We start from the raw sequence: 57,671 nt of genomic DNA, 5'->3' as shown, positions 1-57,671 counted from the left end.
ATCGGAGTCTTCTCCTTTTGATAAGCCTCAAGAGATTGAATCTGCTTTTATGAATCAGGCAGTACGTCAATCGGTTAAACAAGAAATTGACGAATTTGAGGATAAAAGAAAGCAATGTGCCGCAAACTTAAAGCGAATTTCTGAACTGCTGAAAGATGAGTCACTAGATGAACAGCAGTGGACTGACATTCAACTGAGAAAAGAAGCGGCAGATAAGGCATTGGAAGAAGCAACAGTAATGAGCGGCTCTGCATATGAACATATGCGCGTAATGGAAGAGAATCACCAGCGCTTTGCAAGTATTCATGAACGCTTGGCAGAGCTCCAGCAAGAAATTGATCGGCTCGATAAGCTGCAAACCGTGTTTAAAGGAAATACATTTGTTGAGTTCTTAGCAGAAGAACAGCTGGAAAGTGTCAGTCGTGATGCATCTGCCCGTCTTGGTATTTTGACACGACAAAGGTATGCAATTGAGGTTGATTCAGAAGGCGGTTTTGTCATGCGTGATGATGCGAATGGCGGTGTCAGACGTCCAGTGTCCAGCTTGTCCGGCGGGGAAACCTTCCTGACGTCGCTTGCGCTTGCATTAGCTCTTTCAGCGCAGATTCAGCTGAGAGGTGAGTTTCCGCTGCAATTCTTTTTCCTTGATGAAGGCTTCGGTACCCTTGATCAAGACTTGCTTGATACGGTGATTACCGCATTAGAGAAGTTACAATCCCAAAACTTAGCTGTCGGTGTCATCAGCCATGTGGAAGAATTGAAAATGCGGCTGCCGAAAAAACTGATTGTCCATCCAGCAGATCCAAGCGGGAAAGGGACAACAGTCTCAATGGAATTAATGTAAATTTTGAGGTGATGACACGGTGGCAAAGCAAACAATTGGATTATGTGAGCTGTGCGGAAGACAAGATGTCCTGCTCACAGAACATCACTTAACGCCAAGAGAAGAGGGCGGTGCCTTTTTACCGACTGCCTTCCTGTGCATCCCTTGTCATAAACAAGTACATGCCCTCTTTACAAACCAGGAGCTTGCCGCACGTTTGAACACAATTGATGCGCTGAGGCAGGATGAAAAGCTTGCTTCGTACATCAAATGGATTCGGAAACAGCCGGCAAGCAAGCTGGTCAAAACGAAAAAATCGAGACAGCGCAGAAAGAAATAAGCATAAAAAAGCGCTCCTCTATTTGAAATGGGTGTAGAGGAGCTGCTTTATGCATTGCCTACCATATTCTGATCATTTAAGTCAGGATCCACATAGTTGGTGGCGCTAATGCCATTATTTAATATCAAGAAATCTCCGGTATTCCCCGCTCCAGAGCCTAAAGCAGATTTTGACGAACTTTTAGGCGACAGGTAGAATGAGTCACCGACGTTTACGACGCCTCCAGAAATAGAGTTAATGTAAATGGGTCCGACAATTGCTGGCATAATCGACATCCTTTATTCGAAGTCATATCACCATCATATGCGCAGGTAGGTCCATTTGTGAGTTTTGCGGACTTTCATCATTGCTAAACAGTTCCCTAATATGCTTCACTCGCGCAACGCCATTCATTCTACAAGTAGAGCCGATTTGATAGACAGAGGACGATGATACCCCTTCAACATGGATTGAAGACACTTTAATTACAGGCTTTTCATGGTAAAATGCCGTTTTAACTGATCGTTCTGGCAGCATCAATGGAATGGGCTCATAATACACTTCAAATTCTTTCGCATCTAAATTTTCTGCTTCATAGCCATAAAACAAACTAATGGTTCGTTGAACAGCTAATACTTTGACCTTCGGGCATAGCTCCTGAGTATCACCAATTTGAACCACACTCGAAATCCCGACAGAGTTCACCTTTGAGAACTTCACTTTAGATGTGCGCTTGATCATTATCGAGGCGCCAGAGGAACAAACGGGCCAATAATCAGTGATTCTGGCGGTGTATCGAAAATCGAGGATAATTGTACATGGTCTGTGTCCCCGATGATAAACAAGGAAGAGGACGATACCCCGACTACTTTAATACTTCCAGTCTCAATGTTGCGGTTGACAACTGTGAAATTCATCCGTTTTCCTCTCCTTTCGTTTCACTTGGAATATGGGCTAAAAAGTGCTCAATCGCCCGCTTTACATCATGCTTCACATATTCAGCAATTTGCTCTGAACGCTGCAGCGGGGTCATATCTTCCCGCTGTGGCAGTTGTCCCGCATAGTATTTGATCCTGCTGTCAATTTGCTTGCGAATGTCCTCAATGATATGGTGTTTGTTACTTTCATCAAGGGACCCTTCATATCGCTGCTCTAGCTCTTCAAGAAGGTCCGGTGCTTCTTCATTTAAGAATGCATCGACAAGCTGTCTTGTTTGATTGAAAAATTGACCAGCCATTTCTTGCTGCATCATTCCAATTCCCGGGGTTGTTGTTTGGCCCACTTCAAAGTTTTGAACACTGTTTGGATCAGATGGATTGAGGCCGATATTCAGCGTTCCTTCCAGCCGTTCGATTTTCAGTTGATCAAATTGATAATCAATCCGTTCAATATTCGTTGTCGGCTTATCTTTGATCATTTGTATTTCCTGCTGAAGCTCGTTAAGCCTTTTTTCAAGCATCATGATTTGTTGCGAGTGTTTTTGAATGATGCCATATACTTGTGAAGCGTTGCTTTGATAATCATACATTTACATACACCTCCGGGGATTGCAGATGACTTAAGTTGTTGGTGACTGAAGCGGTACAAAAGGTGCTGTGCTTGCGCCTTGAGATTCTTCAATTCCTTGTGTACCTGCTGCGGCAGGCGCTGCTTCTACGTAGCTTCCCGTGTTATACAGGTTGGAAAGGGCTTTGATGGATCCAGCACTCCCAATTTGCAGAACAGAGGAGTTACTCACAGACTCTACACGTAAATAATTAATTTGTATCGCTTGATTAATATAGAAGTTCAACGGATCCTCACTCCTTACAAGTTACCAACAAGCGGTTGATCAATGACATCACTATCGTACGTATTTGTCACACTTTTGTAGTTGCTAATTTGTAATTGATCACCTGTATTAAAACTGCCTGCGCCAGCAAACGTTTTAACTTGGCTATTTGGAGAAATGGTGATGCAGTCTCCAACATGAACGACTCCGCTCGTTCCGACGGCATTTACTTTAAAGGCTCCCACAATAGCCGGCATAGCGGTGCACATCCTTTATAAAATTAGGGCACTTGTTTTGGGCGTTTCACCATAGCTTATGATGGGTCTTTTAATGTGTGATTGTCTTTTTGAAAGCTTTTGATGAGAGGAATTAGATGTATGGCTTACCCTTTTTTTGAGCAATCTTTAGAGGTGGATTTGATGCCTTTATTTAAGAGTGTGTCAAGCTCTTGACTGCACCTGATTGTTTCTTCGGCATTCATCCCGAATTTTTTTGCAGTCTCAATTAAATGTAATCTTTTTTGTTCAATTTCATAATTGATCATAACGGACGCCAACTCTCACATTTTTTATCAAATAGAAGGATATGGTTAGTATACCCTATTTTTCTATAAAAAAAGCTGTTTCGTCAATATGAGTAATAAAGTGACAAAATTCGAAAGTGTTCTTACGTACCAAATATCTCTTTTCTTATCTCAGCCTGTAAATAACGTCGTCTTTTGTTGATATACTGCCGGATTAAGTCTCGTTCAGACTGCAGGATGTCTTTTCGATCTTTCGTATATGGATCATCTCCAATTCGATCCTCAATCGATTCATGCCATTTCTCGATGATTGGGCAGAGCCGGTCTTCTACAAAATGTGTATCGAGTACATGCTGGAAAAGTGTGTAATAGGCTCTTTTAAACGAAGGGATATCTAGTAATCTAGCTGTTAATGTATTAAAGCCGTTTACTGGGATATAATCAAACGCCATTTCTTCTCCATGAATGTCACGACCCCATGTTGCATCATAATCCCAAGGAAGTACTTGAAACCTTCCTTGTTCATTTACATAAAGAGCGTAGTTATGAACAAAACCATCAAAGTTTTGTGTGCATACCACACCGACGAGCCAGCGGAAATATTGTGTCACATCTAGGTATTGTTCAATTTTTTCCGCAAAAGTGTCATCTCTCGCTGTGTTGAGAAAGTAAATAAATTCGCTCAGCTGCTGATCGTGTTGAGGAGTCCCCGTTTTTTTCTCGTATCCGAGAAGAAGGTGCTTTTTTGGCTTTTTATCAAAAGAACTCAAAAGGGAGAAGTTCGCGTCATCATCAACTGCATAATAAATGCTGCCTCCTGAAAGCTGCCGTTTTTGAAGAAAAAACTCATCGACGGATTCTATTTTCAAATAAATGCCTTCTTTTCTTCCGTTTATGGTGAGAAACACATGAGAAGCGGCTGGGCTTAGCACCCCCATCTGCTCAAAGAAATAAAAGGACAGCCTGTTTCGGATAAACGAAGGGTCATTGTACTCTGCATTTAAATGAAAGATGGATTCGCCTTGTCTTTGTTTTGGCTTTCGGTATTCAATTTGATAGGATTTCTTCTTAAGCTTTCTAATGTGTGATCCGCGGTATGAAGCATAAATATGTGATTTGGTTTGGCCGGTTTTCAGAATGGCTTCAACAGGTTCATCGTTCCAAATGTCTTTTTTTAATTCAATCAGGTCCTTTGGATGAATCCACATATCAAGTTGTTTTAAAGGTTCTGTGGTCATATGTTCATCAGCCTCCTATATGCTCTTCTTTACGATATGAAAGTGAAGGAATGTCCTGTACCGGCTGGTAGGTATTCATGGAGTTTTCAAGGAAAGAGGCATTCGTCACGAACACTTGTCTACCGAGTCTCGTAACATAAAGCAGAGAAGATAAACAGCTTTATCTGTTTGTTTTGTCGAAGCATAGACTGGGAGGGGAATTGTTCGTGAGTACAATTGATCATTCACACATTGAACATGCAGTAGCTTCACTTCGAAGTGAGGGGCGTGATCATCACTTAGATCGTGAACCAGAATCGAGACGTTCGCATAAGTCAGCTCGTTCTCGTCATTCAAGTCGCGGTCATTGGTTCTTTGGCGGTGGTGGACGCCGTAAATCACGCCGCAGTAAAAAAAGCTACAGAAGCTATCGTTCAAAGAAAAGTTATCGCTCGAAGAAAAGCATGAAGAGTAAAAAGTCATATAAAAGCAAAAAATCTTACAGAAGCAAAAAGAGCGAACCGAAAAAGTCACACCGCAGCAAACACAGATCGCATCATAAGAAAAGCTGCCGTAAATCACACCGCAGCAAATGCAGATCGCATCATAAGAAGAGCTGCCGTAAATCACACCGCAGCAAACACAGATCCCATCATAAGAAAAGCTGCCGCAAGTCACACCGCAGCAAGCACAGATCCCACAATAAGAAGAGCCGCAAGTCGCGCCGCAGCCATCGATCTAAACGTTCTCATCACCATAAACGAAGCCGCTCTTGCCGAAGATGTGGAAAGAAATCGCATCGTTCCAGAAATAGAGGAAATGTTGAACGTAAATGGGATCAAGGGAACATGTGGGAGTACCGCCGTTTCCGCTAAGCATTCAATCATCATTTTTGAAACCCTTTTTAAAAGAGAGTATGATAAAAAAGGGTTTTTTTTATTTCATAGAGAAATAAAATGAGACATCATAACTTAGCGAAATGAAGATTGTGAGGGGAAGACATGAAGTTTTTTACAGGTGAGATACATAGCAGCATGTTTATTGGGGTAGTCATTGATGATGAATGGGTGATGGACGTCAAAAAGGCAGAAGCCAAATTATTTGAGCTTGAGACACTGCCAAACTCATTATCTGAGTGTATCAAAATAGGGGACAAGTTTGTGGAACATGTGGGGCAGCTTCTTGATTGGGCTGAGAAAAAAGAAGAAGACCGCGGTTCTTATGTATATCCGCTTTCGGACGTGAAACTCCATGCGCCGATTCCAAAGCCGTCTAAAAACATCATGTGTGTCGGAAAGAATTATCAAGACCATGTCATGGAGATGGGAAGTGCGGCGGATATTCCTAAAGACGTGATGATTTTTACAAAGGCACCTACTTCTGTCATTGGGCACGAAGCGGACATTCTTCTTCATGAAGGTGTGACAAGTGAACTGGATTATGAAGGAGAACTTGCCATCGTGATGGGCAAATCTGGGAAAAATATTGCTCCTGAAGAGGTCCAAGATTATATATTCGGTTACACCATTTTAAATGATGTGACGGCAAGAGATTTGCAGAAAAAACATAAACAATTTTTCATTGGTAAAAGCTTAGATACAACCTGCCCGATAGGACCTTATATCGTTCATAAGTCAATGATCGAGGATCATGGTGCGCTCCATGTGGAAACAAAGGTAAACGGAGAGATTCGTCAGTCTGCGAGTACGGAATTAATGATTTTCACAATTGAGGACATTGTCTCCACTCTTTCAAAAGGGATGACGTTAGAAGCGGGTGACATCATTGCAACAGGTACACCTTCTGGGGTGGGGAAGGGCTTTGAACCGCCTAAGTTTTTAGCTTCTGGAGATCGAATTGACATCACGATTGAACCGATTGGAACGCTGACGAATCGCGTCAAATAAAGCGCGTGATGACACAGGATTGTCGCTTTGTGTTCGACTTATTTCGTGGTACGATGAGAAGGTACTTGTTCTGATAAAGGGGGAAATCACAAATGGGAACACATTTACATATCACAGCATGGGTGCTGGGAATTATTTTATTCTTCGTAGCCTTTGCTCTAGCAGGTAAAAACGACAAAGGCGCTAAAATTGTGCATATGATCGTTCGCTTATTCTACTTGATCATTATTGCAACAGGCGTAGAGCTGTATGTTCGCACAGGAATGAAAATTCCAGGTTTCGGGGGCGAGTATATTGGAAAAATGATTCTCGGTATCCTCGTGATCGGTTTCATGGAAATGGTCCTAGTGCGCAAGAAAAAAGGAAAATCGGTGACTGGTGTGTTGATTGGTTTTATCGTATTTGCGATTGTGACCATTCTTCTCGGTTTACGTCTGCCGATCGGTTTCCATATCTTTTAATATAAAAAGGGCATTGCTTATACGAAGCAGTGTCCTTTTTATGTGGCATCAAATTGTGAAACCGTTCGGTGTCCGTCTGAAGTGGTCCATTCAAAACGAATGTGGCTGGCTGCAGGCTCATAGTGACATTGAAGTGCAAGTGATTGCGTATCTGCCGAAAAATGAAAGAAAGAGACGCGCTGCATTGAATGAAAGGAAGAGAAGACACAATCATAGACGGAAAAACCAAGCTGCTCTACCTGTTCAAGGATGTGATGAAAGACGTTTTCCGGTACGAACATGAGAAGATCAAGCCATCCTTTCGCAAGGGACGCCGTATATTGAATTTTTTCTCCCCCTTGTACGTCTATTAGCTGCCCGTTTTCATGGAGAATCATGGAACCAAGCAATTCTCCTTTTGTCCATCGGTCATTTTCCTTCAAACAGATCATCGTGCTTTGAAGACTTTCAGGCAGCATGATCTCTCCTTCTTCATCTTCAATCAGACAATGCCCGTTTTCAATGAGCAAATACCCGTTACACCATCTTCGGCTGCAGCGTTCAAGCTGCTTCATTCGATTTTTCATTTGCAAAAGCTCCTTTCTTCTTTCTTTTCTTACCAAAACAAGCTTGTCCTATACGCCGGGAAAAAAGGACAAATCAACTATCAAGGAAACGATGCATAAACTAAGAAAGGCTGAATGAGAACACTTGAGGAAAAACGGATGGGAGCTGATGATGATGTGTGGAATTACAGGCTGGGCAGACTTTAAAAAGCAGCTCATCCAACAGGATCATGTAATCAATCAAATGACAGATACATTATCTAAAAGAGGGCCAGATGATACAAATACGTGGAAAAGTGAGCACGTTCTTTTCGGGCATAAAAGGTTAGCGGTTGTAGATGTAGAAGGCGGAAAGCAGCCGATGACATATACACATCAAAACCATGCTTATACGGTTGTATACAATGGAGAGCTCTATAACACAGAGGATATAAGAAAAGAATTGTTAAAAAGGGGGCACCGCTTTCTTGGGCATTCTGATACAGAAGTTCTTCTTCATGCCTATACAGAATGGAAGGAAGAGTGTGTCTCCCATTTTAATGGAATTTTTGCATTTGTGATCTGGGATAGTGAGCGTGAATTGTTATTTGCAGGGAGAGACCGGCTCGGCGTCAAGCCATTTTTCTATACAGAACGTCATCATTCCTTCTTATTTGGTTCAGAGATCAAAGCACTTCTTGCTCACCCTGATATCAAAGCAAAAGTCGATCATGAAGGGCTGTCGGAGATCTTTGGCTTAGGACCGTCAAGAACACCAGGTCAAGGAGTGTTTAAAGGGATAAAAGAGTTGAGACCTGCTCATGCCTTGACCTTTTCAAAAGACGGACTGCGCGTGTGGAGATACTGGAATGTCAAAAGCAAGAAGCATACCGATTCACTTGATGACACCGCACAGCACATTAAGCATCTCTTTACAGATGCCGTGACAAGACAGCTCGTTTCTGATGTGCCTGTATGTACATTTTTATCTGGGGGCGTCGATTCTAGTGCTATTACTGCCATAGCTGCTAAGCACTTTGAGAAAATAGGGAAAGCACCGCTGCATACGTTTTCCATTGACTACGAAGGAAACGATCAATTCTTTGAGGCAAATCAATTCCAGCCGAATGCTGACGGCCCATGGATTGATCAAATGACCAAAGCGTTTCAAACGAATCATCACAGCTGTATCATTGGACAAAAAGAGCTCGCTTCCTATCTGAAGGAAGCCGTTGAGGTTCGAGACTTACCGGGTATGGCAGATATTGATTCTTCCTTGCTGTGGTTTTGCCGAGAAATTAAAAAAGACTTCGTTGTTGGTTTATCAGGTGAGTGTGCTGATGAAATTTTTGGCGGCTATCCTTGGTTTCACATGGCAAATGAAACAAATAGTTTCCCTTGGATGAGATCGACTGAAGCAAGAACGCAGCTCCTGCAAGACTCGTGGCAAAAAAAGCTGTCACTTAAGGAATACGCGCAAAGCAAATATGAAGAAACGGTGGCAGAAACGCCTCTTTTAGATGGAGAAACTGGCGTCGATAAAGCCCGGAGAGAACTTTTTTACTTAAATATGATTTGGTTTATGACAACACTGCTTGATCGAAAAGATCGAATGAGTATGGGGGCTAGTCTTGAGGTACGTGTGCCATTTGCAGATCATCGCCTTGTCGAATATGTGTGGAATATTCCTTGGGAAATGAAAATGCATGGAAATCGTGAAAAAGGGGTTTTACGAAAAGCATTAGAGGGAATTTTACCGAATGAAGTGCTTTATCGAAAGAAGAGTCCTTATCCGAAAACACATCATCCAGCCTATACTCAGGCTGTGAAAGAGATGCTGACCGACTGTCTCGCGCAAAAAGACTCTGTACTTCACGAATTTTTAGATCCACATCAATTAAAGCAGCTGATTGAAACGGAAGGAGCTTCCTTTCATGTGCCATGGTATGGCCAGCTCATGAAGGGCCCGCAGTTGATTGCCCATCTAGCACAGATTCATCATTGGTTTGAAACGTATCGAATTGATATAGAAGCGTAATAAAGGGTCGGCTTTCTTGCACTTGTTGAAAGGAAGCCGGCTTTTTTGATACATAACATGAGACTTTGTGAGCACATCAAAAGTTGATCAAACCTTTTCAATTTGTATAATTAACTTAAAGTGAATTAATTTGGAGGAAAAAGGATAATGAAAATCATTGTGATCGGAGCGGGACCAGGGGGACTTGCGGCAGCTATGATGCTTCAAAGCAAAGGACATGACGTTCATGTATACGAAAAGCAGCCCTTTGTCGGCGGACGAAACGCTAAGTTTCAACTTGGTGATTTCACGTTTGATACAGGTCCTACCTTTCTCAGCATGATTCATATTGCAGAGGAACTGTTCACCTTTGCTGGTAAAAATCTTTATGACTATATCGATGTGATTGAATTAAAAGAGATGTATAGATTAATTTTTCAAGACAATCAGCTGGATATGATCAGGGATCGCGATGAAATGTACAAACGATTAGAAGCCTTTGCCCCTGGTGAGGGCGAAGGGTATCTAAGATTTATGAATGATACAAAGCGCAAAATGGATCGTCTGACACCAATTTTACAAAGTAAAATGGATCGCTTTCATCATTACTTGCGCCCGAAGGTGATCAAAGCACTTCCACAGCTTTCGTTAAATAAAAGTTTGTATGATGTGCTGTCAGACTATTTCACGAATGAATCAGTGAAATATGCCTTTACATTTCAATCAAAGTACTTAGGAATGTCACCGTGGGAATGCCCTGGTGCGTTCTCAATCCTTTCGTTTATGGAACATGACACAGGTGTATTCCATCCGAAGGGCGGTGTCAATCAGCTGTCAGAAGCTATGGCAAAGGCGGCGGTTGAAGCAGGAGCCGCGATTCATCTGTCAGCGGGCGTCGAAAAGCTGCTTACGGAGGGCAGGAAAGTGAAAGGCATTCGTTTAGAATCTGGGGAAGAAATACAGGCAGATGAGGTTGTCGTCAATGGAGACTTTGCACATGTGATGACAAAGCTTGTCGAGCCAGGACTCTTAAAGAAATACAGCGAGAAAAAATTAAAAAAGAAAAAATTCTCATGCTCTACCTTTATGCTTTATTTAGGATTGGATACCATGTACGATGAGCCGCATCACACCATCGTTTTTTCCGATGATTATGCTCGATTCGTCAAAGGCATTACGAAAACATATGAGCTGCCAGATGATCCGTCTATTTATATTCAAAATGCAAGTGTAACCGATGAATCCCTTGCTCCAAAAGGAAAATCAGCTCTTTATGTGCTGGCTCCAGTTGCCAATAACCAAAGCGGTATTGACTGGGAAGCGCATCAAGATGAATTTAGAGAGCTTGTGCTGGATACATTGGAGCGGAAAACCGGCTTTCAGAATGTGAGACAGCATATAGAAGTTGAGCGGATGATCACACCGAAGCAATGGGAGGAAGACTTTTACGTATATGAAGGAGCTACATTTAACCTTGGCCACCAGCTGACGCAGATGATGGTCCTAAGGCCGCACAATGAATTTGATGAATTAAAGCACTGCTGGCTCGTTGGAGGAGGAACGCATCCAGGAAGCGGACTCCCAACCATTTTAGAATCAGCACGTATCACGACAAATGCCATTCTTTCAAAAGAGAAACATTCACACAAAACAATGCCGCATCAAGGAAAGGGGAGCGCCTCATGAAAAAACATATATTGATTGCAGGTGGCGGTATTGGCGGAATGATCTCAGCGCTTTATTTAAAAAAAGCGGGACATGATGTCACCCTTGTCGAAAAAAATGAACGGCTTGGCGGGAGACTTGCTTTTGTACGTGAGAAAGGATATAAAGTAGATGAAGGTCCGACCATTGTCCTACTTCCTGACATGTTAAAAGGCATTTTACATGAGGTAGGAATTGACGATTCATCTCTTGATCTGTTGCAGCTTGATCCGCTGTACACAATTCAATATCAAGATGGAACCTCTTATACGAAATACTCTGATGCACTTCGTCAGCTAGATGAAATCAGACGTGTATTTCCAAAGGAAGATCAAGGGTTCCTGAGGTTTATGGAAGAAATGACGGACCGGTTTCAAGAAGGCCAGCAAGCCTTTCTAGAAAAATCATTTCACGAAAAACGTACATTTTTTACAAAAGCTAATATGAAGATTTTAATGAAATTAAAGGCGTATCGAACGGTACAAAGCGCTCTGAAAAAATATTTCTCAGACGAACGCTTGCGAGATGCATACGCACTTCAAACCCTCTATGTTGGGGGAAACCCGTATGAAGCATCGGCTATTTATTCGCTTGTGTCATATAGTGAGCACGCACATGGAATCTACTATTTAAAAGGCGGCTATGCGAGTTTAGTAGATATATTGGAAGGGCAGCTCATCAAAATGGGTGTGCATGTAAGAAAAAATGAAGAAGTCACGCAATTGGTGTTTGAGGGGAAACGGGCAGTCAAAGCAAAAGTAAATGATGAACATGTAACCGCTGATGCATTTGTGATCAATGGAGATTATCCAGCTGCGTTAAAACAGCTTGGTTTAGACGAACAAAATCGCCGGAAATACGTGCCGTCCTCAGGCTGTGTGATGGTGTATCTCGGGTTAAACAAGATGTATCATGAAGCACCTGTTCATCAATTTTTTATGGGAGAACACTTTGATCAGCATATGAAAGAAGTTTTTCAAACGAAAACGATTCCTCAAGACCCATCGTTTTATACATTTAATCCATCGATCATTGATCCATCTCTTGCCCCAGATGGCTGCAGTGTTCTCTATATGCTGATTCCCGTTCCTTCAGGAGATCATATCAACTGGGAAGAGGAGACAGATTTTGTCGAGAACATGGTGGATGTCCTTGAGAAAAGAGGCTTTCCGAGATTGCGAAAGTCGATTGTCTGGAAAAAGGTCAGAACACCAAATGATTCCTTGCGAGAAGGATTGTTTGAAGGCGGCAGCTTTGGACTTGCGCCTAATTTGTTTCAATCAGGTGTCTTCCGCCCGCAAGTGAAGGTCAGAGAGACAGACAATCTTTATGCGGCAGGTGCCTCCATCCATCCGGGCGGCGGGGTGCCGATCGTGATGCAAAGTGCGAAGCTCATGGCTTCTGTACTACTAAAAGATTTGAATGATAGAAAGGAAGTGAAGCTAAGTGGTTGATGTACAAACAGCATTGAAAGTGTGTGAGGAAACCATTCAAACCCATTCAAAAACGTTTTACCGTGCTTTTTCCATGCTGCCTAAAAAGAAGAGACAGGCCGTCTGGGCCGTATATTCCTTTTGCCGGAGAGCAGATGACATTGTAGATGAGTCGCCTTCGCCAAAAGAGGACCTTGCATCCTTTCGGGAGAAGTTTGATCGATTTTTACAAGGTGAGGTAGACCGGAATGATCCAATATGGGTGGCGCTAGAGCATACATTTCAAGAGTTTCGGATGGATGAAGCCCCGTTCCGTGATCTGCTCCAAGGACAGGAGATGGATTTAGAGCAGCAGCGATACGAAACGTTAGATGAACTGCTCATCTATTCCTATCATGTTGCTAGTACCGTTGGACTCATGCTGCTTCCTATTATTGCACCGCGTAAAAAAGAGCAGCTAAAAGAAGCAGCCATTTCGTTAGGGATCGCTATGCAGCTAACCAACATCCTTCGGGATATCGGCGAGGATCAGGCTGAAAGAGACCGCATTTATTTGCCAAAGCAAGTGATGGGCCAATTCGGGTACACAGAGCAAGAATTGCAGGAAGGGATTGTAAATCAAGCTTTTCAGCACGTCTGGGAGTACATTGCTTTTGAGGCAGAGGCATACTACGAGGAGTTTTTTGACCATCTTCATGAATTCCCGCTGTATTCACGTATACCGGTGAAAGCAGCAGCCTACTTTTATAAAGCCATTTTAGATAAAACAAGAGAAAACGAATACCGCGTCTTTACAGAGCGAGTATTTATTTCAAAACAGGAAAAAGCACTTATTTTAGAAGATATTACGTAAAAAAGGACTGCACCCGCAGTCCTTTTTATGTGGAAGAAAAACGATACTCCGTCCATACTCTGGAACGCCAGCGCCTATACATGAAGATGCCTCTTACCCATTCATCCACGATAAAAGAAATCCAAACCCCGATGAGCCCCATTTCAAACTGAATGCCTAACAAATAAGCGATCGGAAGCCCAATTCCCCACATTGATATCATCGCCATATACACTGGAAACTTCGCGTCACCAGCAGCCCGCAATGAATTAATAATGACCATATTAAAAGAGCGTCCCGGCTCTAAAATGATCGTCAATAGGAGAAGTGTGGCAGCGATTTGAATGATTTCTCGATTGCTGGTGAAAAACGTAAGCAAATGCGTCGATGATAAAGATAAAGCAGTGGAAGAAAGAAGAGAGATTGCAATGGCCCAGTATAAGCTTTTCATACATCTGCGGTAGGCCGCATCGAATTCTTTCGCCCCAATATGGCGCCCAATTAAAATCTGCGTCCCTTGGCTAATCGCTGCACCAAACAACATAATGAACATCATCAAATTTTGAGTGTAGACCTTTGCTGCTAATGCCTGCGTCCCCATAAATGTAATAAACAGTGTAATGATCATTTGAGAGCCGTTATAAGAAAGCTGTTCCCCAGCGGAAGGAATTCCAATTTTCAGCAGCTTTTTTAAATGCGTCCGCTGAATGTGAAACATGCTCTTCAGCGAAAAGCGCAATCCAATTCGGCGGCGGACAATGAGGATCATCGCCATCAATCCGATCAATCGAGCCAGCGAGGTTGAAAAGGCAACACCCATGACACCTAATACCGGAAAACCAAACGGACCAAAAATGACCAAATAATTGCCGGCAACGTTTAGCAAATTCATTCCGATGGTGACATACATCGTGTCTCTTGTATATCCGTAGCTTTTTAAAATTGCACTATACGTCATAATGAGCGCTTGAATAAAAGAAAGCAGCCCGACAATTTGTAAAAAGACCGCCGCATCCGGCATGAGTTCACTTGATAAGCCCATCATGTGCAGGATTGGAACAGCTAACACAAACATGAGGAGACTAATGATAAAGCTGATCAAGAAGTTGGTTCCTAGAGAGACATAGGCAACTTGAGTCGCTTCCTGCTTGCGGTCAGCTCCTAAAAGCTGGGCAATCACAATGGTCGTTCCTGTTGTAATGAAGCTGAACATGACAATTAATAAATTCAGGAGCTGGTTGCTTACACCTACTGCGGCCACACTGTTATCAGAGTATTGGCTAAGCATGAGTGTATCAGCGCTCCCCATAAGCATATATAAAGAGATTTCGATAAATATAGGCCAAGTTAATGCAAATAATGAAGGGTGTGTTTTCTCATCTTTGGCTTGAACCTTTTCATATGACAGGGTTTGAGGTTTCATCACATAGCCTCCTTTCGTATAAATCCGATTTATAGTGTACCTTGCATCGACTATAATAAGAAGAGATGAAACCGAAACTTATTGGAGAAATCCGACTTCATAAGGGGATGAATATGGATCAATTTATTACATTTACTGTACCGTCGTTTCCTATTTATATTGCTTCAGGTAAAGGTGTATTTCATCAAGGAGAAAGACATATCTCAAGAACCTTCACTGTATTTGATCTTCTCTATGTCACAAAAGGTGAACTATGGATGACAGAGGACGAGGATGCTTATCACATAAAAGAAGGTGAATATATGATTCTCTCACCGGGCCTGTCTCATGGTGGACATTTGCCATGTGAAGAGGAAACCCACTATGAGTGGCTGCATTTCTCAATTGATCGATTTGAGCTGACGAATCGGCCGAGAGAACACTGGATTGATATGAAACAAAACCAAGCCACCTTCGAAAAGCCGGCAACATATGAATTTAGCCTGCCCCGTTTAGGAAAAGTGAAAGGACGAAGTGTGTTAGAAAAACACCTTTCAGCGATGAGAGCACTAAATCATGATGCATCTGAACTTCCTCTGAAAAAACAGCTTCTATTTGAGGAACTGCTCATTCACCTGCAAAAAGAAGCATTCCATATTCCAAGTGCAAAGGAGACCGTTGCATCAGAAGTGGTTCACTATCTTGAGCATCACTTTATGGAGAAATTACACATGGAGCAGCTTGCAGAAAAGCTGCACTATCATCCTGACTACATGACAAGATGTATGCAGACGGTATATGGATTGACGCCAAACCAGTACAGCCATCGTCTCAAGATTGAAAAGGCCAAAAGCATGCTCGTCTCAACGAATGAAAAAATCGCAGCCATTGCAGAGCATGTAGGCATTGACGACCCCACTTATTTTTCTAAGCTGTTTCGGCAGAACGAAGGCATGACGCCGATCGAGTACCGTCATTTAGCAAAAAGGACGACAAAGTAAAGGAACGTGAACAGATGAAAAGAGAAAAGGAAGAGCTTGTGAACATACGTCCATTAACCGAAACGGACTTAGAGACGGTGTGGCATTTAAAATTTAAAGCACCAGACCAGTCCTATCGAAAATGGAATGCCCCTTATTTTTATGAACATGAAATCCCGCTTGCTGCATTTAAGAAACGATACTTACAGGATGAATCCATTCCCAAAAAGCTATATGGCATTGAAATAGGCGGTGATATTAAAGGCACCGTCTCATATTATTGGGAGAATGAACGTACACGGTGGCTTGAATGCGGCATTATCATTTATGACTCACGCTTTTGGAGCGGGGGCATTGGGACAAAGGCGTTAAATCTATGGATTGATGTATTATTTACGCATATTGATATCCCTCGAATTGGTCTAACTACTTGGTCAGGGAATGAACGGATGATGCGGTGCGCAGAGAAATGCGGATTTGTCCTTGAGGGGAGACTGAGAAAGGTCCGTTATTATCAAGGAGAGTATTATGATTCGATACGCTACGGAATGCTGAGAGACGAATGGCGAAGCCTTCCGCGCAATATCCTCTGAATCATTATTTTTTCAGGACAAAAGTATCATATAATGGAATAAACTGAAGAAGAAGGGTGGCAGATGAATGTGGGCTGGATAACTGGATGGTTTGTTTCTATTTTAGTCGCAATCTATCTATTTATAGATGCACCAAAACATGGGAAAAATAAATGGTTATGGTCTATTTTAGGTCTTTTATTCGGGCTCTTTGCATTTGGGATATACCTCATCAAAACAGGAAGAAAAGGATTGGGCTGGACAGTTCTGATCGTGTCCATCATCATCTATTCTATTGTTATACTAGTCTTTGTCTTTTACTTCCTGTTGCTGATCATCGGATACTCAAACGCATCATAGAGAGCGCGTATACATAAGGGGGAGTTTAATCTTGAGAATAACGGGTCTATTCGTTTCACTCGCTGTGGCCATCTATTTATGGATGGATGCGCCAAAGCACAACAAAGACAAATGGCTGTGGGCCATTTTAGGCGTGCTATTTAGTACCATCGTACTCGGTATTTATTTGATCAAGACAGAGAGGAAGGGGCTGGGCTGGACGATCTTGATTTTAACCATCTTGTTTTATCTCATGCTGCTCATCTCTGTTTTGATCGGTGTTATTCTTTTTTATCAGGTAAGTCCTTCATGAAGAAGGGCTTTTTTCTTTTACCTTTTGAGCCGGCACACCTGCGATGACGATCTGCTCTTCATGAAAGGAACGATTCACTACGGCATTTGCTCCAATTGAAATATGATTCGCAATATAAATGTCCCCAAACAGCTTAGCGCCGGGGCCAATCCATACGTGATCTCCAATGGTTGGTACATCCTTTTCGGAATGGTTTTGGCCAATGTTCACCCCTTGATGAATATCACAAAATGCCCCGATTTTTGCGTGCCTGTTCACAATTAAGAGCCCGGTATGATTGATTCTAAGGCCGGGGCCAAAGACGCCAATCGGAATATCAAAGCCAAGCTGCATGCCTTTCTTTTTATGTAAATAACGATAAAACCATTTGCGGAGTAGAGCGCTGCTATTAGAATAGTATTCATATTTTCGTAAATACCTTTGATATTTCCATATATCATCCCCAAACCACTTTGGCCTTCTGCGCGTGATCGCTAATGCTTTCTTATCCTGAGTTAAGTAGTGGTGAAGATCGTGCTTTGTTAAAATCATCAAATTCCCCTCCATTCCCTTATGTTTCAGAGAAATTATACCATCAGAACCATTTATATCAAGAAAAAATGGTGTGATTTCTTCAATTTTCTACCTTCATTTCATCCAAATTTCTGCATAAAATGAGTGCTTAGAGTTGAATAGAACAAAAGAACCAGGAAAAATGATTTGTAATTTTTTTCAATATTCATCCGTCTCATGCGTTCCATCTCCTTATGGCAGTAGAGTTTTGTAAAAATTACTCGAAAATACTCTTTAAAAAGAGAATATTGTATTCATATGCTTTTCGAATCATCTTTTTGAATACAATTGACTTTCATATCTAAAATCCTCTAGGCTAGTAAATGAAAATGATAATCTTTATCAATTGGAGGAGTGTTTTATTATGTCCATCAAAACCGTTTCTAAAAATCAGCAATTTTTAGAGCAGCAAAGTCAAAGAGAATCCAATGCAAGGTCTTACCCGAGACGGTTTCCATTAGCTATGCAAAAAGCCGAGGGTATGATCGTGACAGATGCGGATGGCAGAGAGTTTTATGACTGTCTGGCAGGCGCAGGAACACTTGCACTTGGTCACAATCATCCGGTTGTTATAGAAGCTATTGAACGTATGCTTCATGAAAAAAGACCATTGCATACGTTGGACATAACCTCAGAAATTAAAGAAGAATTTGTGAATGAAATTTTTTCTCACCTGCCAGAAGAGTTTGCAAAGAGAGCCAAAATTCAATTTTGTGGACCAACTGGCGGTGATGCCATAGAAGCAGCGATTAAATTAGTCAAGACAGCGACAGGAAATCGTTCCATTCTTTCTTTCCACGGTGCTTATCACGGTGCGACACATGGCACGATGTCATTAAGCGGGAATTTGTCTCCAAAGGAAAGAGTGCAAGGGTTAATTCCAGATGTGCATTTCATGCCTTATCCATATGAATACCGCTGCCCATTTGGAATTGGCGGGAAAGATTCACACCGCATTTCCAGCTCTTATATTGAGCGTGTATTAAATGATCCTGAAAGTGGTATTCTTCCGCCAGCAGGTATGATCTTTGAAGCAGTGCAAGGTGAGGGAGGCTCAATTCCAGCATCTATTGAATGGATGAAAGAAATGAGAAGAATCACAAATGAAAAAGGCATTCCACTCATTATCGATGAGGTTCAATCAGGCATTGGCCGAACAGGTAAGATGTTTGCCTTTGAACATGCGGGAATTGTGCCAGACGTCATTGTATTATCTAAAGCCATTGGTGGAAGCCTGCCGCTTTCAGTTGTGATTTATGATAAAGATTTGGATCAATGGAATCCAGGTGCACACATTGGCACATTTAGAGGGAATCAAATGGCGATGGCTGCAGGAACCGCAACGCTTAAATTTATAAAAGAAACCAATCTGCTTGATCATGTAGACCAATTAGGGGATCGCATGCAGGCTTATCTAAAAGACATTCAAAAAAATGTACCTGCTATCGGTGATGTTCGTGGCAGAGGATTAATGATTGGTGCTGAAATAGTTAATCCAAATGAGAAACAGGATGTGGATGGAAGTTATCCAGCAAATCCTGAGCTAGCCAGTCTCATTCAAAAGAATTGCTTCGATAAAGGCTTAATTGTAGAGACAGGAGGCCGTTTCGGAAGCGTCATTCGATTCTTACCGCCATTGATCATGACTGAAGAGCAGCTTGAACAAGTCATCGCTATTTTTAAAGAGGCCGTTTACGATGCAATCAACTAAGGCTTCTGTTGATTCATTATTTATCAATCAAAGCCAGCTTGGAAGAGAGTCCTTCCAAGCGGCTCTTCATACATCTATCGACAGCCTACTGGATCAGTGGCAAAAAGACCAAGGTCCATACAGCGGAATATTGCCTGGGAAATTAGCGGCTAGTGTCGAATCATTATTTCAGTTTCAACCGTCTGGCGAATCAATGGAATCTGTTTTTCAAGATATAAAGCAGCACCTTTTGCCGCATCTCGTTGATGTATCGCATCCTAAATGTTTGGCACATTTGCATTGTCCGCCGCTTATACCTGCTCTTGCCGCAGAGGTGATAGTAAGTTCATTTAATCAATCAATGGATTCCTTCGATCAAAGCGGTATTGCATCTTTGGTTGAGGAGGAAATTTTAAAGTGGCTATGTGCGAAGTTTTCTTATGGAAATCTAGCAGATGGGACATTTACGAGCGGTGGAACCCAATCTAACTACATGGGGCTGCTTCTTGCAAGAGATGCATTTTGTGAAAACACTTGGCAATGGAATGTTCAGCAGAAAGGCTTGCCGAGTGAGGCCCACCGTATGAGAATTCTTTGTTCTAAGAATGCTCATTTCACTGTGAAGAAATCTGCATCCCAGCTAGGCTTAGGGGAGCAGGCAGTCGTTCTGGTAGAAACGGATGAGCATCACCGTATGGATCTCAATGATTTGAAGAAGAAACTTGTTGAATTAAAGGAGCAGGATCTCCTGCCTTTTGCGGTAGTGGCGACTTGCGGGACAACTGATTTTGGCAGTATTGACCCGGTTCGAGATGTGTATGACATCGTCAAGCCATTCGGTCTGTGGATTCACGCAGATGCTGCCTACGGCGGAGCACTTGTATTAAGCGAAACCTACGGGCGTAAATTAGACGGTATTGAGCTTGCTGATTCCATCACGATCGACTTTCACAAACAATTTTATCAGCCGATCTCCTGCGGGGCATTTTTGCTGAAGGATAAAAGGCATTTTGGTTTGATTAATTATCATGCAGATTATCTCAATCCAAAGGAAGATGAACTGGATGGAATTCTACACCTCGTCAATAAATCTGTCCAAACGACGCGCCGATTCGACGCACTGAAATTGCTTCTTTCTCTTCGTCTGATTGGGGAGGAAGGGTTTGGTGACATAATTGACCATACCATTGATTTTGCGAAGGATGTGGCTGCGCTTATTGAGAGAAATGATCACCTTGAAATGATCAATCCTGAGCCGGAAATCAATGCAGTTGTGTTTCGATTTAAGGATGATCACCGAGCGGATGACATCAATAAAATCATACATCGAACGCTGTTCAAATCAGGAACTGCTGTCATTGCGAAAACAGTGGTGGATGGTCAAACATGCTTAAAATTCACTTTGTTAAATCCGAGAACGACAATCACACATATAGAGGAAATCCTTTCTGACATCGTTGATATCGGGATCGCTCATATTCAATCCGGGAGGGTACTACGTTGAGTCAATATAAACAAATGGCTGAAAATGCAACTATGCAAAGCTTTTTAAACTGTTTTTTACGTGAAACAGGAATCGATCGATCTGCAAAAAAAGAGACGAAAGCAGATGGTTCGCTTGTATTCGTGGCAAAACTAGCAAAGCAAGACCTTGAGCTTGTGATTCCGATCCGATATTTTTCATCTGTAGGCCGCCATCTCTTTGATTTTCCGATTCGCTTTCGTCCGAGTGGCAGTGAGCAAGAGGGAACGATCGTCGATTACACGACACTTGTTGCTTTATGTTCAAAGGAGCTTCTCATTGAATATGGCCGCACAGATGCAGAGGATGAATTCATGCTTCGCATCATTTTAAGCTGCCGAAATATTGAACGATTTTTAAAGGAGAGAGAAAGTGATCAAGCTGCTTTATCTCAAGCTGATTTTGAGTACATCGAAGCTGAGCAGTCACTTCTCCTTGGACATTTAACACATCCTACACCAAAAAGCAGACAAGGGATGACAGAAGAGGAGGAAGCCATCTATTCTCCTGAGCTGAAAGGAGCTTTCCAGCTTCATTACTTTAAAGCGCACCATTCAATTGTGCTCCAGGACTCGTCTATATCACAACCTGCGGCAAGCCTCATGTTAGAAGAGCTTTCGCGTCAGGTACCAGAAGAAACAGAGAGACTGAATATGTTAACAGAAAACGGAGAATATGTGCTCATTCCGATTCATCCGCTGCAAGTCAAAGTGGTCATGGAGAAGGCATTTGTGAAGCGATATATAGAGGAAGGGAAGCTGACTTATTTAGGGCCGCTGGGATCTGAATACACAGCGACCTCATCCTTTAGAACTGTCTATCAAAAGGATTCTGCTTACATGCTCAAATTCTCTGTTCCTGTGAAAATTACGAACTCTTTACGTATCAATAAACAAAAGGAACTGGATCGCGGAGTTGAGATGTCCCGCATCTTAAAAACAGAATTAGGCGTTTCTTTATATGAAAAATTCTCTGGATTCCGGGTCATTGAAGATCCTGCATATCTCTCTATTCGAGGAGAGGAAGCGGAATCTGGCTTTGAAGTGGTCATTCGTCAAAATCCATTTTTGCATCGTGAAAAAGGCGCAAGCTTAATTGCTGGGCTATGTCAGGATCATGCGTACGGAGGAAAATCGAGATTAGCAGGAATTATTCATGAACTTGCAGACACAGAAGGCCGGTCAACAGAAGCGGTCAGCCAAGATTGGTTTAAACAATATTTAACCATTTCGTTAAAGCCGATGCTCTGGCTGTTTGAAACGTATGGTCTTGCGCTCGAGGCCCATCAGCAAAATGCTGTTGTGCAAATGAAGGATGGTTATCCAGAGACCTTCTATTACCGTGACAACCAAGGCTACTATTATAGTGAATCGAAAAAGGATAAGCTCGCAAATCTAGTTCAAAACTTGAGCGTAAGAAGTGAAACCATCTGTGCGGATGATGTAGCCGTTGAGAGACTCCGTTATTATTTCTTCTTTAATCATTTATTTGGTCTCATTAATGGCTTTGGCACGGAAGGACTAGCAAAGGAAGAAGACTTGCTGGCACTCGTGAGAGATACATTGCTCGCTCATGAGGAGACGTACGGAGCATCTGATCTGACTAACAGCCTTCTTCGTTCAAAAGAACTTCCTTCAAAAGCGAATTTGCTGACACGATTTGAAGATATGGATGAGTTGACAGGATCTCTGGAAACACAGTCTCGTTATACGGCTGTCTTGAATCCGCTCTTTTTACATAAGGAGGCGCTGATTGGATGAGGCATCGTATTAGGTTTATTCGTGCTGAATATGAAAGAGACGTCCAGCTTGTCCATAAGTGGATGCAAGAAGAGTACGTTCACCCATTTTGGCATTTGAATATTCCATTTCCTGCTTTTGAAAAGCATTTTTATCAGGCCATACATGATCCGCATCAAACCCTTTATTTAGGCACGATTGATGGGACGCCAATGAGTTATTTTGAGGCTTACAACGTCAAAGGGGATGTCATTGAATCCTACTATGAGCCTTCTCCGCATGATCAAGGCGTCCACCTGTTAATAGGGGAGCCGGATTATGTGGGAAAAGGATTTGCTGCGCCGCTCCTTCAGGCAATGACAGCATTTCAATTTGAGCAGAACAAACGAACAGAAAAAATCGTCGCTGAGCCGGATATTCGCAATGAAAAAATGATTCATGTATTTGAGAAATGCGGCTTCGAACGTGTAAAACCAGTCACTTTACCCGATAAAACAGGTCTTTTGATGTTTTGTGATCGAGAACGATTCGAAAGGAAGTATAACCATGACGCGGTTCAACAAGCAAAATAATATAGTTGATGTAATTGGGATCGGCATTGGCCCGTTTAACCTCGGACTTGCCGCATTATCTGAAGAGGTAAATGAAATCGACGCTTTGTTTTTTGAAAGAAGTGAAGCCTTTCATTGGCACCCAGGGATGCTCATTGAAGGAACGACACTGCAAGTCCCATTTTTAGCGGACCTTGTCAGCATGGCAGATGTGAAAAGCAAATATAGCTTTCTCAACTATTTGCAGGAACAAAACCGTTTGTATTCATTTTACTTTCTGGAGGACTTCCATATCCCGCGTAAGGAATACAGTCATTATTGCCGCTGGGTCGCTGATCAGTTAGACTCTTGCCGATTTGGCATGAATGTAGAATCTGTGTCACTGATCGAAAAGGCAGGGGAAAAGCGCTATGAAGTGCATGTCCGTCATGTAAAGGACCAAACTGTAGAGGTGTTTGAAAGCAAGCATCTCGTTTTAGGAATTGGCACGCAGCCGGCGATACCCGCATCGCTCCAGCCAGCTTTAGGAGAGAAGGTTTTTCACTCCGCTGACTATTTAAAACGAAAGAAAGAAGGCTGTTTCAAAGGGAAATCTGTGACAGTTATCGGCTCTGGTCAAAGTGCGGCAGAAGTGTTTTATGACATTTTATCAGATGATGAGGCGAAGGATATTCACTGGTTCACACGGTCAAAAGGATTTTTCCCAATGGAATATTCAAACCTTGGACTTGAGTATTTCTCCCCTGACTATATTGATTTTTTTTATGAGCTTCCGCAAACAAAAAAGGATGCGTTATTAAAACAGCAAGATTTGCTGTATAAAGGCATCAGTTCGGCGATGATTCGTGATATTTATCATTTGCTTTATGAACGTTCTGCCTGCGGAAAGCAGCTGAACACAGTGCTTCAAGCTATGACGGAGGTCAACTTGATTGAGGAAACAACAGGCGGATTATCACTTTCATGCACGCAATGGGTCAAGGAAGAATCTTTTACACATGAGACAGATATTGTCGTATTGGCGACTGGCTATCAATCAGTTCTGCCGCCATTTATCAACCCCATTTCTCATCACATTCAATGGGATGATCAAGGACGTTTCCAAGTTGAACGTGAATATCGTTTGAAAACAAATACGATAGGTGAAAATGATATTTTTGTACAAAATGCAGAGCTTCATACACATGGGGTCGGCGCTCCAGATTTGGGGCTTGGGGCTTATCGAAACAGTGTGATCATCAATGAACTTGCTCGTCAAACCGTGTATCCACTTTATCAAAAGCACGTCTTCCAGACATTTGGTACACACAAGAACGCACACACATTTGAAGAAATTAAAGGTTAAGGAGGATGAAGCGATGAGTGTACAAGATGAATTGAAAAAAGCGGTGAATCCTGCTGCTTGGAAAAAGGCAAACCAGCGAATGGTGGCAAAAATGCTGTCTGAATACATGTATGAGGATATGCTTCATCCTGTAGAACTGGATTGTAAGGATGGCATCGCCCAGTATGAATTAATCATTCACGAACATAAGAAATATCGTTATCTGGCAAAACCTCGATTGTTTGATAGTTTTGATACAATCGCTGAATCAATTGAGTGTTATCAAGATGGAAAATGGTCAAAGGATGTCAGTGCCATTGTGTTTTTACTAGACATTCAGCCGATCATTCCAATGTCCTCTGACACAACAGGCCATCTTATAAAAGAGCTTCACCATACCCTGTTAGCCGATGTCCATTTGCTATCGAAAAAAGCACTTAGTGCGGATGAGCTAACAGATACTGATTATGCATGGATTGAAGGAGAAATGACAGGCCATCCTTGGATTGTGTATAACAAAGGACGTATAGGATTCAGTTACGATGATTACTTAGCCTATGCACCTGAACGGCAAGAAAGCGTGCAGCTTTCTTGGATTGCTGTACACAGGGAGCTTGCAACATTCCATGCAGTCGATCATGAAAACTATGAGCAGGTGATCGCTAAAGAATTAGATGAAGTCACGATTCGTCAATTTCAACGTGTGTTAAAGGATGAAGGACTGAATGCGGCTGACTATTATATGATGCCTGTCCATCAGTGGCAGTGGACGCATATGATTATTCAGCATTTCCCGGAAGATTTGGCCTTGCGCCGGATTGTGTATTTGGGAGAGGGGCTGGATCAATATATCCCGCAGCAGTCGATCAGAACCTTTACAAATATCTCAAATAAAGGCAAGCATCATATTAAACTGCCAATGAGTATTTTAAATACACTCGTGTACCGTGGACTCCCATCAGAACGTACGGTCATTGCCCCGCGCATTACAGCGCATATTAAAGGGATTGCTGATCAAGACTCATTTTTATCTGATGTGTGCCGCGTTATTTTACCAGGTGAGAATGCAAGTATCAATGTCGATCATCCATACTACAGCAAACTGCCTGGTGCGCCGTATCAATATCTTGAGATGCTCGGTGTCATTTTTAGAGAAAGCATTTATACGTACTTAGATGAAGGGGAGAGCCCTGTTACACTTGCGGCACTCACTTATGAGGATCATGAAGGAGAGCCGTATATCAAGCAGCTGATTGAAAAATCAGGTCTCTCAGCAAAAGAATGGATGGCGAAGTTTTTCCATGTCGTGATGCCGCCGCTTTTGCACTTTATGTATCAATACGGCACAGTCTTTTCACCGCATGGGCAAAATACGATTCTTGTGTTAAAAAATCATCAGCCGCATCGTTTGGCGATCAAAGATTTCGTTGATGATGTGAATATAAGTGACCAGCCGCTGCCTGAATTAGCTTCACTAGAAGAAGATTTAAAAGAAGTGTTGCGCAGTGAGCCGCCAGAAGGTTTAGTACAATTTATCTTTACAGGATTATTTATTTGCAATCTGCGTTATGTATCCAACGTATTAGACAATCACGATCTGTTAGATGAAACGACTCTTTGGCGTTTGCTTGCTGAAGAAATTCAGCAGTATCAAAATCAATTTCCACAGCTAAAAGACCGCTTTGAATTATTTGATCTATTCCAGCCGAAGCTGACAAAACTTTGTTTAAATCGTAATCGAATGATTGATTATGGCTATGGAGATGGAGATGACCGCCCGCATGCATCAGAGCATGGGAAGGTCACAAATGCACTCGCTCATGTTCTTTCGTCAGTTGGAGAGAAGTAAAATAAAAGCTGTAGACAAACCCTCGCATTCGTTGTCAGGTCTGCGCGCCGGTACTCACGAATGTCAAATTCGCTCCGTTCCGGTGCTCACCCTTCCTAGACTGCAAAGGTTTTCTATCACGCTGAAAAGAAGACAAAGAGCTAAAATAAAGATCATTTTAGCTCTTTGTCAACAATCTAAAGCTGTAGACATCAAGTGTCTACAGCTTGTTTGTTTTTTAAGAAAATGCTTGTGAGGCAAGCAAATAGAAAAGGGCGGGGTCATTCAGTTTTTCTTTCCCGCGAATCATCATAAAATGGGCTACGTTTGTTTTCGTAAATCCTGCTTCAACAAGTGTTTCATGCAAGCGCTCAGCTGTTTCTTCCTGCATATCTAAACGAATTGCCCCTGAATAAGACGAGATGAGTGATTGGATGAGCGAGAGAGCGGTTTGTTCATCGTTTGCTGTAAGCGGTCCAATCATTAGATTAGCAGGGGTTTCGATGCCAAACGCAAAGCCGGTTGTTTCATGATGTTCATTCTTTGCAATCATTCGGAATGCTGCCCGGTGCATCCGATTTTTTAAAAAGCTTGATCGATTGGCTCCTGCTCCTTTTGCGTCAAGTGTTTCAATAGACGGGAGATGAGTTTCATCAGCGGCAGACAAATGAATCTTATTTGACACCTGAAGCGCAGAAGGATTTGTTTTCTGTGCTTTGTATGTATGAATGTAGCCGGCCGTTTGAAATCCGATTTTTTCGTAAACGGGCTGTCCTTGTAAAGTAGCGGTTAAAACGACAGGAACACTTTGATCGCTTCGATGAAGCAGGGTGTCAATCATTTTCCGTGCAAGGCCTAAGCCGCGATGCGTCTCAGATACAATGACAGCACCAATTGATGCTGCTTTATCATATTGGAAAAGTCCCGCACATGAGATGACTTGTCCATCCGTTGTTGAAAAACCTGTAAAATATCCATTTGTTAAAAGAGATGTAAGCTCTTCCGCATTGTAATCAGGCCAGTCGACCTCTTTTGACAATGCGATAAGATCGGGTATGTCATCAAGTGTTAATGTTCGTTGTACAACGTTTTCCAATTCACGCAACTCCTTCTTAGCTGAATTCATCTATATGTATCGTATCATAAGAAGGCAAAAGAAAAAGGAAAAGGGAGATCCATTTCCTCTCAGCGTGTAGACAAGCCCTCGCATTCGTTGTCAGGGCTGCAAAGGTTTTCTATCACACTGAAAAAAAGAAAGGTCTAAAATAAAGATCATTTTAGCCCTTTGTCCTTTTAATAATTCAAGTCCCGGTTGTATTCATATTCAAAGGTGAGCTGTAAGTTTTTAATCGACACTACGCCTACTTTGATTAATCGCCCGCCAATAAACTGAGGGACCTCTATCGCGTTGAAAGAAACAAAAAAGCGGTCGTTTGCTGGAACCTGGCTTGTTTTATAGGAAGAGATATCGACCTTTTGACCGTTCCAAGGTACATTCACTGCCCCGCCTTTTAGGGAAGAAACGGTGAAGACATAATTGTGCGCGTTAGTACTGCCTTTATCAGCCTCTAATGAAAGGCCAGTCACGACAGCATCTTGTGGCAGGCTGCTTAAATCAAAATTAGAATTTGGAGAACCGGCTTCATTGAAGCTGTTGAGTGTGGCTGGCGATCCATATCGTTTGAGTGTTGCTTTTTCAATGCTTTTGTCAAAGACAATGCGGTACGTTTTATCTTCTTCATTTACTAATTGTTTAGGCTTAACCGCTAAATAATAGTCCGTACTGGTAGCAATTTTCGGCATATGAATGATCTCATTTTGGTTGTAAGTCCGCACAGAAGAAGACACAAGTGCGCCGTTCTTATTGTAAAGATAGAGATCGAAATCATTTCCTGACTTTACGTTCACAAGTTTAATAGAAAAACGGCCATCTGCACCATCGAATTTGGAGCTGGTGAAATGGTAAAAGTCGACATCATTTGTAGAAGAAATACTTCCCTCATGATATAAATAAGATTTATTCAAATAAAGGGAAGGCTGTAGGAACTGAGCTTTTTCCATCGTATCATTGTTGGCATAATCACTGTCTGGATACAGGTGCTCCAATTCTTCTGTATAATTTTTTGTTTGTTTCGTAGATGCTTCACTTGCTTGTGCAGGTGATTGGAAGAGAGGGGCAGTGATGAAGAGGCCGGCAAGCAGTAAAATCCCCATTTTCTTTTTAAACATAACAAACATCTCCTTTTCAGTCATTTTCTTTCATTTATATTATCGGATCATTATTGTAAAAATTGATATTTATTCCAATTTTATATCAAAAAAGAACCCCCAATGACGGAGGTTCTAGTATTAATGAACATTAAAATATCGAGCTTCAGGGTGGGAAACGACGATCGCTGAAACAGATGCTTCAGGTTCCATCATGAATCCTTCTGTCAGATGGATGCCGATTTTTTCGGGCTGAAGCAGCTTGAAGAGCTTTTCTTGGTCCTCAAGATTTGGACACGCTGGATAACCAAAGGAATAGCGCTGCCCTTGATATTTCGCCTGGAATCGTTTGTCCATTGTGAAATCGACTGGGTCAGGAAAGCCCCATTTGTCACGAATCACTTGGTGTGTTCTTTCCGCTAATCCTTCTGCAAGCTCAAGCGCCAGAGCTTGGACAGCATGCATTTTTAAATAATCCCCTTCCTGCTTAAATTGCTGCGCGACTTCACGTATACGCGCGCCGGCTGTGACGGCAAATAAGGCAATATAATCTTTCTCGTTTTCATCACTTTTCCGTACATAATCAGATATGGAGCGGTACGGAAGCTTCTCCTGCCTTGGGAATTGGAATGTTTCAATGATGCGGTCAGGCTCTTCGGGATCATAAATATGCAAATCATTTCCGTGTGAATTGGCAGGGAAGAATTGATAGACAAATGCAGGTGCAAACCAGTTTTTCTCTCTGCCTTCATTTAGAAGATCCGTGACAAGCTGTTTTAATTCCAATGCTTTTGGGTGCTGTTCAGCTAATAAGGTTTTGACCTTTCCCTTTAAACCGAGATGATGACCAATGAGCATTTGTTCATTCACATAAGGCATAATATGATGCAAATCGATGTCCCTTACATAATGGCGTGCGGTATTTTCTGGTGTAAATACCGGTGCCTGCGGGAGGGCCGCTCGTTTTTCTAGTAATTCAATGACAGCTTTCGGCTGCTTTCCTTCTTTCTCCTTGAAAGGTGCCGCTGGTTCCTCTTGCGGCTTTGTTTGAAATTGAAGAGGATTCGCTTTTAACTCATTGGCTAATGACAGTCCGTCCATCGCATCTTTTGCATAAAGAACAGGTCCATCATAATGAGGCGAAATTTTCATTTTCGTAAATTTACGAGAAAGGGCAGCACCGCCGACCAAAATAGGAACAGAAATATTGGCTTTTTGTAAATCCTGAGCGGTTAGTACCATTTGCTGTGCGGACTTTACAAGTAAGCCTGATAATCCAATCATATCTGGTTTTTCCTTTTGCACAGCTTCAATCAATGTTTGAGGTGTCACCTTGATGCCGAGGTCGACCACTTGAAAGCCGTTATTGCTCAAAATGATGTCGACAAGGTTTTTCCCGATATCATGGACATCTCCTTTTACGGTCGCAAGTAGAATCTTTCCTTTCCCACTCGCATGCTGCTTTTCCATATATTGCTCAAGAAACGAAACAGATGCTTTCATGACCTCAGCCGATTGAAGCACTTCGGCTACAATCAGTTCGTTTTGATTAAAAAGACGGCCAACTTCAGCCATTCCCTGCATTAACGGGCCATTGATGATATGAAGCGGCGATTCATATTGCTCCAAAGCAAGGGATAGATCATCGATGAGACCTTCTTTCGTTCCTTCGACGACGTAGAGCGCCAGCCTTTCATCAAGTGATAAGGAGACCTTTGGTTTTTTCTCCGTTTTCTTTTTGCCGCGGTAAAATTGGGTGAATTCAGCCAGTGTTTGATCATTTGTTTCATAAAGCAAGGTTTCAGCTAGTTTGATTTCTTCCTTTGGAATGGAAGCGAAGCGTTCAAGCTTTTCTGTATTGACAATGGCATAGTCAAGCCCTGCTTGCACGCAATGATACAAATAGACGGCATTTAAGATTTCTCTGCCAACAGGCGGAAGTCCAAAAGATACGTTGCTGATGCCTAAAATGGTGAGGCACTCAGGCAGGGTTTCCTTGATCATTTTAATGCCTTTGATCGTTTCTTCAGCGGCGCCAATATATTGCTCGTCTCCAGTGCCTACGGGAAAGACAAGCGGATCAAAAATGATGTCACTTGCGGGAATACCATATTTCTTTGTTAGTAAATCGTGAGAACGTACAGCAATTTCAAGCTTTCGTTCTGCTGTCACCGCCATTCCTATTTCATCAATTGTGCCAACAACAAGTGCACCGCCATATAGCTTCACAAGAGGAAGAATCTCTTCAAAGCGTTCCACGCCATCCTCAAGGTTAATAGAATTGATGATGGCTTTCCCTTGAGAATAGGTGAGTGCCTTTTCAATCACGTGTTTATCGGTTGAATCAATGACAAAAGGGGCTTTGACCTTTTTCATGGCTTCTTGTAAAAAGCCTTCCATGTCTGCTGCCTCATCACGGTCTGGATCGGCGAGACACACATCAACGACGTGAGCGCCATTTTTCACTTGAGCACGAGCAATTTCTGCTGCTTCTTCAAACTTTTGTTCCGCAATGAGCCGTTTGAATTTGCGAGATCCAATGACATTGGTTCGTTCGCCTACAAAAAGAGGACGCATCGAATCCTCATAAATAAGAGGCTCAATTCCTGATACGGTATGCTGCGGCGATTCGCGAGTGATATGACGCGGCTGAAGCGTGCATACTTCATCTGACAATGCTTGAATATGTGCAGGTGTCGTTCCGCAGCAGCCGCCGACGATATTTAACCAGCCTTCCTTAGCAAAGGCGGCGATTTTCTTAGCAAGAGAAGCAGGGGATTCGTGATATTGACCTTCTTCATCTGGGAGTCCAGCATTCGGATAGCAGCTCACCGCTGACTTTGCGATGGAGGAGAGCGTGCGAATGTGGTCTGTCATAAATTCTGGACCAGTCGCACAGTTAAGGCCCACACTGATTGGTTTCATATGCTCAAGAGAGATATAAAAAGCTTCGATATCCTGACCAGCAAGAGTGGTGCCCATCGGTTCAATCGTACCTGATACCATGAGTGGTAATTGAATGCCTGCCTGCTGAAAGGCTTCCTGAATTCCTTTGAATCCAGCTTTTACATTCAGCATGTCTTGGCTTGTTTCTAAAAGAAGGGCATCACACTTTCCGTCAATCAGAGCGCGGGCCTGCTCTTCATAGTTTTTGACGAGCTCACTAAAGGTTGTGCCGCCTGTTACAGATAATGTTTTCGTTGTTGGGCCCATTGCGCCTACAACAAAACGAGGCTTTTCCGGTGTGGAGAAACGCTCTGCTTCTGCCTTTGCCAGCTGCGCAGCTCGAACATTGAGTTCATAGGCAAGGTGCCCAAGCCCATATTCGTCAAGGACGAGCTTTGTCGCGCCGAACGTATTTGTTTCAATGAGGTCAGCACTTGCTTCGAGGTACTCCCTATGGATCTGAGAGATGATGTGAGGGGCTGTCACATTCAAATACTCGTTACAGCCCTCATACTCTTCTCCACCAAAGTCCTCTGCTGTCAGGTTGGCGTTTTGAATCATTGTGCCCATTGCACCATCAAGGACGAGGATGCGCTCCTTGAGCTGTTCAGTGATAGTTGACATGGATGTTAGACTCCTTTTCTTTCTGATGGATGTAGGTGGTCAATTCTGCTGTTAAATCTGATCGAAGGAAAGGAGTAATTAAATAAATGCCATGAAACAATTCGCAGGCTGTATCTAATAAAGAGCGGGCAATTGCTAAGCCTTCTGCTCGCTGCTTTTCCTTATCTTCACCAGCCTTAGCCATAATGTCACGAATAGAATCAGATAATTTGATGCCTGGAATTTCGTGATGAATAAACTCTGCATTTCGGCTGCTTGTTAACGGCATAATGCCGATGTAAATCGGTTTATCCAAGTGGCGGCTCTCCTCATGAATTTTCACAAGCTGTTCCTCAGAATAAACAGGCTGTGAAATAAAATAATCAGCACCGTATTCAATTTTTTTCTCAAGACGTTTGACCGCTTTATCAATATGGCGCACATTTGGGTTAAACGCGCCTGCCACTGAAAAATTGGTCTTTTTGCCAAGGGGCTTTCCTGAGAAAGAAAGGCCTTCGTTAAATTGTTTGATGAGACGAATCAAATCAAAGGAGGTTAAATCATACACAGATGTTGCACCTGGGAAGTCTCCAATTTTAGATGGATCGCCTGTGATGGCTAAAATATCGGTTAATCCAAGGGTGTCGAGCCCCATTAAATGAGATTGAAGCCCAATCAAATTACGGTCGCGGCATGTGATATGAACAAGAGAACGCATATCGAGTTGCTGCTTTAATAATGCGCCGCAAGCGACATTGCTAATGCGCGGAGTCGCAAGAGAATTATCGGCTAACGTTAATGCATCAATGCCTGCACTTTTTAATTCATTTGCAGCGACGAGAAATTTTTCGAAGTTCAGCTTCTTCGGCGGATCAAGCTCTACGATAATCGATCGTTTTTTCACAGCCAGCTCATCAAGACCTGGTTCAGTACGCTGATCTTGGATTGAAATGATTTCTTCTTTTAACACTTTCACTTCTTTTTCAGTGATCGGTGCTAAATCTTTGACCGCTTCAGCCATTGCGCTAATATGCTGAGGCGTTGTTCCGCAGCAGCCTCCGATAATGCGTGCGCCCTGATTTCTAAATTCAAGTGCACTTTTTCGGAAATAATCGTTATCTGTATCATAGACGAGTCTGCCTGCTTCAAGAGAGGGGAGACTGCTGTTAGGATAGACAGATAAATGTGAATTTTCCAAAAGTGGGACGCCTTCGAGTGCCTGAATCATGTGATAAGGACCCAGCCGGCAGTTGATGCCGACGACATCTGCACCAAGAGATGATAACTCAGATAAACCATCCTTCAGCGGGGTACCATCCTGCAAAACGCCTTGTTCATGCATAGAGACGTTCATGACAATCGGAAGAGTCGTTTCTTTGCGGGCAATTTGGAGAACAGCCTTCGCTTCTTCTATATCATAATATGTTTCAAGCAATAATCCATCAGGCTCTTCATTTAATAGGATGTACAGCTGCTCTCTAAAGCTTCGTTTGATTTCTTCTATAGAGTAGGCATTTTTGTTAAACGTTCGAATGCCGCCAATTGTTCCGAGTACATAAGCAGAGCCTGCGGCTGCTTTTGCAATTTGTACAGCCTTTGTATTGATGCGTTTCGTTTCTTCCTCTAAGCCGTAGCGGGATAGTTTAATATAATTCGCACCGTAAGTGTTCGTTTGGATGATGTCAGCGCCTGCCTGCACATATGCCTCATGCACGCGTTTCACTTCATCCTCTTTCGATAAATTTAATTCTTCAAAGCAGCGGTCAATGCCGTAAGAATATAAAAGTGTTCCCATCGCTCCGTCAGCAATCAGTACGCGGTTTTGTAAATCTTGTAATAAGCCCATTGTATTCCTCCTTATTTCTATGTAACAAAAAAAGCCTTCTGATAAGAAGAAGACTTTTTGGCTGTATCGTTATTCTTCTCCTTATCTTCCAAGCAGTTGCTTGCTGGATTTAGCACCTTGGTCATAGAAAATACATTTCTACTACACCGGTTGCTGAGGCTTCACAGGGCCAGTCCCTCTGCCTCTCTTGATAAGAAAGCGATATGAACATGTCAATGAATTGAACTTCCATCAACTGTAACGAAAAATGCAGAAATAATCAATGGAAAATTTGAAATTTATCGAAAATTTATAAATTGGACATCAATCGTCAAATCAGCCTTGCGCATAAGAGAAATAACCTCTTGTAAATCATCTTTATTTTTACCTGTCACACGCACTTGGTCATCCTGAAATTGTGATTTCACTTTGATGCCAGACTGCTTGATGAGCGCGTTGATCTTTTTGGCGTTGTCTTGATCAATCCCGCTGATCAGCTTCGCACGCTGGCGTACTGTACCGCCTAGGGCATGCTCGGTTTTTCCGTAATCGATGTTTTTAGTTGGAACATTTCGTTTGATCAGCTTTGTCACAAGCACATCTTTTAGCTGCTCAAGTTTGAAGTCATCATCAGAAATGAGAACAAGCTCTTCTTTTTCGAGAGAAATATCACTTTTACTTCCTTTAAAATCATAACGGTTTTTAATTTCTTTTAGTGCTGCTTGAACAGCGTTTTGCACCTCAGGCAGTTCAACCTTTGATACAATGTCAAATGAGCTTTCTTTTGCCATCACGCATGACCTCCAAGTATTGATATTGCGTCTATTTTATCATGCCAATAGGAGAAGAAGAAACTTTATCGAAGAGATGAGCCAAAGAGTTCAGCCGGCTGCGGTATAAATCGTGTCCAGTTTGTCCACTTTAGCTAACAGAACTAGAGATGTTCATGCGGGGAGAAGTATAGTAGAATAGAGTGAATCAAAAGATGAACGAACGCTCTTTTATGGGCAGATAGGAAGGAAGAGAACATGAGACCAGGTGAGCAACTGACCTTGCAAATAGAGAACGAGATGGAATACGGCTACTTTTTGACAGACGGTGAAGATTCGGTCCTCTTACACCGCAGTGAAATGACAGAAGATATTGGTGACCGAGATGAAGTAGAGGTCTACTTATATGTAGATCATGAAGAAAGACTCGCTGCCACAATGAAAATACCTACAATAGACGCACATACATACGGCTGGGTAGAAGTCGTGGACGTGGTAGAAGACATGGGCGCATTTGTTGATGTTGGACTGTCAAAGGATGCGCTTGTGGCAACAGAACACCTCCCGCCTTTTGAGGAAGCATGGCCGAAAAAAGGAGACAAACTCTACTGTATGCTGAAAGTCACAAGCTACGGCAGAATGTTCGCAAAACCAGCCACAGAAGATGTGATCAGTGAATTGTTTACTGAGGCACCAGAAACCTTAATGAACAAAGAAATCACTGGAACAATCTATCGCTTAATTGCGACAGGTTCTTTTATGCTGACAGATACAGGCGTGCGAGGGTTTATTCACCGCACGGAACGAAAGGAAGAGCCAAGATTAGGATCGACTGTTACAGGACGCGTCATTGCAGTGAAAGAGGATGGAACTGTAAACGTTTCTCTGCTTCCTAGAAAACAGGATGCATTATCTGTCGATGCAGAAGAAATTTTAACCTATATGAGAACAAGAAATGGTGCTATGCCTTATGGAGACAAAAGTGATCCAGAAGACATTCGCGAAAAATTTCAAATGAGCAAAGCAGCCTTTAAACGAGCACTAGGTCATCTCATGAAAAATGATCTAGTTTACCAAAAAGAAGGCTGGACATACGAAAAAAAGTGAGCATTTGCTCACTTTTTTATTTTTGTCTTAAATAATGGATTTTTTCTATGAAAAAAGTCATGAAAAACCTTCACTATATCATTGAAACAACGCCCTTCAAATCCGATAAAAAAGGAGTAAGGAAGATAAAAGGAGTGTGTTTTTGGATGAAAGTGAAGATTTCATTACTTCTGATGGCAGCCATGCTTATGGTGCTCGCCGCATGCAGTAATCAACAGGAGGGGGCGCCAAAATCAACTGCGAAGCATATTGGCGTTATGCTCACAGATGATGGTCTTGGTGATCAATCATTTAACGATTCATCATTTAAAGGATTAGAAAAAGCACGTGATGAGCTTGGCATTGAATTTGATTATAGAGAAATTGCAGAAACTGATACATATGAAAAAGGGCTGACAGAGCTCGTAAAAGATGGTAATGATCTCATTATCGGTGTAGGTTTCAGTATGCAAGAAGACCTAGAAAAAGTCGCAAAGAAATATCCGAAGAAGCAGTTCCTTCTGATCGATGCCGTATCTGAGCTGAAAAATGTGACCTCTGTGACGTTTAAAGAAGAGCAAGGCAGCTATTTAGCAGGTGCACTTGCTGCGATGACAACGAAAAGCGATGTCATTGGATTTGTGGGCGGTGTTGATGCAGATGTCATTCATCGTTTTGAAAAAGGATTTCAAAAAGGCGCCAAATCAGTCAATCCAAAAATCAAGATCTTATCCACCTATGCCGGTACATTTAGTGATGCAGGCAAGGGCGGGAAAATAGCCAAAGACATGATCAAAAAGAAAGCAGATGTTTTATATGCTGCAGCCGGCTATTCAGGTGTCGGCGTATTAAAAGAAGCGCAATCACAGGGTAAATATGCCATTGGTGTAGACAGCGATCAGTACTATACTGCTGAAAAAGCGGTGATTTCGTCTATGGTGAAAAAAGTCGATGAAGTGGTCTATCAATTCAGCGAACAGCTCGTGAAGAACAATCAAATGAAAAGTGGGCATGTTGTCTATGACTTAAGCAATGATGGAATCGATATGGCAAAAATCCGGGTTTTGAAAAATGCTGAGACATTGACTAAAAAATTAAATGGTCTGAAACAGACGCTTCTAAAAGAAGAGGGAGGCGCATCATGAGCTTACGCGTCAAAATTTTACTCAATTCACTTATCTCACTTCTTTTAGCAGTCGGCGTCATCACCTTTATCATTGTCAGCATGACAAAGATCCAATCATCAAATGAGACAGATGTCCAAACCTTATTAAACGTACAAAAAACGAAGGCAAGCTTTGAAAGTGTCGAGCAAGCCATGACCAATTATTCAATGACACTCTCAGATGAACAGCTAGAGATCGTTCAAAACGATATTTCTATAGCAAAAAAACAACTGCAAACGTTAAACAAACATGCAGGAAATATAAACAAAGAGGCATTAACAAGGTTAAATTCAAAATATGACACGTGGATCAAAGAAGCAAACAATGCCATTGGTGAAAAAAACGCCTCGGATGCAAGACGTGTGGCAGCAAGAATTGATGGCGTTTTAAATGATGTGCATACGATGAATAAAAGGGCAGAAGAAGCGTACAAACAAAATCTAGAGACTGCAGCAGACAATGTGCAATGGATTATTACAAGTGCATTCGTCTCAGCCCTCACACTGATTGTCATTGCCGTCTTTTTGAATATTGGACTAACGCGATCCATCGTGACCCCCATCAAATCACTATCCTACAGAGCAAAGCAGATCGCAGAAGGCAATCTTGCTGTGGAGCGGATGGATATTCAGCGTAAGGATGAAATCGGCGGCTTGAATGAATCCTTTAATCAAATGACAGATCAGCTGATTAGTCTGATTAAAGAAATCAGCAATGTCTCAAGCCGAGTAGAGACATTCTCGATCCACCTGAATGATGAAAACAAAAAGATGATGGAGTCTGCGAATCAAGTATCTGTTTCGACAGACGAAATGGCCAATGGGTCACAAGCGATTTCAGAAGATCTCCAGCACGGCGTCAGCTTGATTGAGAAAATGGACCAGCATGGACGTAAAAATTCAGAACGCTCACAAACGGTCATCCGCAGTACAGAGGATGCCATTGAAGCAGTAGAAAGCGGAAAGCACACGTTAACAGAAACAAAAAAAGCGATTGAAAAAAATACACATGCAACGAGACAAATCGAAGAGTCAGCAGGAGAATTCACGCAATACGCCAGCGGAATCTCGGCCATGGCCAAAACGGTTTCTGACATTGCGGACCAAACAAACCTGCTTTCCTTAAACGCAGCCATTGAAGCGGCAAGAGCAGGCGAAGCTGGAAAAGGCTTTGCCGTTGTAGCAGATGAAATTCGTAAGCTTGCCGATGAATCGTCTAATGCAACAAGACAAATTTTCGATATGGTCAGTCATATTGAAAGAGGCATTCAATCCATTAGTCAAACTGTTCAAGAAGGGGTCAAGCTTTCACTTCAGCAGCAGGATGCCATGGACAAAACCTCACACTCCTTTGAAGATATAGAAACAAAAGCGCAGCATATTAAACAAGAAATGGCGGTCTTAAATGACCAAATTATGCAATCAACAGAACTTGGCGGACAAGTGCTGCACTCGATTGAAAATATTAGTGCAGTTGTAGAAGAAACAGCAGCTGGCAGCGAAGAAATTTCTGCCTCAGCCAATGAACAGCTGCAATCGTTCCATCAAATGAACAAACAGGTCGAAGAATTGATGAGTATGACGGCGAGGTTAAATGAAACCGTCCAGCGATTTAAACTTTCATAAGAAAAGCACCCTTCCCGTGTTGTGTCAGGGAAGGGTGCTTTTTATGATCGTTTGCCTGTAAAAAAGATCGCAAGCGTGCTAGGTCCTGAATGGGACCCAACAGCGGCGCCGATGATCTGAATATCAATTTCCTTTGGATGAAATTCGGCTTCGATCAGTTGTTTCATGTCTTCCGCCAGTGCAGGATCATCACCATGACTAATACCGACAGTTTGGTTCGACCAATCCGTTCCGCGTTCTTTCATTAGTTCAATAATGCGTTTCAGCAGCTTTTTACGTCCGCGGATTTTTTCAAGCGGGATGAGTTTTCCATCTTCGACATGTAAAATGGGCTTAATGCTTAACAAACCGCCAACAAATGCGGACGCTTTACTGATTCTTCCGCCTCTTGCTAAATAGGATAAATCGTCTACAGTAAAAATATGTTGTAAAGATTCACAAAAATGCTTTACAGACGTTTCGATTTCTTGTATTGTATTTCCGTCAATGGCAAGTGATTGAGCGTGTTTGACAGCAAGCCCATAGCCGAGTGAAGCGCATTTAGAATCAATGATTCGTAAATCAAAATCAGGGTATTCTTCCTTCACTTCGTTTGCCATCATCACAGCTGTTTGGTATGTACCAGAAAGCTCTGATGAAAAAGCGACATAGATGGCAGATGTATGGGTTTGAGCGGCAGAAACAAAAGCTTCCTTGATTCGGTTTGGTGAAGCCTGTGACGTTTTTGGACTGGCTCCTTGTCTCATCGCATCAAATACTTGTTTTGGTTCAATGGTGATCAAATCCTCAAATTCCTGCTCGCCAAGCAACACGCGGAGCGGAATGAGCGTTATGTTATGTTCATCATAATAAGAAAGAGGCAGATCAGCAGCACTGTCTGCTATGATATGAACAGTCATATAAATCCCTTCTTTCTAAAAAAATAAGCCATATTTTACATCTTTTTAGCCTAACTATATCACAGAAATCATCTTTTCGTGTTCAAATTCTAAATTTTAGGGAAAACCATAGAGAGAATGGTAAGTGGAGGAATGACAACATGTTCATTGGAGAAGCAAAAAAACTCATTGTCGTCGTTATTGGTGCATTACTCAATGCGATTGGACTGAATTTATTCTTAATCCCAGCTGACGTATATGCGAGCGGTTTTACAGGGGTAGCCCAGCTGCTATCCAGCTTAATCGATCAATATGCGCCATTTTATGTATCAACAGGGATTCTATTATTTATTTTAAACATTCCAGTCGGCATTTTAGGCTGGATGAAAGTTGGCCGTTCCTTTACTTTGTACAGCATCATCAGTGTTGCACTGACGACCATTTTCCTTGGCATTTTACCAGAAACGAGTGTTTCCCACGATATTTTATTAAATGCTGTGTTTGGCGGTGTCATATCCGCAGTAGGAATTGGGATCACGCTCAAATACGGGGCATCAACAGGCGGACTCGACATTGTTGCTATGGTTTTAGCGAAGTGGAAGGATAAACCAGTTGGCACGTATTTCTTCATTTTAAATGGAATCATCATTTTTACAGCAGGATTATTACAAGGTTGGGAGAAAGCATTATATACCCTTGTCACATTATATGTGACAACAAGGGTCATTGATGCCATCCATACAAGACATGAGAAGCTGACCGCGATGATTGTCACGAAGAAAGCAGATGAAATCAAAGAAGCCATTTATGGAAAAATGGTCAGAGGCATTACGACTGTACCTGCAAAAGGCGCATTCACCAACGAGCAAAAGGAAATGATGGTGATCGTTATTACAAGGTATGAGCTGTATGAACTTGAACAAATTATTAAAGAAGTCGATCCAAAAGCCTTTACAAATATTGTGCAGACAACCAATATTCTTGGATTTTTCAGACGAGATTAAAAGGTGGGTAGCAGATGAAAAAAGGGTTTGTGCTTCTTCTCATTCTATTGGTTTTAGCCGCTTGTGGACAACAAAAAAAGGATGAACCAGACAAGGAGGTATCCGGTCAAATGGGAGAAAAAACAGTTGAGCTCACAGTAGACCCCGTCCAGAAAGGTTCTTCAGTTCAATTTAACATGTCACTGAAAAATGAATCAGATCGAGATATTGAATTTACTTTTAACACAAGCCAAAAATTCGAGCTTAGTGTGTATGACGAAAACGGAAACGAACAATACCGCTATTCGAAAGACCGTATGTTTACACAGGCCATCCAAACTTTTGTACTGAAAAAAGGCGAAGCCTATGATTTTCAAGATACATGGTCAAACGGTGTAAAGCCGGGAACGTACGAAGCGGTCGTAACATTTAAAGGAAAAGCAGAAGGGCTGAAACAAATCACGGAGAAGAAAACGTTCCAAGTCAAATAAGTGCAGGAATTAGAAAAAGCTGTCCATCTAATGTGGACAGCTTTTTTATGTTAGAGATCATCAAGCAAGTCTTGGAAGGTATGCAGCTGGTTTCTTTCTGCATCTGTCGAATTGGCAAATGCAGACGATACGGCATTTTTCGCTCGTTTGACTGCCTGCTGACGCTCTAACCCAGATGAAAATGAAGAAGTAAGAGCTTCTTCAGTAAACGATTTGGCTTGATCAAAAAGTTCGTTTCTCACAATGAACCTCCAGAAGCATCAGTCTTCATATTTCCTCTGTCTGAAGCTTCTTCAAGTGTCGAACGATAAGGAAAACGTGCGTCATGAAGACTGACAGAATCTTTACCTTGTTGTATAAAGCGTTTCGATTTGCTTCTTTTACCCATTCGGAATCCGCCCCTTTACACAAGCTGACAGGACAACCTGTCTAACGGTAGTATGCCCGCTTCCATCTGCTATGTATGAATGGAAAAATTAAAGCGAGAAGTAATTCGTTAGAAACTTTGCAATCCCATCTTGTTCATTCGTATCAGTGACTTCATTTGAGACACGTTTCACGGCATCAATTCCGTTGCCCATTGCCACACCGCATCCAGCAAATTCAAGCATTTCTAAATCATTGTCTTCATCTCCGAATGCCACAATCCGCTCCTTAGGAACGCCGTAATAATCACTGATCTTTTGCAGCCCAACGGCTTTGTTCATGCCTGTTTTAATGATTTCAATCACATGCCACGGGGCAGCCCAGCGCCTGTGATCAATCACTTCTGCATGAACATCTGATAAATAGCTTCGAATGGCTCCAACGTCCTCTTCTTTTGCATGGATTAACACGCTCGTCACATTCTCTCCAAGGTTGTCCCTAAGGTCTCCAACAGTGACTTTGTTTGCATTCATATTAAAGATATCAATGAGTTTTTCATCATGATAATGGAAATACAAATCGTCTAACACTTCAGCTAACACATTGTGCACTTTATATTCTTCACTAATGTCTACAAGCTGTTTGACCACTTGAAGATCAAGTGACGTATGAAATCTGCCCCATTTTTCATCAAGAGGATGATGGACAAACGCTCCGTTAAAATTCACAATGGGTGAATCAAGCTGTAATTGCTGATAATAAGGAGAGCTGGATCGAAATGGCCGGCCTGTTGATATACAGACGTGATGTCCGCTGTCTCTCACTTTTCGAATGACGTCAAGTGTATGCGCAGAAATGGTTTTATCATCTTTTAATAATGTGCCATCCAGGTCAAGTGCGATTAAATAAGGTTTAGTCTCCATAAAATCTCCTTTGATCTGTAAGTGATAGGAGGCAATTCATGTTAGCGCCTCTATCTATAGTGTATCTTTATCACATCTTTGTTGTCTACATGTTAAAATAAACAAAGACGGGAATGATAAAGGAGGATTCATAGGCTGTGATCACCATTGATGAGCAAATTACGCGCGATATTCCATTTTTACATATCGTAAAAGCTGAAAATAAAGACAAACCGCTGCCGCTTGTTTTTTTTATTCACGGATTTACTAGTGCACGCGAGCATAATTTACACTTCGCCTTCCATTTGGCGGAAAAAGGCATGAGAGTCATTTTGCCTGACTGTGCTTATCATGGTGTAAGATCAGAAAACCTCAGCTTAGAGGAACTGGCATCAAAGTTCTGGGAAATTGTCCTGAACGAAATTCGTGAAATCGATATACTCAAAACATATTTTCAAGAAAAACAATTGATTGAAGCCGATCTGATAGGCGTTGCGGGTACATCCATGGGCGGCATCACCACCTTTGGTGCACTTGCCAAGCATGATTGGATCAAAGCCGCTGTCAGCTTGATGGGAAGTCCAAACTATACGACGTTTCTAAAAGCACAAATCATGGACATGCGTCACAAAGGGTTGATGAAAGACATTACAGACGAAGAGGTTCATCTGCAATTAGACGCCCTGCGCCCATATGATTTAACGCTGCAAACGGATCGATTAAACAAAAGACCGCTGTTATTCTGGCATGCAGAAAACGATCCTGTAGTCCCTTACCGGCACGCCAAATCTCTATATGATGAATTAGCGGCCACACAATATAAGCAGGATCCGCATCTGATTCGTTTTATCACTGATGGACAAGCTGGCCATAAAGTCTCAAGACAAGCGATGTTTGAAACGATTGACTGGTTTGTGACACATCTGAAAAGCACAAACGTTTAGTCAAAAGAAAAAGTACGTTATACTAATGGAAAAAGGAGTGGATATCATGGATGAAGCATTGAAAGAAAATATTTTAGGCGCCCTAGAACAGGTGATTGACCCTGAGCTAAATGTCGACATCGTCAACCTTGGGCTTGTCTATGATGTCGATCTTGATGAGAATGGAAAAGCGGATATCACCATGACCTTAACATCAATGGGGTGTCCTCTTGCACCAATTATCGTGGATGAAGTCAAAAAAGCATTAAGTGATCTTCCGGAAGTGAGAGAAACAGAAGTTCACATCGTATGGAATCCGCCTTGGACACGAGACAAAATGTCAAGATACGCAAAAATTGCGCTCGGTATTCAATAAGCAAAAATGAAAAATGCCTGGTATGAGTTGAACTCATGCCAGGTTTTTTTATGAAAAATTAAAGTGGAGGAAGAGAATAGCTTGATATAATGGGTGTAATTTTATAGAACGGAGTACCTATCATGAAACGAAAATGGCGATGGATCGTTCTTTTGATCGTATATGCTGCTGCATTTTGTGCATCACTTACTATACGAGAAGGTCAAACACACAATAAACAGGATCTTGAGACTTTTACAGATGTCAGTCATCTCATGCCTGTCAAAATCAAAAAAGTTGTTCAAGGAAAAGAAATAGACACGTTAAAAGAAGTATTAAAAGAAGCAAAAGCAAAACACCTGCCGATTTCTATTGCTGGCAAACAGCATAGCATGGGCGGCCACACGTATTATGAAAACGGTATCGTGCTCGATATGACGGAATTCCGCCAGATTTTAGCGTTTGATCCAAAGAAGAAAACGATTCGAGTTCAAAGCGGTGCTACATGGGATGATATACAAAAATATGTGAATCCATACGGTCTTGCTGTGAAGGTAATGCAATCGCAGAATATCTTTACAATTGGCGGATCTTTAAGTGCAAACGCACATGGACGTGACATTCGCTACGGGTCACTCATTGATACGGTACGTTCCTTTAGGCTGTTAAAAGCAGATGGTGAGATTGTCACAGTAAAGCCAGGTGATGATTTGTTTTCTGCGGTCATTGGGGGATACGGATTGTTCGGTGTCATTTTAGATGCTGAGCTATCTTTAACAAAAGATGAATTATATAAAATGGAGACAATCTCTCTCAATTACGATGAGTATACGGATTATTTTCAAAAGCATGTCAAACACAATAAAGAAGTACGCATGCATCTTGCCAGAATCTCCACAGCAAAAACAAACTTTTTGAAAGAAATGTATGTGACGAATTATTCCCTCTCTTCAAATCAAGAAATCGAATCATATCAAGAGCTGAAAGAAGATCAACTCGTCTTGCCATTGAAATTTATGCTCGGCCTTTCAAGGAGATTTGATATGGGGAAAGATCTGCTCTGGAATTTGCAAAAAAAATATTTCCTAAGTCAAAATGATCAGCTGATCACAAGAAACAATGTGATGCGTTCTGATTCTGCCTTTTTGGAATATGAAAATGATTCAGACACAGATGTGCTGCAGGAATATTTCGTCCCAGTTAACCGTTTTCGTGCGTACATCGATGAGATGAGAGATTTTTTACAACAGGAAGAATTGAATTTAATGAATATCACAATCCGCTACGTTCAAAAAAATGAAAAAGCGGATCTCTCATATGCGAAACAAGATATGTTTGCACTTGTGCTTTTAGTGAATTACGGGTTTGAAAAAGAAGAGAAAGCGGAAGCAGAGCGGATCATTCGAAAAATGACAGATATCACGCTGCGGCACGATGGAAGCTATTACTTACCGTACATGCCCTATCAAACGAAGGAGCAAATGAAGCGGGCGTACCCTAAAACCGATATATTCTTCCAAAAGAAAAAACAAGCAGATCCAGATGGCAGATTTATCAACTACTTTTATGAGAGGTACAATACACAATGAATGCAAAAGCAATGAAATGGTTCGTCTACTCACAAAGTCTGCTGTTTTTCGCCAGCAGTTTGATTTTCCCTTTTTACATTCTTTTTATTAAAAATGTTGGATCAAGCTATTCACAGTTTGGACTCGCCTATGGTCTGTTTGGTTTAAGCGGTGCGTTTATTCATTTACTTCTAGGAAAACTGCCAGAAACCACAGACAGGCGGCTCTTTTTAATCATTCATTCGTTCGGTATGGCGTTTCTTTTACTGCTTTTTCCGCATATAACAGAAGTGGAGCAAGTGTATATCATTCAGCTTGCACTTGGTGCGCTGGGCGGCTTTCAAAAGCACGGGGAGAAACTGCTTGTCACTGACCTGACAACAGAGAACAAAAGAATGAAAGAAGTCGGGCACTATCATTTTTGGACAGCCCTTTTTTCATCCATCGCCATTATGCTTGGCGGCCTGTTTGCTGATTTCTTTACCGTTTACTTCATTTTTTATGCAAGCTCCATATTATATTTATGCAGTGCACTCATGGTCATCTATATCAAAAACGAAAGATAAATCCGCATGTCTCATGAAGATATGCGGTTTTTTTGTTGAAAAAAAATGAAAACAAATATTAAATATACAATTGAATTAATTTTTATACATGTTATAATGTTAAATAATTTCACAAAGATCAAGAGGGTGTATTGACGTTGAAAATAGGTATTATAGGTGCTACAGGGTACGGTGGTGCGGAATTGGTTCGTATCTTCAAGCATCACCCGCATGTGGAGGAATGTATATTGTATTCATCAAGTGGTGATGGGCAATCATACAGTCAATCTTATCCGCATCTGACAAACATGACTGACCAAACATTAAAAGCGATTGACCCGGCTGCCATTGTGCAAGAGACAGATGCTGTGTTTTTAGCAACACCAGCAGGCGTATCAAGTGAACTGACGCCAAAGCTTATGAATCAAGGAGTGCCGATCATTGATTTATCAGGTGATTTGCGCATTCAAGATGGAGCAACCTATGAAGCTTGGTATAAACGAAGGGCAGCGGATGAAGCATCTGTTCAACAAGCGGTGTACGGTTTATCCGAACTGAATCGTGACAAAATTCAACAGGCTGAAGTGATTGCCAATCCGGGCTGCTTTCCTACTGCAGTTCTTCTCGGTTTAGCACCGCTCATCAAACAGAATGTCATCGATGAATCCATGATCATAATAGATGCAAAAACAGGGGTGTCCGGTGCCGGACGATCTGCCTCACTTGGCACGCATTTTTCAGAACTAAACGATAACTTTAAAATTTATAAGGTGAATGAGCATCAGCATACGCCAGAAATAGAGCAAATATTAAGAGAATGGAATCCGCAAACGGCGAACGTCACATTTTCAACGCATCTTGTCCCGATGACAAGAGGAATTATGGCGACGATGTATACACAATTAAAATCAGATGTCACAAAAGAAGAATTGATGAAGCGAATGAAAGGCTTTTATGAAGATTCCTATTTTGTCAGAGTGAGAGATCACGGAATTTATCCACAAACGAAAGAAGTATACGGCAGTAACTTCTGTGACATTGGCTTTCATTTAGATGAGCGAACAGGAAGACTTACAATCGTGTCGGTCATAGACAATCTCATGAAAGGCGCGGCCGGCCAAGCGGTTCAAAACTTCAACATTATCAAAGGCTTACATGAAGAGGCGGGACTCACAATGACACCTCTTTATCCATAAGAGAACAGGGGAGACAACAAACATGATCGAATTGAATGAAAAAAGCATTGTCAAAATAGACGGTGACGTATCATCACCAAAAGGCTTTGAAGCAAAGGGGATTCACATTGGCTTGCGCTATTCAAAAAAAGACCTTGGCCTCATCGTCAGCGAAGTACCAGCAGCAAGTGCAGCGGTCTACACACAAAGTCACTTTCAAGCTGCGCCTCTCAAAGTCACACAACAAAGCTTAAAAAAGACAGGACAATTAAAAGGTGTCATTGTCAATAGTGCCATTGCCAATGCATGTACTGGTGAACAGGGATTAAAAGATGCATACGACATGCAGGCAGCCTGTGCAGATATGTTAGGTGTAGCTCCTGATTACATTGCCGTTTCTTCTACTGGTGTCATTGGAGAATGTCTGGAGATGGATAAAATCAAAAAGGGCATCGCCGAGTTAAAAGAAGCAAAAGCCGAAAAAGGCCATTTCGAAGAAGCGATCTTAACGACAGATACTGTCATTAAAAATACAACATACACCCTTACGATAGACGGAAAAGAGATCCTCATTTCAGGCGCAGCAAAAGGCTCTGGCATGATTCACCCGAACATGGCGACAATGCTTGGCTTTGTCACAACAGATGCAAATGTCGAACAGGAAGCCTTACAGCAAGCGCTTCGTGACATTACGGATGTGACCTTTAATCAAATAACAGTCGATGGAGAAACTTCGACAAACGATATGGTGCTCGTGATGGCAAATGGCATGGCAGAAAACGATGTACTCAATGAAGAGCATCCAGAATGGCCATTGTTTAAAGAAGGATTAAAACTAGCTTGTGAGGATTTAGCCAAAGAGATTGCGAGAGATGGAGAAGGCGCAACCAAATTAATTGAAGCGAAAGTCGCTGGTGCTAAAAATAACTTGGAAGCAGGCATCATTGCGAAAAAAATCGTTGGTTCAAGTCTTGTTAAAACCGCCGTATATGGTACGGATGCCAACTGGGGTCGAATCGTTGGAGCCATTGGTCATAGCGCAGCTTCCGTCACACCGGAAGAGGTAGAAGTCTATTTAGGCGGACAATGTTTGTTCAAACACAATGAACCGCAGCCATTCTCAGAAAAGGAAGCAAAAGCATATCTAGAAAAGGATGAGATTACGATTTTCATTCAAATGAGTGAGGGGAATGGTGAAGCAGCAGCATGGGGCTGTGACCTTACCTATGATTATGTGAAAATTAACGCGAGCTATCGCACATAAAGAAGGAGATAGACATGAATAAAACGATCGTGTTCAAGTGTGGAGGCAGTGTCATTCGAGAACTTTCAGATACCTTTTATGAAAATGTCCGCTCACTTCAAGCCGCTGGATTTAAACTGGCTATCGTGCATGGCGGAGGACCTGAAATCACCAGCATGCTGCAAAAATTAGAAGTGAAAACAGAATTTGTTGACGGGCAGCGTAAAACAACGAAGCCTGTGTTAGAGGTAGCCGAAATGGTTCTCTCGGGAACGGTCAATAAATACTTTGTGTCAGAGCTCGCAAAGCATGATATTTCATCTGTCGGCGTATCCGGTAAAGATGGGCAGATGCTTGTCGCCGATTTCCTAGATCAAGACGTTTACGGGTACGTTGGCGAAATCAAAGAAGTTCATCCAGAGATGGCAGAAGCACTCATGGAAAAACAATTCATTCCTGTGATTGCGCCGCTGTCTATGACGGAAGAATGCCAAACCTTAAATGTGAATGCCGATTTAGCAGCATCAGCTGTCGCCGGAGCCATGAAGGCTGATAAGCTTATGTTTGTCACAGATGTTGAAGGCATTTTAAAAAATGGTGAACTATTAGATGTCGTCACCGAACAAGAAGCCCTTTCACTCATTGATGAAGGTATTATTTCCGGGGGAATGATTCCGAAAGTACAATCCGCATTGAGTGCTTTATCAGGTGATGTGGATGAAGTTATGATCGTAAATGGCAAAGGCAGTATCTTTACAGGAGAAACCTTTAAAGGAACAAGAATTGTGAAACAAAAGGAGGCGGTCCTGTGAGTCATCTCTTTCAAACTTATGGACGGTGGAATGTTGAAATTAAAGAGGCAGCAGGTTCTTGGGCAGTCGATACAAATGGAAAAACATATTTAGACTTTATACAAGGCATTGCGGTTACAAATTTAGGCCACAATCACCCAAAGGTCAATGAAGCCATTAAGGAACAGCTTGACCACGTCTGGCATGTATCGAACCTATTTGAAAATGGACTGCAAGAAAAAGCAGCAGAAAAGCTGGCAGCAAATAGTTCAGGGGATCTCGTGTTTTTCTGCAATAGCGGGGCAGAGGCAAATGAAGGTGCCATTAAATTAGCACGTAAAGCGACAGGGAAAACAAATATCATCACATTTTTGCACTCTTTCCATGGGCGCACGTATGCTGGTATGGCTGCCACAGGTCAAGATAAAATCAAAACTGGCTTTGGTCCTATGCTAGAAGGCTTTCACTACGTACCGTTTAATGATCCTGACGCTATGTCAGCGTGTGAAATCGATGATGTGGCAGCGGTGATGCTGGAGGTTGTGCAGGGTGAAGGTGGAGTGAATCCAGCGACACCAGAATTTCTAGAAGCCGTTCAAGCATTTTGTAAAAAGCATGAAGCACTGCTGATTGTAGATGAAATTCAAACGGGCATCGGTCGAACAGGAACAGCATTTGCATACGAAGAGACGGGTCTTGATCCTGATATTATCTCTGCGGCAAAAGGGTTAGGAAGCGGCTTTCCAGTCGGTGCAGTCATAGGGAAAAAAGCGTTAGGAGATGCATTCTCCCCAGGTTCACATGGCACAACATTTGGTGGAAACATGCTCGCCATGGCGGCTGTGAATGCGACACTCGATGTGATTTTCAAAGAAGAGTTTCTTACAGAAGTCAAAGAAAAGGGCGATTACCTGTTAGAAAAGCTGCAAAATGTCAAACAGCTGAATATCGTAAAAGAAGTGCGTGGAAAAGGATTGATGGCAGGTATTGAATGTGATCAGCCAGTCGGAGACTATATCACAGCTCTTAGAGAACAAGGGTTGCTGGTGCTTCCAGCTGGTCCGAATGTCATTCGTTTATTACCTCCGCTGAATGTGAAGAAAGCAGAGCTGGATCAGGCGATCGAAGCAATTGTTCAAGTATTAGCAAATAAAACAGTTTCTGTGTAAATTTTTTTACAAAGAAACGTATAAAAATGCATTTGTATCATTAATTATTCAATTTTGGGGTGACATAAGCATGAAAGGTTATTTAAATTTAGAAGATGGAGCCTCTTTTGAAGGAGATCTGACAGGAGAAGCTGGCATCACAGGTGAAGTGGTCTTTTTTACAGGTATGACAGGTTATCAAGAGGTACTCACAGATCCTTCCTATAAAGGTCAGATCATTGTTTTCACATATCCGCTGATCGGAAATTACGGCATCAATCATGAAGACTTTGAGAGCAAAAAGCCTCAAGTAAAAGCGGTGGTTGTTTACGAGGCAGCAGAGCATTTTTCACATCATCTTGCAGCGGTCAGCTTAAAAGATTATTTACAAAAGTGGAATATTCCGCTTCTGACACATACAGATACGCGCGCAGTCGTGCAAAACATCCGGGCAAATGGAACGATGAACGCTGTGCTCAGTGTAGACGAAAACGAAACGCCGCCTGCAATGAAACAAGACAATGTGGTCGCACAGGTGGCAGATACCGAGATTTACACACAAGGCAGCGGTGAGGAACATGTGGCGCTCATTGATTTTGGCTTTAAAAAATCAATTGCAGATTCGCTTGCAGCGCGCGGCTGTAAAGTAACCGTCATTCCATATAAACAAATGGAAAAGGCGTTTGAGATTAAGCCGGATGCGATCCTGCTGTCAAACGGACCTGGAGACCCGAAAACCATGACACCGTATTTAAAAACAATTCATGACATCATGATGACATTTCCGACGCTTGGAATCTGCCTAGGTCACCAATTAATTGCTCTAGCACTTGGCGGGGATACGTATAAGCTGCCATTTGGCCACCGGGGAGCAAATCATCCTGTACAGGATACAGAATCCAAACGTGTCTTTATGACAAGTCAGAACCATAGCTATGTTGTGAATGAAAAAAGCATGAATGACAAAGAAGTGGACGTGAAATTCCTTCATGTCAATGATGGATCTGTAGAAGGATTCATTCATAAAGAAAAGCTGATTATGTCAGTGCAATTTCATCCAGAAGCACACCCAGGGCCTGCTGAAAGTGAATGGGTATTCGATGATTTTATTGAGAAAGTGAAACAAGCAAGGAGAGAAGTCGCACATGCCTAAAGATCAAAGCATACAAACCATTCTAGTCATCGGGTCTGGTCCAATCATCATTGGTCAGGCAGCAGAATTTGATTACTCAGGAACACAAGGATGTATGGCCTTAAAAGAAGAAGGCTACAAAGTCATCTTAGTGAATAATAACCCAGCAACCATTATGACAGACGAGTCATTTGCTGATGAAATCTATTTTGAACCGCTTTCAGTTGATTCAGTGACAAGAATTATTGAAAAGGAAAAACCAGATGGTCTTTTAGCCAACCTTGGCGGACAGACAGCTTTAAACCTTGCTGTCGAGCTAGAAAAAGCCGGTGTGCTGAAAAAGCATGGGGTGACCCTGCTCGGAACGTCAGTTGAAACAATTGAAAACGGTGAAGATCGAGAGAAATTCCGTGCTCTCATGAAGCATCTGAACGAACCTGTGCCAGATAGTGAAATTGTGGATAATGCGGAAGATGCTCTTCAATTTGCAAAAGAAGTCGGCTTCCCAGTCATCCTAAGACCAGCATACACACTTGGCGGTAAAGGCGGCGGAATCGCTCTAACAGAAGAGGCGTTTAAGCCGCTCATTGAAGGAGCACTTTTAGCGAGTCCGATTCACCAGTGTTTAGTTGAAAAAAGCATAGCTGGCTTTAAAGAAGTCGAATATGAGGTCATGAGAGACCGTCAAAATACGTGTATCACGGTATGCAACATGGAAAATATCGATCCAGTTGGTGTGCATACAGGAGACTCGATTGTCGTTGCACCTTCCCAAACATTAACGGATCAGGATTATCAAATGCTCCGTTCAGCGAGCCTGAAAATCATTTCAGCGCTGGATGTAGTCGGGGGCTGCAACATCCAATTTGCTCTTGATCCACTCAGTAAAGAATACTTTGTCATTGAGGTGAATCCTCGGGTCAGCCGTTCTTCCGCTCTTGCATCTAAAGCAACAGGCTATCCGATTGCGAAAATGGCAGCTAAGCTTGCGGTGGGTTATACACTAGACGAATTGAAAAACCCGCTCACAGGTACAACCTATGCTAGTTTTGAGCCGGCACTAGATTATGTTGTCGTGAAATTCCCGCGCTGGCCGTTTGATAAATTTAAACAGGCAGACCGTAAATTAGGCACAAAAATGAAGGCGACTGGCGAAGTCATGGCGATTGATCGGAATTTAGAGTCAGCCATCCAAAAAGCAGTTGCATCACTTGAAATTAAAACGAAGGGCTTCCACCTGCCAGAACTGAAAGAGCAATCGACAGAACAATTATTTGAACTCATCAAAACACCAGACGATCGCCGGTTTTTCGCTGTAATGGAGCTTCTTTCAAGACAAGAAACGGTTGAAACGATTCATCAAACGACGAAAATCGATCGATTCTTCTTACATGTGTTCCAGAATATGATCACGCTCGAACAAGAATTGAAAGATCATAAAGGGACACTATCAAAAGATACCTTGAAAAAGGTAAAAGAAAAGGGTTTCCTTGATGAAACGATTGCTCTCTTTACGGGTCACACGGAAGAGTCAATCAGGCAGCTTCGTCAAGAATACGGCATTGCTGCTTCATTTAAAATTGTTGACACATGTGCGGCTGAATTTGATGCAAAAACGAATTACTTCTATTCAACCTACTTTGGCAAAAGCGATGGTGAGCATCAAGAAAAAACAAAGCAGCGTGCACTCATCATTGGCTCCGGCCCAATTCGAATCGGGCAGGGGGTCGAGTTTGATTACAGCGCTGTTCATGGCGTTCTTACCTTGCAAAAACTTGGATTTGAAACCATCATGATGAACAACAATCCAGAAACAGTAAGTACTGATTATGAGATTGCAGATCGTTTATATTTTGAGCCGATTACATTAGAGCACATTTTAAACGTTGTGGAAGCAGAACAAATTGATTTCGTCATTGTCCAATTTGGCGGACAGACTGCGATCAATGTCGCAGAAGGCTTGGAAAAAGCCGGCGTCACGTTGTTAGGTACGTCCTTTGATACGCTGGATGCACTTGAAGACCGTGATTTATTCTATCAGCTTCTTGATGAACTGAATCTTCCTCACGCAAAAGGAGATACGGCTCATTCAAAAGAAGAAGCACTCGTACATGCGAAAAGCATCGGTTATCCTGTATTAATTCGCCCATCGTATGTCATTGGCGGAATGGGAATGATCGTTGTTCAGTCAGAAGCACATTTAGTATCACTGCTTGATCAGCCAGATCATTTGCCATACCCAATCTTAATTGATGAGTACGTCACTGGAAAAGAAATTGAAGTCGATCTTATTTCTGACGGAAAAAAGGCGTTCATTCCAACGATCGTAGAACATATTGAGAAAGCGGGCGTGCACTCAGGTGACAGCTTTGCCATTTTACCAAGTGTCTCTATCAGCGAGGATATCAAGCAGCAGGTGCATACCGCGTCTGAACAAATAGCGAAGAAATTATCGTTCAAGGGCATTATGAATATCCAATTTGTCATCAAAGGAGACCAAGCGCTTGTATTAGAGGTGAATCCGCGGGCAAGCCGGACTGTACCAGTCGTCAGTAAGGTAATGGGCATTGATATGATCCCAATGGCCACTCAATTATTAGCTGGTGCGTCGCTTGAAGAACTAAACCCTGCAACGAAAAACAAAGGGGGGACAGCGGTCAAATTCCCAGTGTTCTCATCACATGCCATTCAAGATATCGACCTCAAGCTGACACCTGAAATGAAAGCGACAGGAGAAGGAATGTGTGTAGGCAAGAACGCCGAAAGCGCCTTGAAAAAAGTGTTTGCGCCGATCTGGAAGCAAAAAGGAAGCCTCTTTATACAAGGCAGCGAGCAATTGATAGATGAAGCGAAGCATGCAGGCTTTGACGTCTGGACTGGCAGCTTCGAATCCTGGCTGCAGAATGAGGATAAATCCCTTCATATTCATTTAGGAGAAGATGAAGAGGCAAAAGAGCAGCGTGTAAAAGCACTCACACACGGCGTTCAAGTCCTAACCGAATATGAAACTGTTCAAGCATTCCTGCAAGGGAAAAATGGAGATGTATCACCAGTATCGCTCCATGAATTATATAAAAAGGAAGTGACGGCATGAGTCAAGTTGACGTGCAACCGGCATTATACGGAAAAGACTTTTTATCGTTAAAAGATTTCTCAATCCATGAGATTGCTTATTTAATTGAAAAAGCAGAAGAGATGAAACAAAACCCATATCAAGATTTATTCAAAGGGAAAACGTTAGCGATGATCTTTGAAAAATCTTCGACTAGAACCCGCGTCTCGTTTGAAGCGGGGATGACTCAGCTAGGAGGACATGCGCTCTTCCTCAGCTCAAATGATTTGCAAATTGGCAGAGGTGAAACCATCAGTGATACAGCGCAGGTGTTGTCTGGTTATGTAGACGGCATTATGATTCGAACCTTTGAGCATGAGAAGGTTGAAGAGCTTGCACAATACGCGTCTATTCCAGTCATTAATGGATTAACTGACTACTCACATCCATGTCAGGCACTTGCTGATTTATTAACCATTAAAGAAACAAAAGGTACTTTAAAAGGAATCAAAGTGGCCTATATCGGTGACGGAAATAACGTGGCGCACTCCTTGATGGTCGGCTGTGCGCAGCTAGGCTGTGACATTGCGGTTGCATCACCAAAAGGCTATGAACCACTTCAAGAAGTAACAGACACTGCCCGTGAGTTTGCGAAACAATCAGGCGCAGAAGTGACCGTGACGACAGATCCTGTTGCAGCTGTACAAGATGCAGATGTTATTTATTCAGATGTGTTTACAAGCATGGGACAGGAAGCAGAAACAGAGAAACGTCTTGCTGAATTTAAAGAATATCAAGTCAATGACGAACTGATGAGTCATGCAGCAAAGGACTATATTTTTCTTCATTGTCTCCCGGCACATCGCGGTGAAGAAGTGACGGCAGATATTATTGACGGGCCGAACTCAAAAGTATTTCAACAGGCAGAAAACCGCCTGCATGTGCAAAAAGCGTTAATGAAAGAACTGATGTATCAACCATCCAAATAAATCCAAGTGTTCCTGACTCGTATGAGCAGGGACTTTTTGCATAAAGGATTGGAGATGCACGGGACGGGACATAATAACATCAATCGAGAAAGGAGGATGAAAATGGGTCAGAAGCATCAGTTTAAATCAGGGAATAAAGCACCGAATAATGGTGTGTATATCGAGATCGGCGAAACTGGAAGTATGGTGAAAGATCCTTTAAAGATTAAGCTTAAAGCAGGCGACGTCTTTCCTGATAACTCGAACCATAATCGTGTTTGGACCTACCAAAGAAAGCCGTAAGCAATTGACTAAGAGTCAGCATGAATAAGACTTTAGAGGCATGTGTCATGCCTCTTTTTTCTTTATAATAAAAAACAATTAAGTTCAAATTTTCAAATAAATAGTATGAAAAAAGGAGAACTTAAGGTAAAATATGTAATATATTGTTGAAAGGATTTGTGTGATGGAAAAGATGAATCTCAGTGAAAGTGTTTGGAATAAACGCTTCACCTCATTATTCATATCAAGACTCATTAAAAACACAGGAGAAAGTTTTGCTTTTACATCCGTCCTTTGGCTATTGATTTTAAGAGGGGATGGAGCGCTTGGTACAGGACTTCTTCTAGCAGTAACTGTTCTCCCTTCATCATTGTTAGCCCCAATATTAGGACCTCTTATGAAAAAGCACCATTTGTCTAAATGGATGTTCGCTTCAGATGTTGTTCGAGCAACAATTGTACTCATTATTCCACTTCTGCACTTTTCGCATCTATTGCCTCTATGGTTATTGATTTCATTAATGGTTATTCAATCGGCAACAGGTGCAGCTTATAATCCAGCTTCTGTGGCGATCTTACCGCAGATTGTTCCAAAGCATCTCATTCAAAAAGCAAATGCAATCCTGCAATCTTCTTTTGAGATTGTTGCACTTGCAGCAGTCATGGTGGCAGGTCTTTTGGTTAAATTAATTGGACCTGCAGATACTCTGCTGATCACCACTGCTTTATTTGTGATTTCTGGTCTGTTTATTATCGGGGTCAAACTAAAGAAAACCGATGAAGAAAAAGCAGCGGGCATTAAACAAGCGAAGAATACATATTTGTATAACTTAAAAAGAGGTTTTCTCGTTGTCAAAAACCATCACATTTTATTTGCGCTCACGCTGTATTGTATCTTAATGAATGTTGCAGCAGCTCCGTGGCAGGCACTATCAGCGGTATACGTAGCAGAAGCGCTGCAAAGCGACTCCATGGTGTATTCTATTTTAAGAGGCGTTGCCGCAGTTGGCGCGTTTATGATGGGCTTTGCTCTGGCAAAGGTGAAAATTAAGAGATTTGGTTTGTTCTTTATTGTCGCTGGCATGATTGAAGGGGCTGCGTTCTTTATTACAGGGATGAGTACATGGCTGCCGGTCGTTCTGCTTGCTTCCTTTATTTTTGGAGCTGCTGTCAGTGCGATCAATGTACCGGAAATGGTCATTATTCAAACGTCTGTTGACCAAGAGGATCAGCCGCAAGTATATGCTGTGATCAATGCGTCATCAAATGTCTTTCTCCCGCTTGCAGCTGTCGTATCAGGCGTCCTCGCAGAAAGATTTGGAGCGGGACCTGTCATTGCCGGCGGAGGAATCCTTGAAATTTTATCAGGTATCGCGATCTTCCTGTTTACAGGGCTTGCGAAAAGCCATTTGACAGGGGACAAACAGAAGTCCGAAACCGTCGAAGTGTAAACGATAAAAACCCCCTGTATGTTGAAGGCAGGGGGTTTTAGCGTGCCGCTTTTCAATCAAGCTGAAAAAAAGAAAAAAGAGCTAAACATCATTTAGCTCTTTTTCGCACATCGTTTCTTGCATATTAAGAGTGTTTTGTTGAACTTTCCGTTTCTTTCATTGGACTTACTTCAGCAAAGATGAATAAAATAACCGTAAACACAACTGCAAGAATGGAAGTGAGCGTAAAATCATAAGCAGCTCCATTCATAGAGGCAACGATGTAACCAGCCATATGTGTCAGCAGAAAAGTCCAAATGAGGGTGATAATATAATGCATAATCCCACCGTCCTTTATGTAACAATCTATTGATTATCATACCATAGATGCAAGTGAAGGGAAAAGACTGTTTTCCGCCTTTATGTGACCATTTTGAGACCTTCTGCTATAAAAATAAAAAGAATTCTTCTGTCTTTAGGGGATTTCCTTATTCCTACAAGAGTTGTTGATCATATCATAGAAAGCAGAATCACTGAAAGGAGGCTGGCCATATGGGTGTAAGCGAACGTTTTTTCCAGCTTGGTTCCCAGTGGAACATCATTCACCTTCCTCAAAAACCAAATGGCTTTGGCATTCTAATCCTCGGTGACCGAAATCACTTTGTGCAGGAAAATACATCATTCTGGCTTCAGCATTATGGAAGAAACCAGCTTTTAACTGCCTTAAAGGATGAAGGATATACATTGTTTAATAGTCATCTTCATGGGAATCACTGGGGATGCGAAGATGCTGTTTTTAGTGCTAAGCAGCTCGTGCATCACACACTAAAACACGAAATATTAAACCGGGAAATCCATGTGCTCGCAG

General features: G+C 42.1%; 59 protein-coding genes, 1 pseudogene and 1 riboswitch (2 of these 61 only partly in view). Of the genes and pseudogenes, 38 read left to right on the top strand and 22 right to left on the bottom strand.

The window, feature by feature from the left end; genetic code table 11:
- A protein-coding gene (locus NSS92_RS09175; RefSeq protein ID WP_340867403.1) for an SMC family ATPase crosses the window boundary here: on the top strand, positions 1-844 show its end. Its footprint begins 2,552 nt before the window's first position; 844 of the gene's 3,396 nt are visible here — the last part of the coding sequence; the start codon falls outside the window, past its left edge; it ends in the stop codon at positions 842-844.
- Between the two features lie 19 nt (positions 845-863).
- Positions 864-1,163: a hypothetical protein gene (locus tag NSS92_RS09170; RefSeq protein ID WP_039177660.1), complete on the top strand. Its 300-nt coding sequence runs from the start codon at positions 864-866 to the stop codon at positions 1,161-1,163.
- Positions 1,164-1,210: 47 nt separating this feature from the next.
- Here the strand turns inward: NSS92_RS09170 and NSS92_RS09165 are convergent, their stop codons facing one another.
- The 8 genes from NSS92_RS09165 to NSS92_RS09130 form a co-directional block, all read right to left on the bottom strand.
- Positions 1,211-1,429 (bottom strand): spore germination protein, encoded by a 219-nt coding sequence (locus NSS92_RS09165; protein WP_003211468.1) that lies wholly within the window; start codon positions 1,427-1,429, stop codon positions 1,211-1,213.
- 22 nt (positions 1,430-1,451) lie between these two features.
- Positions 1,452-1,883 (bottom strand): spore germination protein GerPE, encoded by a 432-nt coding sequence (locus NSS92_RS09160; RefSeq protein ID WP_267585967.1) that lies wholly within the window; start codon positions 1,881-1,883, stop codon positions 1,452-1,454.
- A complete protein-coding gene (locus NSS92_RS09155) occupies positions 1,883-2,059 on the bottom strand; it encodes a germination protein GerPD (RefSeq protein WP_003210893.1) in 177 nt (58 codons plus the stop codon). The genes NSS92_RS09160 and NSS92_RS09155 overlap by 1 nt, the downstream gene beginning before the upstream one ends.
- Entirely contained in the window at positions 2,056-2,670 is a 615-nt protein-coding gene (locus tag NSS92_RS09150) for a spore germination protein GerPC (RefSeq protein ID WP_267585968.1), read from the bottom strand. The genes NSS92_RS09155 and NSS92_RS09150 overlap by 4 nt, the downstream gene beginning before the upstream one ends.
- Positions 2,671-2,700: 30 nt before the next feature.
- A complete protein-coding gene (locus NSS92_RS09145; protein WP_003210877.1) occupies positions 2,701-2,934 on the bottom strand; it encodes a spore germination protein GerPB in 234 nt (77 codons plus the stop codon).
- Between the two features lie 14 nt (positions 2,935-2,948).
- On the bottom strand, positions 2,949-3,170 hold the full coding sequence (locus tag NSS92_RS09140; protein ID WP_024425506.1) for a spore germination protein: 222 nt from the start codon (positions 3,168-3,170) through the stop codon (positions 2,949-2,951).
- Positions 3,171-3,295: 125 nt separating this feature from the next.
- Positions 3,296-3,457, bottom strand: a complete 162-nt coding sequence (locus NSS92_RS09135; RefSeq protein ID WP_029707539.1) for an aspartyl-phosphate phosphatase Spo0E family protein — start codon at positions 3,455-3,457, stop codon at positions 3,296-3,298.
- Positions 3,458-3,579: 122 nt separating this feature from the next.
- Positions 3,580-4,674 (bottom strand): CotH kinase family protein, encoded by a 1,095-nt coding sequence (locus NSS92_RS09130; protein WP_340867393.1) that lies wholly within the window; start codon positions 4,672-4,674, stop codon positions 3,580-3,582.
- A 206-nt stretch (positions 4,675-4,880) separates the two neighbouring features.
- Between NSS92_RS09130 and cotG the strand changes: the two are divergent.
- Positions 4,881-5,297 (top strand): annotated as a pseudogene (gene cotG, locus NSS92_RS19465) (spore coat protein CotG); the annotation flags it as partial.
- Between the two features lie 30 nt (positions 5,298-5,327).
- On the opposite strand, the gene NSS92_RS09125 reads toward cotG, so the two are convergent.
- Entirely contained in the window at positions 5,328-5,543 is a 216-nt protein-coding gene (locus NSS92_RS09125) for a hypothetical protein (RefSeq protein WP_340867391.1), read from the bottom strand.
- 111 nt (positions 5,544-5,654) lie between these two features.
- On the opposite strand from NSS92_RS09125, the gene NSS92_RS09120 reads away from it, so the two are divergent.
- Positions 5,655-6,560 (top strand): fumarylacetoacetate hydrolase family protein, encoded by a 906-nt coding sequence (locus tag NSS92_RS09120; protein WP_340867389.1) that lies wholly within the window; start codon positions 5,655-5,657, stop codon positions 6,558-6,560.
- Between the two features lie 92 nt (positions 6,561-6,652).
- Positions 6,653-7,021 carry a YisL family protein gene (locus NSS92_RS09115; RefSeq protein WP_034282135.1) on the top strand — a complete coding sequence of 123 codons (369 nt, stop codon included), beginning with the start codon at positions 6,653-6,655 and terminating at the stop codon, positions 7,019-7,021.
- A gap of 38 nt (positions 7,022-7,059) precedes the next feature.
- On the opposite strand, the gene NSS92_RS09110 is transcribed toward NSS92_RS09115, so the two are convergent.
- Positions 7,060-7,587, bottom strand: a complete 528-nt coding sequence (locus NSS92_RS09110) for a DUF2777 family protein (RefSeq protein WP_340867385.1) — start codon at positions 7,585-7,587, stop codon at positions 7,060-7,062.
- A gap of 154 nt (positions 7,588-7,741) precedes the next feature.
- Between NSS92_RS09110 and asnB the strand changes: the two genes are divergently transcribed.
- From asnB to NSS92_RS09090, 4 genes are all read left to right on the top strand, one after another.
- The gene (asnB, locus tag NSS92_RS09105; RefSeq protein WP_340869967.1) at positions 7,742-9,583 is read left to right on the top strand and encodes an asparagine synthase (glutamine-hydrolyzing); all 1,842 of its coding nucleotides are present in this window, start codon (positions 7,742-7,744) and stop codon (positions 9,581-9,583) included.
- 147 nt (positions 9,584-9,730) lie between these two features.
- Entirely contained in the window at positions 9,731-11,248 is a 1,518-nt protein-coding gene (locus tag NSS92_RS09100) for a phytoene desaturase family protein (RefSeq protein ID WP_340867383.1), read from the top strand.
- Positions 11,245-12,720 carry a phytoene desaturase family protein gene (locus tag NSS92_RS09095; protein ID WP_340867381.1) on the top strand — a complete coding sequence of 492 codons (1,476 nt, stop codon included), beginning with the start codon at positions 11,245-11,247 and terminating at the stop codon, positions 12,718-12,720. The genes NSS92_RS09100 and NSS92_RS09095 overlap by 4 nt, the downstream gene beginning before the upstream one ends.
- The gene (locus NSS92_RS09090; protein ID WP_340867380.1) at positions 12,713-13,552 is read left to right on the top strand and encodes a phytoene/squalene synthase family protein; all 840 of its coding nucleotides are present in this window, start codon (positions 12,713-12,715) and stop codon (positions 13,550-13,552) included. Before NSS92_RS09095 ends, NSS92_RS09090 begins: the two co-directional genes overlap by 8 nt.
- A gap of 25 nt (positions 13,553-13,577) precedes the next feature.
- Here the strand turns inward: NSS92_RS09090 and NSS92_RS09085 are convergent, their stop codons facing one another.
- Positions 13,578-14,954, bottom strand: a complete 1,377-nt coding sequence (locus NSS92_RS09085; RefSeq protein WP_340867377.1) for an MATE family efflux transporter — start codon at positions 14,952-14,954, stop codon at positions 13,578-13,580.
- A 113-nt stretch (positions 14,955-15,067) separates the two neighbouring features.
- Between NSS92_RS09085 and NSS92_RS09080 the strand changes: the two genes are divergently transcribed.
- The 4 genes from NSS92_RS09080 to NSS92_RS09065 all read left to right on the top strand — a co-directional run bounded on the left by NSS92_RS09080 (position 15,068) and on the right by NSS92_RS09065 (position 17,137).
- Positions 15,068-15,934, top strand: coding sequence for an AraC family transcriptional regulator (locus NSS92_RS09080; RefSeq protein WP_340867375.1), 867 nt, complete (start codon positions 15,068-15,070; stop codon positions 15,932-15,934).
- A 14-nt stretch (positions 15,935-15,948) separates the two neighbouring features.
- On the top strand, positions 15,949-16,506 hold the full coding sequence (locus tag NSS92_RS09075) for a GNAT family N-acetyltransferase (protein ID WP_267585980.1): 558 nt from the start codon (positions 15,949-15,951) through the stop codon (positions 16,504-16,506).
- A 63-nt stretch (positions 16,507-16,569) separates the two neighbouring features.
- Positions 16,570-16,845 carry a hypothetical protein gene (locus tag NSS92_RS09070; RefSeq protein WP_267585981.1) on the top strand — a complete coding sequence of 92 codons (276 nt, stop codon included), beginning with the start codon at positions 16,570-16,572 and terminating at the stop codon, positions 16,843-16,845.
- 31 nt (positions 16,846-16,876) lie between these two features.
- A complete protein-coding gene (locus NSS92_RS09065) occupies positions 16,877-17,137 on the top strand; it encodes a hypothetical protein (protein ID WP_267585982.1) in 261 nt (86 codons plus the stop codon).
- Here the strand turns inward: NSS92_RS09065 and NSS92_RS09060 are convergent.
- Positions 17,132-17,668 carry a serine O-acetyltransferase gene (locus NSS92_RS09060; protein WP_267585983.1) on the bottom strand — a complete coding sequence of 179 codons (537 nt, stop codon included), beginning with the start codon at positions 17,666-17,668 and terminating at the stop codon, positions 17,132-17,134. The two genes, NSS92_RS09065 and NSS92_RS09060, sit on opposite strands and share 6 nt — an antisense overlap.
- Before the next feature lie 385 nt (positions 17,669-18,053).
- Between NSS92_RS09060 and NSS92_RS09055 the strand changes: the two genes are divergently transcribed.
- The 6 genes from NSS92_RS09055 to NSS92_RS09030 are packed head-to-tail and all read left to right on the top strand — an operon-like array spanning position 18,054 to position 26,364.
- Entirely contained in the window at positions 18,054-19,400 is a 1,347-nt protein-coding gene (locus tag NSS92_RS09055; RefSeq protein WP_340867374.1) for an aspartate aminotransferase family protein, read from the top strand.
- Positions 19,387-20,883: a pyridoxal phosphate-dependent decarboxylase family protein gene (locus NSS92_RS09050; RefSeq protein WP_340867373.1), complete on the top strand. Its 1,497-nt coding sequence runs from the start codon at positions 19,387-19,389 to the stop codon at positions 20,881-20,883. Before NSS92_RS09055 ends, NSS92_RS09050 begins: the two co-directional genes overlap by 14 nt.
- Positions 20,880-22,661, top strand: coding sequence for an IucA/IucC family protein (locus NSS92_RS09045; protein WP_340867372.1), 1,782 nt, complete (start codon positions 20,880-20,882; stop codon positions 22,659-22,661). Before NSS92_RS09050 ends, NSS92_RS09045 begins: the two co-directional genes overlap by 4 nt.
- Positions 22,658-23,212: a GNAT family N-acetyltransferase gene (locus NSS92_RS09040; protein ID WP_267585987.1), complete on the top strand. Its 555-nt coding sequence runs from the start codon at positions 22,658-22,660 to the stop codon at positions 23,210-23,212. The genes NSS92_RS09045 and NSS92_RS09040 overlap by 4 nt, the downstream gene beginning before the upstream one ends.
- The gene (locus tag NSS92_RS09035) at positions 23,187-24,536 is read left to right on the top strand and encodes a lysine N(6)-hydroxylase/L-ornithine N(5)-oxygenase family protein (RefSeq protein ID WP_267585988.1); all 1,350 of its coding nucleotides are present in this window, start codon (positions 23,187-23,189) and stop codon (positions 24,534-24,536) included. The genes NSS92_RS09040 and NSS92_RS09035 overlap by 26 nt, the downstream gene beginning before the upstream one ends.
- Before the next feature lie 13 nt (positions 24,537-24,549).
- Positions 24,550-26,364 carry an IucA/IucC family protein gene (locus tag NSS92_RS09030; protein WP_340867371.1) on the top strand — a complete coding sequence of 605 codons (1,815 nt, stop codon included), beginning with the start codon at positions 24,550-24,552 and terminating at the stop codon, positions 26,362-26,364.
- 217 nt (positions 26,365-26,581) lie between these two features.
- Here NSS92_RS09030 and NSS92_RS09025 read toward each other — a convergent pair whose 3' ends face one another.
- The 5 genes from NSS92_RS09025 to NSS92_RS09005 all read right to left on the bottom strand — a co-directional run bounded on the left by NSS92_RS09025 (position 26,582) and on the right by NSS92_RS09005 (position 34,716).
- On the bottom strand, positions 26,582-27,439 hold the full coding sequence (locus NSS92_RS09025) for a GNAT family N-acetyltransferase (protein ID WP_340867370.1): 858 nt from the start codon (positions 27,437-27,439) through the stop codon (positions 26,582-26,584).
- A 197-nt stretch (positions 27,440-27,636) separates the two neighbouring features.
- Positions 27,637-28,572, bottom strand: coding sequence for an anti protein (locus NSS92_RS09020; protein WP_340867369.1), 936 nt, complete (start codon positions 28,570-28,572; stop codon positions 27,637-27,639).
- A gap of 120 nt (positions 28,573-28,692) precedes the next feature.
- A complete protein-coding gene (gene metH / locus NSS92_RS09015; RefSeq protein ID WP_340867368.1) occupies positions 28,693-32,121 on the bottom strand; it encodes a methionine synthase in 3,429 nt (1,142 codons plus the stop codon).
- Positions 32,105-33,946 carry a bifunctional homocysteine S-methyltransferase/methylenetetrahydrofolate reductase gene (locus NSS92_RS09010; protein ID WP_267585992.1) on the bottom strand — a complete coding sequence of 614 codons (1,842 nt, stop codon included), beginning with the start codon at positions 33,944-33,946 and terminating at the stop codon, positions 32,105-32,107. Before NSS92_RS09010 ends, metH begins: the two co-directional genes overlap by 17 nt.
- 78 nt (positions 33,947-34,024) lie before the next feature.
- Positions 34,025-34,143: riboswitch (SAM riboswitch) on the bottom strand.
- A gap of 81 nt (positions 34,144-34,224) precedes the next feature.
- Entirely contained in the window at positions 34,225-34,716 is a 492-nt protein-coding gene (locus NSS92_RS09005; RefSeq protein ID WP_340867367.1) for a YajQ family cyclic di-GMP-binding protein, read from the bottom strand.
- A 237-nt stretch (positions 34,717-34,953) separates the two neighbouring features.
- On the opposite strand from NSS92_RS09005, the gene NSS92_RS09000 reads away from it, so the two are divergent.
- The 3 genes from NSS92_RS09000 (at position 34,954) to NSS92_RS08990 (ending at position 38,572) form a co-directional block, all read left to right on the top strand.
- Complete coding sequence (locus NSS92_RS09000) at positions 34,954-35,802, top strand: CvfB family protein (protein WP_340867366.1); 849 nt, start codon at positions 34,954-34,956, stop codon at positions 35,800-35,802.
- 146 nt (positions 35,803-35,948) lie between these two features.
- A complete protein-coding gene (locus NSS92_RS08995; RefSeq protein ID WP_267585995.1) occupies positions 35,949-36,926 on the top strand; it encodes a BMP family lipoprotein in 978 nt (325 codons plus the stop codon).
- Complete coding sequence (locus tag NSS92_RS08990; protein ID WP_340867365.1) at positions 36,923-38,572, top strand: methyl-accepting chemotaxis protein; 1,650 nt, start codon at positions 36,923-36,925, stop codon at positions 38,570-38,572. Before NSS92_RS08995 ends, NSS92_RS08990 begins: the two co-directional genes overlap by 4 nt.
- 41 nt (positions 38,573-38,613) lie before the next feature.
- Here the strand turns inward: NSS92_RS08990 and NSS92_RS08985 are convergent, their stop codons facing one another.
- Positions 38,614-39,471 (bottom strand): DegV family protein, encoded by an 858-nt coding sequence (locus NSS92_RS08985; protein ID WP_267585997.1) that lies wholly within the window; start codon positions 39,469-39,471, stop codon positions 38,614-38,616.
- A gap of 140 nt (positions 39,472-39,611) precedes the next feature.
- On the opposite strand from NSS92_RS08985, the gene NSS92_RS08980 reads away from it, so the two are divergent.
- Together NSS92_RS08980 and NSS92_RS08975 are read left to right on the top strand one after the other, a co-directional pair.
- Entirely contained in the window at positions 39,612-40,454 is an 843-nt protein-coding gene (locus NSS92_RS08980) for a YitT family protein (RefSeq protein ID WP_024425072.1), read from the top strand.
- 14 nt (positions 40,455-40,468) lie between these two features.
- On the top strand, positions 40,469-40,924 hold the full coding sequence (locus tag NSS92_RS08975) for a BsuPI-related putative proteinase inhibitor (protein WP_267585998.1): 456 nt from the start codon (positions 40,469-40,471) through the stop codon (positions 40,922-40,924).
- Positions 40,925-40,974: 50 nt separating this feature from the next.
- Here NSS92_RS08975 and NSS92_RS08970 read toward each other — a convergent pair whose 3' ends face one another.
- The 3 genes from NSS92_RS08970 to NSS92_RS08960 all read right to left on the bottom strand — a co-directional run bounded on the left by NSS92_RS08970 (position 40,975) and on the right by NSS92_RS08960 (position 42,213).
- A complete protein-coding gene (locus NSS92_RS08970; RefSeq protein ID WP_024425070.1) occupies positions 40,975-41,166 on the bottom strand; it encodes a DUF3813 domain-containing protein in 192 nt (63 codons plus the stop codon).
- Positions 41,163-41,312: a hypothetical protein gene (locus tag NSS92_RS08965; RefSeq protein ID WP_024425069.1), complete on the bottom strand. Its 150-nt coding sequence runs from the start codon at positions 41,310-41,312 to the stop codon at positions 41,163-41,165. Before NSS92_RS08965 ends, NSS92_RS08970 begins: the two co-directional genes overlap by 4 nt.
- 88 nt (positions 41,313-41,400) lie before the next feature.
- Positions 41,401-42,213, bottom strand: a complete 813-nt coding sequence (locus NSS92_RS08960; RefSeq protein ID WP_048238455.1) for a Cof-type HAD-IIB family hydrolase — start codon at positions 42,211-42,213, stop codon at positions 41,401-41,403.
- Positions 42,214-42,350: 137 nt separating this feature from the next.
- On the opposite strand from NSS92_RS08960, the gene NSS92_RS08955 reads away from it, so the two are divergent.
- The 13 genes from NSS92_RS08955 to NSS92_RS08895 all read left to right on the top strand — a co-directional run bounded on the left by NSS92_RS08955 (position 42,351) and on the right by NSS92_RS08895 (position 56,824).
- Positions 42,351-43,136 (top strand): alpha/beta fold hydrolase, encoded by a 786-nt coding sequence (locus NSS92_RS08955; protein ID WP_024425067.1) that lies wholly within the window; start codon positions 42,351-42,353, stop codon positions 43,134-43,136.
- A gap of 46 nt (positions 43,137-43,182) precedes the next feature.
- Positions 43,183-43,491, top strand: coding sequence for a metal-sulfur cluster assembly factor (locus NSS92_RS08950; protein WP_340867364.1), 309 nt, complete (start codon positions 43,183-43,185; stop codon positions 43,489-43,491).
- Positions 43,492-43,613: 122 nt separating this feature from the next.
- The gene (locus NSS92_RS08945) at positions 43,614-45,059 is read left to right on the top strand and encodes an FAD-binding oxidoreductase (protein WP_340867363.1); all 1,446 of its coding nucleotides are present in this window, start codon (positions 43,614-43,616) and stop codon (positions 45,057-45,059) included.
- Positions 45,056-45,604: an MFS transporter gene (locus NSS92_RS08940; RefSeq protein WP_024426499.1), complete on the top strand. Its 549-nt coding sequence runs from the start codon at positions 45,056-45,058 to the stop codon at positions 45,602-45,604. The genes NSS92_RS08945 and NSS92_RS08940 overlap by 4 nt, the downstream gene beginning before the upstream one ends.
- Positions 45,605-45,741: 137 nt before the next feature.
- A complete protein-coding gene (argC, locus tag NSS92_RS08935; protein ID WP_185907576.1) occupies positions 45,742-46,779 on the top strand; it encodes an N-acetyl-gamma-glutamyl-phosphate reductase in 1,038 nt (345 codons plus the stop codon).
- Positions 46,780-46,801: 22 nt separating this feature from the next.
- A complete protein-coding gene (gene argJ / locus NSS92_RS08930) occupies positions 46,802-48,022 on the top strand; it encodes a bifunctional ornithine acetyltransferase/N-acetylglutamate synthase (RefSeq protein ID WP_340867362.1) in 1,221 nt (406 codons plus the stop codon).
- A 14-nt stretch (positions 48,023-48,036) separates the two neighbouring features.
- Complete coding sequence (gene argB, locus NSS92_RS08925) at positions 48,037-48,813, top strand: acetylglutamate kinase (RefSeq protein ID WP_142944489.1); 777 nt, start codon at positions 48,037-48,039, stop codon at positions 48,811-48,813.
- Positions 48,810-49,961, top strand: a complete 1,152-nt coding sequence (locus NSS92_RS08920; protein ID WP_340867361.1) for an acetylornithine transaminase — start codon at positions 48,810-48,812, stop codon at positions 49,959-49,961. Before argB ends, NSS92_RS08920 begins: the two co-directional genes overlap by 4 nt.
- A gap of 70 nt (positions 49,962-50,031) precedes the next feature.
- Entirely contained in the window at positions 50,032-51,093 is a 1,062-nt protein-coding gene (locus tag NSS92_RS08915) for a carbamoyl phosphate synthase small subunit (RefSeq protein ID WP_340867360.1), read from the top strand.
- Positions 51,086-54,166, top strand: coding sequence for a carbamoyl phosphate synthase large subunit (locus NSS92_RS08910; RefSeq protein WP_340867359.1), 3,081 nt, complete (start codon positions 51,086-51,088; stop codon positions 54,164-54,166). Before NSS92_RS08915 ends, NSS92_RS08910 begins: the two co-directional genes overlap by 8 nt.
- Positions 54,163-55,113, top strand: coding sequence for an ornithine carbamoyltransferase (gene argF, locus NSS92_RS08905; RefSeq protein WP_340867358.1), 951 nt, complete (start codon positions 54,163-54,165; stop codon positions 55,111-55,113). Before NSS92_RS08910 ends, argF begins: the two co-directional genes overlap by 4 nt.
- 102 nt (positions 55,114-55,215) lie before the next feature.
- Positions 55,216-55,395, top strand: a complete 180-nt coding sequence (locus NSS92_RS08900; RefSeq protein WP_041110112.1) for a YjzC family protein — start codon at positions 55,216-55,218, stop codon at positions 55,393-55,395.
- Between the two features lie 163 nt (positions 55,396-55,558).
- Positions 55,559-56,824, top strand: a complete 1,266-nt coding sequence (locus NSS92_RS08895; protein WP_267586005.1) for an MFS transporter — start codon at positions 55,559-55,561, stop codon at positions 56,822-56,824.
- 124 nt (positions 56,825-56,948) lie between these two features.
- Here the strand turns inward: NSS92_RS08895 and NSS92_RS08890 are convergent, their stop codons facing one another.
- Positions 56,949-57,143 (bottom strand): YjzD family protein, encoded by a 195-nt coding sequence (locus tag NSS92_RS08890; protein WP_003211779.1) that lies wholly within the window; start codon positions 57,141-57,143, stop codon positions 56,949-56,951.
- Between the two features lie 212 nt (positions 57,144-57,355).
- On the opposite strand from NSS92_RS08890, the gene NSS92_RS08885 reads away from it, so the two are divergent.
- On the top strand, positions 57,356-57,671 hold the 5' portion of the coding sequence (locus NSS92_RS08885; RefSeq protein ID WP_142944495.1) for a hypothetical protein. It continues 425 nt past the right edge of the window; only the first 316 of its 741 coding nucleotides appear in the window; its start codon is at positions 57,356-57,358; its stop codon lies beyond the right edge, outside the window.

This window comes from Bacillus sp. FSL M8-0166, from assembly GCF_038008825.1.
Lineage (GTDB): Bacteria > Bacillota > Bacilli > Bacillales > Bacillaceae > Bacillus > Bacillus safensis.
This window is presented reverse-complemented; position numbering and strand designations above follow the sequence as displayed.

Excerpts from the sequence above, each read along its gene's own strand:
- NSS92_RS09165 (WP_003211468.1), bottom strand. The coding sequence starts at position 1,429 with ATGCCAGCAATTGTCGGACCCATTTACATTAACTCTATTTCTGGAGGC.
- NSS92_RS09120 (WP_340867389.1), top strand. The coding sequence starts at position 5,655 with ATGAAGTTTTTTACAGGTGAGATACATAGCAGCATGTTTATTGGGGTA.
- NSS92_RS09085 (WP_340867377.1), bottom strand. The coding sequence starts at position 14,954 with ATGAAACCTCAAACCCTGTCATATGAAAAGGTTCAAGCCAAAGATGAG.
- NSS92_RS08965 (WP_024425069.1), bottom strand. The coding sequence starts at position 41,312 with ATGGGTAAAAGAAGCAAATCGAAACGCTTTATACAACAAGGTAAAGAT.
- NSS92_RS08975 (WP_267585998.1), top strand. The coding sequence starts at position 40,469 with ATGAAAAAAGGGTTTGTGCTTCTTCTCATTCTATTGGTTTTAGCCGCT.
- NSS92_RS09125 (WP_340867391.1), bottom strand. The coding sequence starts at position 5,543 with ATGATGATTGAATGCTTAGCGGAAACGGCGGTACTCCCACATGTTCCC.
- NSS92_RS09155 (WP_003210893.1), bottom strand. The coding sequence starts at position 2,059 with ATGAATTTCACAGTTGTCAACCGCAACATTGAGACTGGAAGTATTAAA.
- NSS92_RS08980 (WP_024425072.1), top strand. The coding sequence starts at position 39,612 with ATGTTCATTGGAGAAGCAAAAAAACTCATTGTCGTCGTTATTGGTGCA.
- metH (WP_340867368.1), bottom strand. The coding sequence starts at position 32,121 with ATGTCAACTATCACTGAACAGCTCAAGGAGCGCATCCTCGTCCTTGAT.
- NSS92_RS09110 (WP_340867385.1), bottom strand. The coding sequence starts at position 7,587 with ATGAAAAATCGAATGAAGCAGCTTGAACGCTGCAGCCGAAGATGGTGT.
- NSS92_RS08895 (WP_267586005.1), top strand. The coding sequence starts at position 55,559 with ATGGAAAAGATGAATCTCAGTGAAAGTGTTTGGAATAAACGCTTCACC.
- argB (WP_142944489.1), top strand. The coding sequence starts at position 48,037 with ATGAATAAAACGATCGTGTTCAAGTGTGGAGGCAGTGTCATTCGAGAA.
- NSS92_RS09050 (WP_340867373.1), top strand. The coding sequence starts at position 19,387 with ATGCAATCAACTAAGGCTTCTGTTGATTCATTATTTATCAATCAAAGC.
- NSS92_RS09135 (WP_029707539.1), bottom strand. The coding sequence starts at position 3,457 with ATGATCAATTATGAAATTGAACAAAAAAGATTACATTTAATTGAGACT.
- NSS92_RS09060 (WP_267585983.1), bottom strand. The coding sequence starts at position 17,668 with ATGATTTTAACAAAGCACGATCTTCACCACTACTTAACTCAGGATAAG.
- argJ (WP_340867362.1), top strand. The coding sequence starts at position 46,802 with ATGATCGAATTGAATGAAAAAAGCATTGTCAAAATAGACGGTGACGTA.
- NSS92_RS09080 (WP_340867375.1), top strand. The coding sequence starts at position 15,068 with ATGGATCAATTTATTACATTTACTGTACCGTCGTTTCCTATTTATATT.
- NSS92_RS09075 (WP_267585980.1), top strand. The coding sequence starts at position 15,949 with ATGAAAAGAGAAAAGGAAGAGCTTGTGAACATACGTCCATTAACCGAA.
- NSS92_RS09000 (WP_340867366.1), top strand. The coding sequence starts at position 34,954 with ATGAGACCAGGTGAGCAACTGACCTTGCAAATAGAGAACGAGATGGAA.
- NSS92_RS09030 (WP_340867371.1), top strand. The coding sequence starts at position 24,550 with ATGAGTGTACAAGATGAATTGAAAAAAGCGGTGAATCCTGCTGCTTGG.
- NSS92_RS08915 (WP_340867360.1), top strand. The coding sequence starts at position 50,032 with ATGAAAGGTTATTTAAATTTAGAAGATGGAGCCTCTTTTGAAGGAGAT.
- NSS92_RS09005 (WP_340867367.1), bottom strand. The coding sequence starts at position 34,716 with ATGGCAAAAGAAAGCTCATTTGACATTGTATCAAAGGTTGAACTGCCT.
- NSS92_RS08890 (WP_003211779.1), bottom strand. The coding sequence starts at position 57,143 with ATGCATTATATTATCACCCTCATTTGGACTTTTCTGCTGACACATATG.
- NSS92_RS08950 (WP_340867364.1), top strand. The coding sequence starts at position 43,183 with ATGGATGAAGCATTGAAAGAAAATATTTTAGGCGCCCTAGAACAGGTG.
- argF (WP_340867358.1), top strand. The coding sequence starts at position 54,163 with ATGAGTCAAGTTGACGTGCAACCGGCATTATACGGAAAAGACTTTTTA.
- asnB (WP_340869967.1), top strand. The coding sequence starts at position 7,742 with ATGTGTGGAATTACAGGCTGGGCAGACTTTAAAAAGCAGCTCATCCAA.
- NSS92_RS09070 (WP_267585981.1), top strand. The coding sequence starts at position 16,570 with ATGAATGTGGGCTGGATAACTGGATGGTTTGTTTCTATTTTAGTCGCA.
- NSS92_RS09130 (WP_340867393.1), bottom strand. The coding sequence starts at position 4,674 with ATGACCACAGAACCTTTAAAACAACTTGATATGTGGATTCATCCAAAG.
- NSS92_RS09100 (WP_340867383.1), top strand. The coding sequence starts at position 9,731 with ATGAAAATCATTGTGATCGGAGCGGGACCAGGGGGACTTGCGGCAGCT.
- NSS92_RS09010 (WP_267585992.1), bottom strand. The coding sequence starts at position 33,946 with ATGGGCTTATTACAAGATTTACAAAACCGCGTACTGATTGCTGACGGA.
- NSS92_RS08945 (WP_340867363.1), top strand. The coding sequence starts at position 43,614 with ATGAAACGAAAATGGCGATGGATCGTTCTTTTGATCGTATATGCTGCT.
- NSS92_RS08960 (WP_048238455.1), bottom strand. The coding sequence starts at position 42,213 with ATGGAGACTAAACCTTATTTAATCGCACTTGACCTGGATGGCACATTA.
- NSS92_RS09040 (WP_267585987.1), top strand. The coding sequence starts at position 22,658 with ATGAGGCATCGTATTAGGTTTATTCGTGCTGAATATGAAAGAGACGTC.
- NSS92_RS09035 (WP_267585988.1), top strand. The coding sequence starts at position 23,187 with ATGACGCGGTTCAACAAGCAAAATAATATAGTTGATGTAATTGGGATC.
- NSS92_RS08995 (WP_267585995.1), top strand. The coding sequence starts at position 35,949 with ATGAAAGTGAAGATTTCATTACTTCTGATGGCAGCCATGCTTATGGTG.
- NSS92_RS09115 (WP_034282135.1), top strand. The coding sequence starts at position 6,653 with ATGGGAACACATTTACATATCACAGCATGGGTGCTGGGAATTATTTTA.
- NSS92_RS09160 (WP_267585967.1), bottom strand. The coding sequence starts at position 1,883 with ATGATCAAGCGCACATCTAAAGTGAAGTTCTCAAAGGTGAACTCTGTC.
- NSS92_RS08900 (WP_041110112.1), top strand. The coding sequence starts at position 55,216 with ATGGGTCAGAAGCATCAGTTTAAATCAGGGAATAAAGCACCGAATAAT.
- NSS92_RS08990 (WP_340867365.1), top strand. The coding sequence starts at position 36,923 with ATGAGCTTACGCGTCAAAATTTTACTCAATTCACTTATCTCACTTCTT.
- NSS92_RS09020 (WP_340867369.1), bottom strand. The coding sequence starts at position 28,572 with ATGTTTAAAAAGAAAATGGGGATTTTACTGCTTGCCGGCCTCTTCATC.
- NSS92_RS09095 (WP_340867381.1), top strand. The coding sequence starts at position 11,245 with ATGAAAAAACATATATTGATTGCAGGTGGCGGTATTGGCGGAATGATC.
- NSS92_RS09055 (WP_340867374.1), top strand. The coding sequence starts at position 18,054 with ATGTCCATCAAAACCGTTTCTAAAAATCAGCAATTTTTAGAGCAGCAA.
- NSS92_RS09140 (WP_024425506.1), bottom strand. The coding sequence starts at position 3,170 with ATGCCGGCTATTGTGGGAGCCTTTAAAGTAAATGCCGTCGGAACGAGC.
- NSS92_RS08985 (WP_267585997.1), bottom strand. The coding sequence starts at position 39,471 with ATGACTGTTCATATCATAGCAGACAGTGCTGCTGATCTGCCTCTTTCT.
- NSS92_RS08910 (WP_340867359.1), top strand. The coding sequence starts at position 51,086 with ATGCCTAAAGATCAAAGCATACAAACCATTCTAGTCATCGGGTCTGGT.
- NSS92_RS09150 (WP_267585968.1), bottom strand. The coding sequence starts at position 2,670 with ATGTATGATTATCAAAGCAACGCTTCACAAGTATATGGCATCATTCAA.
- NSS92_RS08940 (WP_024426499.1), top strand. The coding sequence starts at position 45,056 with ATGAATGCAAAAGCAATGAAATGGTTCGTCTACTCACAAAGTCTGCTG.